At 71.6% G+C, this 57,108-nt stretch carries 47 protein-coding genes and 1 pseudogene (1 of these 48 only partly in view); 29 read left to right on the top strand and 19 right to left on the bottom strand.

Features of this window, described 5'->3' with window-relative positions:
- Positions 1-276 precede the first annotated feature (276 nt).
- Positions 277-1,917 carry a cellulase family glycosylhydrolase gene (locus ACFWVV_RS22945; protein WP_384348717.1) on the top strand — a complete coding sequence of 547 codons (1,641 nt, stop codon included), beginning with the start codon at positions 277-279 and terminating at the stop codon, positions 1,915-1,917.
- 98 nt (positions 1,918-2,015) lie between these two features.
- On the opposite strand, the gene ACFWVV_RS22950 is transcribed toward ACFWVV_RS22945, so the two are convergent.
- Together ACFWVV_RS22950 and ACFWVV_RS22955 are read right to left on the bottom strand one after the other, a co-directional pair.
- Positions 2,016-3,047, bottom strand: a complete 1,032-nt coding sequence (locus ACFWVV_RS22950) for a LacI family DNA-binding transcriptional regulator (RefSeq protein WP_384348715.1) — start codon at positions 3,045-3,047, stop codon at positions 2,016-2,018.
- Positions 3,044-5,536: a glycoside hydrolase family 2 protein gene (locus ACFWVV_RS22955; RefSeq protein ID WP_384348712.1), complete on the bottom strand. Its 2,493-nt coding sequence runs from the start codon at positions 5,534-5,536 to the stop codon at positions 3,044-3,046. Before ACFWVV_RS22955 ends, ACFWVV_RS22950 begins: the two co-directional genes overlap by 4 nt.
- A 280-nt stretch (positions 5,537-5,816) precedes the next feature.
- On the opposite strand from ACFWVV_RS22955, the gene ACFWVV_RS22960 reads away from it, so the two are divergent.
- The 3 genes from ACFWVV_RS22960 to ACFWVV_RS22970 all read left to right on the top strand — a co-directional run bounded on the left by ACFWVV_RS22960 (position 5,817) and on the right by ACFWVV_RS22970 (position 9,488).
- Positions 5,817-7,139, top strand: coding sequence for an ABC transporter substrate-binding protein (locus ACFWVV_RS22960; protein ID WP_384348709.1), 1,323 nt, complete (start codon positions 5,817-5,819; stop codon positions 7,137-7,139).
- Positions 7,140-7,569: 430 nt separating this feature from the next.
- A complete protein-coding gene (locus ACFWVV_RS22965) occupies positions 7,570-8,565 on the top strand; it encodes a carbohydrate ABC transporter permease (RefSeq protein WP_384348706.1) in 996 nt (331 codons plus the stop codon).
- The gene (locus tag ACFWVV_RS22970; protein WP_384348704.1) at positions 8,562-9,488 is read left to right on the top strand and encodes a carbohydrate ABC transporter permease; all 927 of its coding nucleotides are present in this window, start codon (positions 8,562-8,564) and stop codon (positions 9,486-9,488) included. Before ACFWVV_RS22965 ends, ACFWVV_RS22970 begins: the two co-directional genes overlap by 4 nt.
- An 81-nt stretch (positions 9,489-9,569) precedes the next feature.
- Here the strand turns inward: ACFWVV_RS22970 and ACFWVV_RS22975 are convergent, their stop codons facing one another.
- The 3 genes from ACFWVV_RS22975 to ACFWVV_RS22985 form a co-directional block, all read right to left on the bottom strand.
- Positions 9,570-10,577 (bottom strand): LacI family DNA-binding transcriptional regulator, encoded by a 1,008-nt coding sequence (locus tag ACFWVV_RS22975; protein ID WP_384348701.1) that lies wholly within the window; start codon positions 10,575-10,577, stop codon positions 9,570-9,572.
- Between the two features lie 115 nt (positions 10,578-10,692).
- Positions 10,693-13,029: an MMPL family transporter gene (locus ACFWVV_RS22980; RefSeq protein ID WP_384348698.1), complete on the bottom strand. Its 2,337-nt coding sequence runs from the start codon at positions 13,027-13,029 to the stop codon at positions 10,693-10,695.
- A gap of 294 nt (positions 13,030-13,323) precedes the next feature.
- A complete protein-coding gene (locus tag ACFWVV_RS22985) occupies positions 13,324-13,974 on the bottom strand; it encodes a class I SAM-dependent methyltransferase (RefSeq protein ID WP_384348695.1) in 651 nt (216 codons plus the stop codon).
- A gap of 164 nt (positions 13,975-14,138) precedes the next feature.
- Between ACFWVV_RS22985 and ACFWVV_RS22990 the strand changes: the two genes are divergently transcribed.
- Positions 14,139-14,906: an NPP1 family protein gene (locus ACFWVV_RS22990; protein WP_384348692.1), complete on the top strand. Its 768-nt coding sequence runs from the start codon at positions 14,139-14,141 to the stop codon at positions 14,904-14,906.
- A 76-nt stretch (positions 14,907-14,982) separates the two neighbouring features.
- Here the strand turns inward: ACFWVV_RS22990 and ACFWVV_RS22995 are convergent, their stop codons facing one another.
- A complete protein-coding gene (locus ACFWVV_RS22995; protein WP_384348690.1) occupies positions 14,983-15,684 on the bottom strand; it encodes a FadR/GntR family transcriptional regulator in 702 nt (233 codons plus the stop codon).
- Positions 15,685-15,828: 144 nt separating this feature from the next.
- Between ACFWVV_RS22995 and ACFWVV_RS23000 the strand changes: the two genes are divergently transcribed.
- The 14 genes from ACFWVV_RS23000 (at position 15,829) to ACFWVV_RS23065 (ending at position 33,930) form a co-directional block, all read left to right on the top strand.
- A complete protein-coding gene (locus ACFWVV_RS23000) occupies positions 15,829-16,365 on the top strand; it encodes a gluconokinase (protein WP_384348687.1) in 537 nt (178 codons plus the stop codon).
- Positions 16,366-16,593: 228 nt separating this feature from the next.
- Positions 16,594-17,949, top strand: a complete 1,356-nt coding sequence (locus ACFWVV_RS23005; RefSeq protein WP_384422776.1) for an SLC13 family permease — start codon at positions 16,594-16,596, stop codon at positions 17,947-17,949.
- Positions 17,950-18,169: 220 nt separating this feature from the next.
- Complete coding sequence (locus tag ACFWVV_RS23010; RefSeq protein WP_384348681.1) at positions 18,170-18,703, top strand: hypothetical protein; 534 nt, start codon at positions 18,170-18,172, stop codon at positions 18,701-18,703.
- Positions 18,704-18,748: 45 nt separating this feature from the next.
- Entirely contained in the window at positions 18,749-19,285 is a 537-nt protein-coding gene (locus ACFWVV_RS23015; protein WP_384348678.1) for an FxLYD domain-containing protein, read from the top strand.
- 226 nt (positions 19,286-19,511) lie between these two features.
- Positions 19,512-20,216, top strand: a complete 705-nt coding sequence (locus ACFWVV_RS23020) for a maleylpyruvate isomerase family mycothiol-dependent enzyme (RefSeq protein ID WP_384348675.1) — start codon at positions 19,512-19,514, stop codon at positions 20,214-20,216.
- A 441-nt stretch (positions 20,217-20,657) separates the two neighbouring features.
- Complete coding sequence (locus ACFWVV_RS23025; RefSeq protein ID WP_384348673.1) at positions 20,658-21,902, top strand: type III PLP-dependent enzyme; 1,245 nt, start codon at positions 20,658-20,660, stop codon at positions 21,900-21,902.
- Between the two features lie 107 nt (positions 21,903-22,009).
- Positions 22,010-23,452, top strand: coding sequence for a diaminobutyrate--2-oxoglutarate transaminase (locus tag ACFWVV_RS23030; RefSeq protein ID WP_384348670.1), 1,443 nt, complete (start codon positions 22,010-22,012; stop codon positions 23,450-23,452).
- Entirely contained in the window at positions 23,449-25,137 is a 1,689-nt protein-coding gene (locus tag ACFWVV_RS23035) for a pyridoxal phosphate-dependent decarboxylase family protein (RefSeq protein ID WP_384348667.1), read from the top strand. Before ACFWVV_RS23030 ends, ACFWVV_RS23035 begins: the two co-directional genes overlap by 4 nt.
- Positions 25,134-27,086, top strand: coding sequence for an IucA/IucC family protein (locus ACFWVV_RS23040; protein ID WP_384348664.1), 1,953 nt, complete (start codon positions 25,134-25,136; stop codon positions 27,084-27,086). The genes ACFWVV_RS23035 and ACFWVV_RS23040 overlap by 4 nt, the downstream gene beginning before the upstream one ends.
- On the top strand, positions 27,083-28,498 hold the full coding sequence (locus tag ACFWVV_RS23045; protein ID WP_384348661.1) for a lysine N(6)-hydroxylase/L-ornithine N(5)-oxygenase family protein: 1,416 nt from the start codon (positions 27,083-27,085) through the stop codon (positions 28,496-28,498). The genes ACFWVV_RS23040 and ACFWVV_RS23045 overlap by 4 nt, the downstream gene beginning before the upstream one ends.
- Positions 28,495-30,150: a hypothetical protein gene (locus tag ACFWVV_RS23050; protein ID WP_384348658.1), complete on the top strand. Its 1,656-nt coding sequence runs from the start codon at positions 28,495-28,497 to the stop codon at positions 30,148-30,150. The genes ACFWVV_RS23045 and ACFWVV_RS23050 overlap by 4 nt, the downstream gene beginning before the upstream one ends.
- Positions 30,147-31,988 (top strand): IucA/IucC family protein, encoded by a 1,842-nt coding sequence (locus tag ACFWVV_RS23055; protein ID WP_384348655.1) that lies wholly within the window; start codon positions 30,147-30,149, stop codon positions 31,986-31,988. Before ACFWVV_RS23050 ends, ACFWVV_RS23055 begins: the two co-directional genes overlap by 4 nt.
- Entirely contained in the window at positions 31,985-33,343 is a 1,359-nt protein-coding gene (locus ACFWVV_RS23060; RefSeq protein ID WP_384348652.1) for a glutamine synthetase family protein, read from the top strand. The genes ACFWVV_RS23055 and ACFWVV_RS23060 overlap by 4 nt, the downstream gene beginning before the upstream one ends.
- A gap of 203 nt (positions 33,344-33,546) precedes the next feature.
- Positions 33,547-33,930 carry a peptidase inhibitor family I36 protein gene (locus tag ACFWVV_RS23065; RefSeq protein ID WP_384348650.1) on the top strand — a complete coding sequence of 128 codons (384 nt, stop codon included), beginning with the start codon at positions 33,547-33,549 and terminating at the stop codon, positions 33,928-33,930.
- Between the two features lie 101 nt (positions 33,931-34,031).
- On the opposite strand, the gene ACFWVV_RS23070 is transcribed toward ACFWVV_RS23065, so the two are convergent.
- The 3 genes from ACFWVV_RS23070 to ACFWVV_RS23080 form a co-directional block, all read right to left on the bottom strand.
- On the bottom strand, positions 34,032-37,061 hold the full coding sequence (locus ACFWVV_RS23070) for a BTAD domain-containing putative transcriptional regulator (protein WP_384348647.1): 3,030 nt from the start codon (positions 37,059-37,061) through the stop codon (positions 34,032-34,034).
- A gap of 93 nt (positions 37,062-37,154) precedes the next feature.
- Entirely contained in the window at positions 37,155-37,427 is a 273-nt protein-coding gene (locus tag ACFWVV_RS23075) for a DUF3253 domain-containing protein (RefSeq protein WP_384348645.1), read from the bottom strand.
- Between the two features lie 62 nt (positions 37,428-37,489).
- On the bottom strand, positions 37,490-38,242 hold the full coding sequence (locus ACFWVV_RS23080) for a hypothetical protein (protein ID WP_384348642.1): 753 nt from the start codon (positions 38,240-38,242) through the stop codon (positions 37,490-37,492).
- Positions 38,243-38,394: 152 nt separating this feature from the next.
- On the opposite strand from ACFWVV_RS23080, the gene ACFWVV_RS23085 reads away from it, so the two are divergent.
- The 4 genes from ACFWVV_RS23085 to ACFWVV_RS23100 all read left to right on the top strand — a co-directional run bounded on the left by ACFWVV_RS23085 (position 38,395) and on the right by ACFWVV_RS23100 (position 43,578).
- Positions 38,395-39,219 (top strand): SAM-dependent methyltransferase, encoded by an 825-nt coding sequence (locus tag ACFWVV_RS23085; protein WP_384348640.1) that lies wholly within the window; start codon positions 38,395-38,397, stop codon positions 39,217-39,219.
- A gap of 640 nt (positions 39,220-39,859) precedes the next feature.
- Positions 39,860-40,297: an NfeD family protein gene (locus ACFWVV_RS23090; RefSeq protein ID WP_384348637.1), complete on the top strand. Its 438-nt coding sequence runs from the start codon at positions 39,860-39,862 to the stop codon at positions 40,295-40,297.
- A 29-nt stretch (positions 40,298-40,326) separates the two neighbouring features.
- Entirely contained in the window at positions 40,327-41,439 is a 1,113-nt protein-coding gene (locus tag ACFWVV_RS23095) for an SPFH domain-containing protein (protein ID WP_384348634.1), read from the top strand.
- 171 nt (positions 41,440-41,610) lie between these two features.
- Positions 41,611-43,578, top strand: a complete 1,968-nt coding sequence (locus ACFWVV_RS23100; RefSeq protein ID WP_384348632.1) for an NAD-binding protein — start codon at positions 41,611-41,613, stop codon at positions 43,576-43,578.
- Here ACFWVV_RS23100 and nhaA read toward each other — a convergent pair.
- Both nhaA and ACFWVV_RS23110 read right to left on the bottom strand, forming a co-directional pair.
- Positions 43,575-44,912 (bottom strand): Na+/H+ antiporter NhaA, encoded by a 1,338-nt coding sequence (gene nhaA / locus ACFWVV_RS23105; protein WP_384348629.1) that lies wholly within the window; start codon positions 44,910-44,912, stop codon positions 43,575-43,577. The genes ACFWVV_RS23100 and nhaA overlap by 4 nt on opposite strands.
- 274 nt (positions 44,913-45,186) lie before the next feature.
- Positions 45,187-46,743, bottom strand: a complete 1,557-nt coding sequence (locus ACFWVV_RS23110; protein ID WP_384348626.1) for an alanine/glycine:cation symporter family protein — start codon at positions 46,741-46,743, stop codon at positions 45,187-45,189.
- Positions 46,744-47,370: 627 nt separating this feature from the next.
- Here ACFWVV_RS23110 and ACFWVV_RS23115 point away from each other — a divergent pair.
- Positions 47,371-47,787, top strand: coding sequence for a hypothetical protein (locus tag ACFWVV_RS23115; RefSeq protein WP_384348623.1), 417 nt, complete (start codon positions 47,371-47,373; stop codon positions 47,785-47,787).
- Positions 47,788-47,926: 139 nt separating this feature from the next.
- Here the strand turns inward: ACFWVV_RS23115 and ACFWVV_RS23120 are convergent, their stop codons facing one another.
- The 4 genes and pseudogenes from ACFWVV_RS23120 to ACFWVV_RS23135 form a co-directional block, all read right to left on the bottom strand.
- Complete coding sequence (locus ACFWVV_RS23120) at positions 47,927-48,451, bottom strand: ATP-binding protein (protein WP_384348620.1); 525 nt, start codon at positions 48,449-48,451, stop codon at positions 47,927-47,929.
- 184 nt (positions 48,452-48,635) lie between these two features.
- Complete coding sequence (locus ACFWVV_RS23125; RefSeq protein ID WP_384348617.1) at positions 48,636-48,866, bottom strand: hypothetical protein; 231 nt, start codon at positions 48,864-48,866, stop codon at positions 48,636-48,638.
- 76 nt (positions 48,867-48,942) lie between these two features.
- Positions 48,943-49,725, bottom strand: a complete 783-nt coding sequence (locus ACFWVV_RS23130) for a phosphatidate cytidylyltransferase (protein ID WP_384348614.1) — start codon at positions 49,723-49,725, stop codon at positions 48,943-48,945.
- Positions 49,726-49,745: 20 nt separating this feature from the next.
- Positions 49,746-50,714: pseudogene (locus tag ACFWVV_RS23135) on the bottom strand (histidinol-phosphate aminotransferase family protein); the annotation flags it as partial.
- A gap of 431 nt (positions 50,715-51,145) precedes the next feature.
- Here ACFWVV_RS23135 and ACFWVV_RS23140 point away from each other — a divergent pair.
- On the top strand, positions 51,146-51,919 hold the full coding sequence (locus ACFWVV_RS23140; RefSeq protein ID WP_384348611.1) for a S1 family peptidase: 774 nt from the start codon (positions 51,146-51,148) through the stop codon (positions 51,917-51,919).
- Between the two features lie 142 nt (positions 51,920-52,061).
- The gene (locus ACFWVV_RS23145; RefSeq protein WP_384348609.1) at positions 52,062-52,460 is read left to right on the top strand and encodes a hypothetical protein; all 399 of its coding nucleotides are present in this window, start codon (positions 52,062-52,064) and stop codon (positions 52,458-52,460) included.
- Positions 52,461-52,515: 55 nt separating this feature from the next.
- On the opposite strand, the gene ACFWVV_RS23150 is transcribed toward ACFWVV_RS23145, so the two are convergent.
- Positions 52,516-53,235, bottom strand: coding sequence for a leucine-rich repeat domain-containing protein (locus ACFWVV_RS23150; protein ID WP_384348607.1), 720 nt, complete (start codon positions 53,233-53,235; stop codon positions 52,516-52,518).
- A 158-nt stretch (positions 53,236-53,393) separates the two neighbouring features.
- Positions 53,394-53,981, bottom strand: coding sequence for a hypothetical protein (locus ACFWVV_RS23155; protein WP_384348603.1), 588 nt, complete (start codon positions 53,979-53,981; stop codon positions 53,394-53,396).
- 195 nt (positions 53,982-54,176) lie between these two features.
- Here ACFWVV_RS23155 and ACFWVV_RS23160 point away from each other — a divergent pair, with 195 nt between their 5' ends.
- Positions 54,177-54,806 carry a class I SAM-dependent methyltransferase gene (locus ACFWVV_RS23160; RefSeq protein ID WP_187065105.1) on the top strand — a complete coding sequence of 210 codons (630 nt, stop codon included), beginning with the start codon at positions 54,177-54,179 and terminating at the stop codon, positions 54,804-54,806.
- Positions 54,807-54,864: 58 nt separating this feature from the next.
- On the opposite strand, the gene ACFWVV_RS23165 is transcribed toward ACFWVV_RS23160, so the two are convergent.
- Positions 54,865-55,122: a hypothetical protein gene (locus ACFWVV_RS23165; RefSeq protein WP_384348600.1), complete on the bottom strand. Its 258-nt coding sequence runs from the start codon at positions 55,120-55,122 to the stop codon at positions 54,865-54,867.
- On the opposite strand from ACFWVV_RS23165, the gene ACFWVV_RS23170 reads away from it, so the two are divergent.
- Complete coding sequence (locus ACFWVV_RS23170) at positions 55,121-55,456, top strand: hypothetical protein (protein WP_384348597.1); 336 nt, start codon at positions 55,121-55,123, stop codon at positions 55,454-55,456. The two genes, ACFWVV_RS23165 and ACFWVV_RS23170, sit on opposite strands and share 2 nt — an antisense overlap.
- A 685-nt stretch (positions 55,457-56,141) precedes the next feature.
- Here ACFWVV_RS23170 and ACFWVV_RS23175 read toward each other — a convergent pair.
- On the bottom strand, positions 56,142-56,624 hold the full coding sequence (locus tag ACFWVV_RS23175) for a VOC family protein (RefSeq protein ID WP_384348594.1): 483 nt from the start codon (positions 56,622-56,624) through the stop codon (positions 56,142-56,144).
- Between the two features lie 220 nt (positions 56,625-56,844).
- Here ACFWVV_RS23175 and ACFWVV_RS23180 point away from each other — a divergent pair, with 220 nt between their 5' ends.
- On the top strand, positions 56,845-57,108 hold the 5' portion of the coding sequence (locus ACFWVV_RS23180) for a hypothetical protein (RefSeq protein WP_384348591.1). 108 nt of this gene lie beyond the right edge of the window; 264 of the gene's 372 nt are visible here — the first part of the coding sequence; the start codon lies at positions 56,845-56,847; its stop codon lies off the right edge, out of view.

Consider the following 57,108-nt stretch of genomic DNA (forward strand, 5'->3'; position numbering starts at 1 on the left):
ACAGGGCCGAAGGTGGCGGTGGCGCAGGGTTTCTCCCTGGGGAGGGCGGGTGCGGGGGGGGCGCAGCGACGCCCCCCCGGCACCCGCCCGTCAACTAAACTTAACCGGTTATGTCAGAGGTGTTGTGGGCGCTGGACGCCGCCCCTAATCTCTCGATTCGTTCGCTCCGCGATCCCCGTGGAGCCGTACGGGCCCGCGCGTGGAACCGGTCGGCGAGCCTCTCCGCCGGCCCCGCCGCCCGGCACCCCCGCACCCCCTTCGAATCGGGAGCACCGCATGATCAGAAGACTTGCCACCGCGACGGGAGCCGCCCTGCTGGCTCTCGCCGCCTCTTCGTTGACCGCGCCCTCCACGGCCCTGGCCGCCCCGGCGGCCGACGACGCCGCGACCGGCTTCCACGTACGGGACGGCCGCCTGCTGGACGCCAACGGGAAGGACTTCGTCCTGCGCGGTGTGAACCACGCCCACACCTGGTATCCCGCCAGAACCCGCCAGTCCCTGACCGACATCAAGGCACTCGGCGCCAACTCCGTGCGCGTCGTGCTCTCCACCGGAGACCGGTGGACCAAGAACGGCACGGCGGACGTCGCCGACGTCGTCGCCCAGTGCAGGGCGAACAAGCTCGTGTGCGTCCTGGAGGCGCACGACACCACGGGATACGGCGAACAGAGCGGCGCCGTATCCCTCGCGAGGGCCGTCGACTACTGGACGGAAGTCCAGGACGCGGTCAAGGGCCAGGAGAAATACGTCGTCCTGAACATCGGCAACGAGCCGCACGGCAACACCGGACACACGGCCTGGGCGGCCGACACCAAGAACGCCGTCGTCCGGCTGCGCGCCGCCGGCTTCCGGCACAGCCTCATGGTGGACGCCCCCAACTGGGGACAGGACTGGTCCGCCACCATGCGCGCCGAGGCCCCCGCCGTCTTCGACGCGGACCCGCTGCGCAACACCGTCTTCTCCGTGCACATGTACGGCGTGTACGACACCGCTGCCGAGGTACGGGACTACCTCACCGGCTTCGTCACCCGCCGACTGCCCCTCGTCGTCGGGGAGTTCGGGAACGACCACTCGGACGGCAACCCCGACGAGGACGCCATCATGGCCGAGACCCGCAGGCTGGGCCTCGGCTACCTCGGCTGGTCCTGGAGCGGCAATGGCGGCGGCGTCGAATACCTCGACCTGGCCACCGACTTCGACGCGGGCCGCCTCACCCCGTGGGGGCAGCGGCTCTTCCACGGCGCCGACGGCATCGCGCGGACGGCCGTCGAAGCAAGCGTGTACGGCGGTGACCCCGGCCCCGACACGACCGCACCCACCGCGCCCGGAACGCCCACCGCGACGGACGTCACCTCCCACGGCGCACGGATCGTCTGGGCGCCCGCCACCGACGGCACCGGCGTCACCGCCTACGACGTCGTCCGCCTGACGGGAACGACCGAGACGCCCGTGACCAGCGTCGCGGGCACCGCGTTCACGCTGACCGGCCTCACCCCCGCCGCGGCCCACACCTACGCCGTCTACGCCCGTGACGCCGCGGGCAACCGCTCCCCGCGCTCGGCCCCCGTCACCTTCACCACCGACGCCGGCCCGGCCGCGGGCGGCTGCGCCGTCGACTACCGGCTGGAGGACTGGGGTACGGGCTTCAACGCCCAGGTGACCCTCCACAACACCGGGACCCGTGCGATCGAGGGCTGGCGACTCGACTTCGCCTTCCCCGGCGGGCAGACCGTGACCTCCGCCTGGAACGCCCGGGCCACCCAGCAGGGCCGTCAGGTGCAGGTCACGCACGAGCCGTGGACCCGCACGATCCCGGCGGGAGGCACCGTCGGCTTCGGCATCGCCGCGGATTCCACCGGCGGAAACGGCGTCCCGGCCGCCTTCACGCTCAACGGCCGCACTTGCACGACGAGGTGACGAGACGTCAGGTTTGTGCTCCCCGGACCTGGTCACCAGCCTGACCGGTGGCCCGGGCCGGGGAGAGCGGCAACTCCAGGGGGCCGTGCGCCCGGCTCTCACCGGCCGGGCGGTGGCCCCGTGGATCCCCGAGGGGTCAGCGACGGCGTCGGAACCTGCAAGGACCCCTGGTGGGTACCGCCGATCACCCCGAACAGCGTGCGCGCAACCTGCGCGCCGAAACGGTGCACGTCATGGCTGAGCGCGGACAGCGGCGGATGCGTGAGCCGGCACAGCTGCGAATCGTCCCAGGCCAGCAAGGAGACGTCGTGCGGCACGACGAGCCCCATCTCGGCGGCCACCGCAGCGCCCGCGACGGCCATGATGTCGTTGTCGTACACGATCGCCGTCGGCCGGTCCTGCGCCATGAGAAGCCCGCGCGTCGCCCGGGCACCCTCCTCGCCGGCGAACCCGGTCGACACCTGACGGCTTCCGTCCAGGCCGAGTTCGGCCATGGTGCGCTCGAACGCGACCGCCCGGATGCGGCTGTGTCCGAGCCCGGCGGGACCGCCGACCCGGGCGATCCGGCGGTGGCCGAGAGCGGCCAGATAGCGCACCGCGGAACCCGCGGCCGCCGCGTCGTCGGTCCACACCGAGGGGAAGCCCCCGGTCAACGAGGGATGCCCGACGGCCACCGCCGGCAGCCCGAGTGCGCGCAACGGGCCGATCCGCGGGTCCTCCTCGTGGAAGTCCACGAGGACGGCCCCGCCGATCGTCGAGCCCCGCCACCATTCCTGGTACAGCCCGATTTCCTCGTCGAGATCCCGCACGACCCGCAGCAGGAGAGAGCAGGAACGCTTCGTCAGCTCGCTCTCGATGCCCGAGACGAACTCCATGTAGAACGGTTCGAGACCCAGCAGCCGGGCGGGCCTGTTCACCGCGAGCCCGATGATGTCGACCCGCCGGCCGGCCAGGCTCCTGGCCGGCCGGTGCGGAGCCCAGCCCAGCTCCCGCGCCGCCTCGAAGATCCTCTCCCGGGTGGCGGGCGAAACGCCCGGCCGGTTGTTGACCGCCAGGGACACGGCACCCTTGGACACCCCGGCGCGCGCGGCGACGTCGTTGATGGTGATGCGCGGAGTCCTGGACGTCACACCGCGTCCACGCTGAACAGCGCGGCGCGCACCGCCGCGCTGTCGACGCCGGCTCCGCCGACGGCACCGGACGGCGTGCCAGTGACCGTGCCACGAGCGGCCCCGCCGTCCGTGCCGTCGTCCCCGGCCAGCCCGGTGACCCTGATGCGGGCCAGCTCGCCGGGCAGCAGAGTGAGCAGGCCCCGGTCCGCGCGGGCCGCCGGGCCGAGCCGGTCGGCCTGGAGCAGGAGGTCCCGTACCAACGTCCGCGCGGTCACCTCGACGTCGACCGCACCCGGCTGCCCCTCGACCGGCCGCACCTCGACGTCGTACCGGGCCTCGGGATACGCGAACTCCTTGTCGCGCACGCAGAAATGCACGTCCCGCAACCCGTCCGCGTCCGCCACCAGGAACTCCTTGGCCGAACCCGGCACCAGCTCCCGCGGGACCGTGGACCGGACGACCGACCTCGGCGGGGCCGCCACCTCGACCACCCCCCGTCGCACGGTCACCCCGTCGGCCGACACCAGCCGCAGGGTCACCGAGGTGCGCCACGGTGTGCCGGACTGGTTGTCGACGGCCAGCACCGGGCCTTCGCCGCCGCCCGCACCCGGCAGCAGGGTCAGCAGCCGGTCCGCGTACACCCGGCGCAGCTCGTGGTGGAGCGGCTTGAGCCGGCCGTCCCCGTCGATCGCCGCCCAGGAACTCACCGGCCAGCAGTCGTTGAGCTGCCACACCACCGAGCCGGCGCAGCGCGGCCAGCCCGCGCGCCAGTGCGCGATGCCCGCCGCCACGGCACGGGCCTGGACGACCTGGGCGAGATAGTGCCACCGGTCGAAGTCGCCCTCGGGGCAGGCGAAGTGATGCGCGATGCCCCGGTTCAGCTTGCCGTTGCCGTCCTCGGCCTTCTGGTGGTGGAGCATGCCGGGCGAGTCCGGGGCGAGTTCCTCACCGGGCAGGGCGCGCCGCAGGGTGGCCACGGCGGGTGGGGCCTGCCAGCCGAACTCCGCGACGAAGCGCGGAACGTCCGCCCGGTACTCGGCGTAGTCCTGCCGGTTCCACACCTCCCAGGAGTGGAAGGTGCCGTGCCGGGGGTCGTTGGGGTGATGCTCCCAGGAGCCGGACCACGGGCTGCCCGCCGTGTACGGGCGGGTGGGGTCGAGTTCGGCGACGATCCGCGGCAGCAGGCCCAGGTAGTAGCCCTCGCCCCAGGAGTTCCCGGCCAGCGGCTCCTCCCACTCCCAGTCGCGGAAGCCCCACAGGTTCTCGTTGTTGCCGTTCCAGAGCACCAGGCTCGGGTGCGGCATCAGGCGGACAACGTTGTCGCGGGCCTCCGCCTCCACCTCGCCGCGCAGCGGCTGCTCCTCGGGGTAGGCGGCGCAGGCGAAGAGGAAGTCCTGCCAGACCATGAGGCCCAGCTCGTCGCAGGCCGCGTAGAAGGCGTCGTCCTCGTAGATGCCGCCGCCCCAGACGCGCACCAGGTCGATGTTGGCCCCGGCGGCCTGGGTGAGCCGGGTGCGGTAGCGCTCGGGCGTCACACGGGACGGCAGGACGTCGTCGGGTATCCAGTTCACGCCCCTGGCGAAGATCCGCACCCCATTGACGACGAAGGTGAATCCGGTGCCGTGCGCGTCGGGACTCCGGTCGACCTCCACGGTGCGGAAGCCGATCCGCCGGTGCCAGGCGTCGAGCGGAACCTCCCCGGCGCTGAGCGTCAGGCCGAGCTCGTACAGGGGCTGTTCGCCGTACCCGCGCGGCCACCACAGGCGTACGTCGGGGACCTCCAGCCGCAGTACGGCCTCGTCGCCGTCGAAGGTGACCTCCGCGCCCGCTGCGACCCCGTCCCCGCGGACCACGGCACGGCAGGTCAGGGAAGTGCCGGCACCGCGCGCGGTGCGCTCGACCCGCAGCCGCACCTCCACCGCCCCGCTCGCCCCGTCCCGCACGGTGACGAGAGGCCGGACCTCCGCCAGCCGTGCCGTGGACCAGTGCTCCAGGCGCACCGGACGCCACATGCCGGCGGTGACGACGGTCGGCCCCCAGTCCCAGCCGAACGAACAAGCCATCTTGCGCAGGTACTGGAACGGTTCGGGATAGACGTTCGGCCGCTCCCCGGTCAGTGCGCGGACGCGGTCGGCCTCCTCGTAGGCGGAGCCGAAGCGGACCTCCAGCGGGCCGGTGCGTCCGGTGACGTCGAAGCGGTACCGGCGGTGCATGTTGCGCGTCGTGCCCAGGCTCTCGCCGCCGAGCAGTACGTCGGCGACGGTGTCCAGACCGTCGAAGACGAGATCGGTGCGTTCGTGCGCGGTGTCGTGGCCGAGCCGGGTCACGTACGTCCATTCCTGTCTGCCGACCCAGGCGATGTCGTTCTCGTTCCGGCCGATGTACGGGTCGGGGATCGCCCCGGCGTCGAGCAGATCGGCATGGACGCAGCCGGGGACGCGGGCGGGGAGCAGCGCGTCCTTGTGGCGCAGGCTCCAGCCCTCGGTCAGTTGCGTGATGTCCTTCATCGGGTGCGGTTCCTCTCGCCTGGGTGCGGGGCAGGTAGGTGTGGAGCGGCAGGCTAGCCGCTTGATCGTCGCCCTGTCCATGAACCGGTCAAGTAGATCGACGTGCACGTGGCGACCGGACTTTCTCCCCAATCGGCCTGTTGTGGCAGGAGATGTGAGGGGGGCTCGGTAACGATCGGGTATCGCGCGAGAAACGAGTACTTTACCGGTTCAGCTTTCGCTGCCATAGTGCCGACATCCCAACGGAAGACCTGAACCGCAACCCCGAAGGAGTCGGGCCATGGAGAAGAAGACGAGGGCGCTCGCGAGCGCCCTGGCGACGACCGGCCTGCTGTCGCTGGCAGCGTGCAGCGGGGGCGGGGGCGCCACCGGCGAAACCGCGGCCGCTCCCGCGGACCCGGGGGCGGTGACGGGTGAGATCAAGGTGCTCACCCCTCGCACCGACCTCGTGCAGAACGGTGGCATGAAGCGGTACGCCCAGGAGTTCAACAAGGCCTACCCCAAGGTGAAGGTGACGTTCGAGGGCCTCACCGACTACGAGGGGGAGGTGAAGATCCGGATGAACACCAAGGAGTACGGCGACGTCCTGATGATTCCGGCGATGGTCGCCAAGAGCGACTACCCCAAGTTCTTCGCACCCCTGGGCCCCACCGCCGAGCTGGCCGGGAAGTACCGCTTCAGTGACAAGACCGATGTCGCCGGCAAGGTCTACGGCATCGCGCAGTTCGGCACGGCCAACGGCTTCGTCTACAACAAGGCGGTGTGGAAGAAGGCGGGAGTCGCCGACTGGCCGAAGACGCCCCAGGACTTCCTGGCCGGCCTCCGGGCGGTCAAGGCCAGGACGGGCGCGACCCCGTACTACACGAACTTCAAGGACGGCTGGCCGTTGGTGCAGTGGACGTCCAACGTCGGCTCCGTGACCTGCGACGCGAAGGCCACCGACAAGCTCGCCGGGCCCGTCTCCCCGTGGAGGGCGGGCGGTGAACTGCACACCGTCGACACCCTGTTGTACGACGCCGTCAAGCAGGGCCTCACCGAGAAGGATCCGACCACCACCAACTGGGAGGCGTCCAAGTCCCGCCTCGCCAAGGGGGAGATCGCCACGATGATGCTCGGCTCCTGGGCCGTCAGCCAGATGCGGAACGCGGCAGAGGAAGCCGGCGCCTCCGCCGACGACATCGGCTTCATGCCCTTCCCGGTCCAGCGGAACGGCACCTTCTGCGCCACCGTCACCTCCGACTACCAGCAGGCCGTGAACACCCACTCCGGGAACAAGGCCGCCGCGCGCGCCTGGATCGACTGGTTCTCGGAGAAGTCCGGGTACTCGGAGAAGGAGGGCGCGGTGTCGGCGGTGAAGGCGGCGCCCATGCCCAGCACGCTCAAGGACTTCGTTGACAACGATGTCAGGTTCGTTGACCGCTCGGAGGCGGAGACGGCACGGACCAACGCCGTCGACAACGCCGCGGAAATCGGCCTGAACAAGCCGGACTACCGGCAGAAGCTGATCGACACCGCACGCGGAGCAGCGAAGGGGAGCCTCCAGGACTTCTTCGCCGACCTCGACAAGAGGTGGAACGAAGCGGCGAAGTCCGGGGGCTCCTGACCCTGCGGCGTGCGGCGTGCGGCGTGCGGCGTGCGGCGTTCGGCCTGCGGCCCGCGCCCGCGGGTCGGTTCCCGCTGCGGCTGCGGGAGCCCCGTGCCCTCCGCCCGTGGACCGGGGCGGCCGGGCGCGTACGGCACGACGGCGCTCGCACAACGCGTCGGGGCCGCCCGCACGGAACGGGCCGCGCAACACCAGTGCGGCGTACGCGCGGCAGACGCCCGTCCCGCGCGGGCCGCGCGCCGATGGTGCGGCGCCCCACCCGTACCGCCCACGCCACGCGCCATCCGCGCAGCGCACGTCCCGCGCCGCAGGCCGGGCGCCACGCTCACCTCACCTGTCCCGTCCCGTACCGCACGTCGCGGGCGCGGCACGCCTCGTACGGCACCGGCCGGGCCCGCCCCGCGGCCGCTGAGGACCACGAAAGGCCGACATGACCGAGACCACCCACACCGCCGCCGGGCGGCCCGGAGCCGACCGGCCGCACGACGCGGGCAGGACACCGCCGACCGGACCGCCCCCCGGCCGCCCTCCCGCTGCGGGTCCCGCCCGTTCATGGCGGCGTTCACCGCTGCGCCAACTCACGCCGTGGCTTTTCCTGGTGACCCCCCTGGCGCTGCTGATCACGTTCACCTACGTCCCCGTGGCGAGCATGATCTCGTACAGCTTCACGGACTGGGACGGCGTGAGTCCCACCAGCAACGCCACCGGTGTCGACAACTACGTCCAGATCTTCAGCCGCCCCGAACTCTTCCGGGTCTTCTTCGTCAGCGGCTACTACCTCGCCGCCTCGGCCCTCCAGATCACGGTCGCGCTCTACTTCGCCACCGTGCTCAGCTTCAATCTCCGCTTCAGGAACTTCTTCAAGGGGATCCTCTTCTTCCCCTACCTGATCAACGGTGTCGCCATCGGCTTCGTGTTCCTGTACTTCTTCCAGGACGGCGGCACCCTGGACTCCGTCCTGGCCCGGCTCGGCGTCGGAACCGACCACTCCTGGCTCGGTGATCCGACCTCCGCCAACATCTCCCTGGCGGGCGTGTCCATGTGGCGTTTCACCGGGCTGAACTTCGTGCTCTTCCTGGGGGCCATCCAGTCGGTGCCCGGCGAACTGTACGAAGCCGCGCAGCTCGACGGGGCGGGCAAGTGGCAGCAGTTCCGCCACATCATCGCCCCGAGCATCAAGCCGGTCATCGGCCTCAGCGTGATCCTGGCCGTCTCGGGCTCGCTGTCCGTCTTCGAGATCCCGTACATCATGACCGGCGGTGCGACCGGCACGTCGACCTTCGTGATCCAGACCGTCAAGCTCGCCTTCCAGTTCAACAAGACCGGCCTGGCCTCGGCCGCGGCCGTGGTGCTTCTGCTGATCATTCTGCTGATCACGTGGATACAGCGCCGGCTGCTGCCCGACGACAAGGTGGACCTCGCATGACCGCGCACCCGACCGCCACCGCCACCCCCACCACCACCGCGTCCGCGGAACCCGCCGCCTCCGCCGGGCCCGCCGCCTTCCGCCCGGTCCGGCGCCGTCGCCCTCCCTCAGCCGGCACCGTACTGACGTACCTCTCGCTGGTCTGCGCCACGGCGGTCGTCCTGATTCCGCTGGCCGTCGTGTTCCTCACGTCGCTCAAGACGTCGCAGGAGGTGAACGACGCGAGTGCGCTCTCGCTGCCCGGCGACTGGCTGAACTTCTCCAACTACGTCACGGCGTTCACCGAGGGCAACATGCTCGTCGCCTTCGCCAACACCGCGTTCATCCTCGTCTTCTCCATCGGCGGCACCGTGATCATCGGCTCGATGACCGCCTACGCCGTCGACCGCTTCGACTTCCGCGGCAAGAAGGCCGTGATGGGGCTCTTCCTCGTGGCGACGCTGGTGCCGGGCGTCACCACTCAGGTGGCGACCTTCCAGGTCATCAACAGCTTCGGCCTGGTGGACACGCGGTGGGCGCCGACGCTGCTCTACATGGGCACGGACATCGTCTCCGTGTACATCTTCCTGCAGTTCATCCGCTCCATCCCGACCTCCCTCGACGAGGCGGCGCGCCTCGACGGAGCCAACGCCTTCACGATCTACCGCAGGATCATCTTCCCGCTGCTGAAGCCCGCCATCGCCACCGTCGTGATCATCAAGGGCATCACCACCTACAACGACTTCTACATCCCCTTCCTCTATCTGCACTCCGAGGACCTGGGCACCATCTCCACCGCCCTGTTCCGTTTCAAGGGACCCTTCGGAGCGCACTGGGAGGCCATCTCGGCGGGTGCGATCCTCGTCATCGTCCCGACGCTGGTCGTCTTCCTGCTGCTCCAGCGCTGGATCTACAACGGATTCGCCCAGGGGGCGACCAAGTAACCGCTTCCCGGGAGGAGTTGCCCAGGGAGGAGTTGTGCAGGACGGAGTTGCGCAGGGCGGAGTTGCGCAGGGCGGAGAGGGTCAGGGCGAGTGCGGTGGCGGACACGTACTGGCCCGGGGCACGAAACTCGCGTACCCGTCCCTGACGTCCGTGACGTCCTCACCCGCGATCAGGGCGAGCAGCGCCCGTGCCGCCCGTGCGCCGTACGCCGGGATGTCCCGTGACACCGCCGACAGCATCGGGCGCACGACCCGGGTGAGCGGCGACTCGTCCCAGGCCACGATCGACAGATCGGCGGGCACCACCAGGCCCAGTTCCTGGGCGACGGACAGCGCTGCCACCGCCATGATGTCGTTGTCGAAGACGATCGCCGTCGGCCGATCGGCGGCGATCAGCAGCGAACGGGCGGCCCGGGCACCCTCGTCACCGGTGTAGTCCGTGTGGATGACGGTGGCGTCGGGGATCCCGGCCTCCGCGCAGGCTTCGCGCAGCGCGGCGTCCCGCACCGCGGTGTGGGCCAGCTCCGCGGCCCCGGCCACCCGGGCGATGCGGCGGTGGCCGAGTGCCGCGAGGTAGCGCACGATCTCGCGCACGCTCTGGCCGTCGTCCGACCAGATGGCCGGCAGGGACCCCGACACGTCGGGGGGACCGATGGCCACGGCGGGCAGTCCCAGCGCCTCGATCGCGGGCACCCGCAGGTCGTCGGTCCGAAGGTCGGTCAGGAGCACCCCGTCGACCCTGCGTTCGCCCCACCAGCGGCCGCACACCTCCAGCTCCGTCTCCTGGGAGTCGACCATCTGGAGCATCAACGCGTAGGACTGCGCGGAGAGCACGCTCTCCACGCCGCTGATGAACTCCATGAAGAACGGCTCCACCCCGAGGGTCTGCGCGGGGCGCAGCAGGGCCAGGCCGATCGTCTGCGCCCGGCCGCCGGTCAGTGCGCGGGCCGCACTGTTGGGGCGCCAACCGAGCTCGGCGGCAATGGCCTTGACCGCGGCGCGGGTGGCCGGTGAGACTCCCGGCTGGTCGTTCAGGGCGTACGACACCGCCACCTTGGAGACCCCGGCGCGGTGTGCGATGTCCGCCATGGTCGGCCGCCGCTTCACACGCCACCTCTGTTCTGTACCGGTCCCGTCCGCCGCCCCGACCTTACCGCCGCCGGACCCGGCCGGAAGCGGCCCGCCGTTCCGCCGTGGCCGTACGTCAGACGCGCGCCCTGTCGTCGTCCTGCGTCCCGGTGCGCGGTGTCCCGTCCTGACCGGCGGTGCGCGGTGCGGGCAGGGCGGCACCCACCGTGTCCAGGAGTTCCGGTGGCTCGATGCTGATCCTGGGCAGCAGCCGGTCGAGACGGGCGGGGAGCCACCAGTTCGCCCCGCCCAGCAGGTGCATCAGCGCCGGTACGAGCAGGGTGCGCAGCACAAAGGCGTCCAGGGCGACCGCAGCCGCGAGGGCGATGCCGAACATGGCGATCACCCGGTCGCCGCTCAGCACGAAGGCGAGGAAGACCGCGATCATGATGACGGCCGCCGAGTTGATCACCCGGCCGGTCTCCGCGAGTCCCACCCGCACCGCCCGGCGGTTGTCGCCGGTGGCCAGCCACTCCTCGTACATCCGGCTGACCAGGAAGACCTGGTAGTCCATGGAGAGGCCGAAGAGGACGGACACCATGATCACGGGCAGGAAGGGTTCGATCGGGCCCGCGCTGCCCAGGCCGAGCAGTTCGCTGCCCCAGCCCCACTGGAAGACCGCGACCACCACACCGAACGCGGCGGCCACCGCGGCCACGTTCATGACGGCCGCCTTCAGCGGGATGCCGACGGAACGGAAGGCCAGCAGCAGGAGCACGCTGCCCAGCGCCACGATCACACCGACGAACAGGGGCAGCTTTCCGACGATCACGTCGGCGAAGTCGTCGTAGCTCGCCGTGATGCCGCCCACCGACACGTCGAGACCGGTGTCCCGCTCCACGCCGGGGAGCACGTCCTCGCGCAGCCGGTCCACGAGTTCGCTGGTCTCGCGGGCCTGGGGGGCGGAGTCGGGGACCACCGTCAGCGCGGCCCTCTCCCCGTCGTGGCCGTACGCCGCGGGCCCGACCGAGGCCACCCCCTCGGTGGCGCGCAGCGTCGCCGCGAGGCCGTCCACGGCCTGCCGGCCCACACCGCTGCCGTCAGGTCCGGTGCCGTCCGCCCCGGGGCGTTCCGCGACGAGGGTCAGCGGGCCGTTGGCGCCGGGGCCGAAACCGTCGGCGAGCATCGTGTACGCCTGCCGGGTGGTGGACGACGCCGGGTTGTTGCCCTGGTCCGAGGTGCCGAGCCGGAGCGACAGCGTGGGGATCGCGAGGGTCAGCATGATCACGGCCGCGAGCAGGCCCAGCAGCTTCGGGCGGCGTTCCACGAACGCGGACCACCGGGCGGCGAGGCCGCCGGTCACCTCGGGGCGGGGGCCGTGCTCGGCCAGAGCGGCCCGTTCGCGGCGGCCGAGCGCCCGCATGCCGATGAACGACAGGAGCGCCGGCAGGAGCGTCACGGAGGCGAGGACGGTCAGGACGACCGTGAGGGACGCGGCGACGGCCACGCCGTTCAGGAAGCCGAGGCGCAGGATCAGCATGCCCAGCAGAGCGATGCAGACTGTGACGCCCGCGAACACGACGGCGCGCCCCGTCGTGGCGACGGCCTCGGTCGCCGCCCGCTCGACGGACAGACCGCGCCGCAGTCCCCGACGGTGCCGGGTCACGATGAAGAGGGCATAGTCGATCCCCACGCCGAGCCCGATGAGGGTGCCGAGCATGGGGGCGAAGTCGGCGACCGTCATGGCGTGGCCGAGCAGGGTGGTTCCGGCGTAGGCGGTGCCCACGCCGACCAGTGCGGTGGCGATCGGCAGGAGGCTCGCGGCGACGGAGCCGAACGCCACGAAGAGCACCACGGCGGCCACCACGACGCCCACGAGCTCGGCGAGGTGCGCGTCGGGAGCCTCGGTGAGTGCGACGGCCCCGCCGCCCAGGGCGACCCGCACCTCTTCGTCGGCCGCCGCCCGTGCCGTGTCGACGACGGCCTGCGCCTGTGCCACCGGGAGGTCGTCGGCCTGGGCGTCGAAGGTGACCGTGGCGTACGCGGTCAGCCCGTCCGCGCTGATCTGGCCGGGCCCGTACCGTACGGGGGTGCCGCCCGCAGCCTCCGTGCCGCCCGCCTCCGTACCGCCCCCGCCCTGGCCCCCGGCCGCGTACGGCCCGGTCACGGCGCTGACTCCGGGCAGTGCGGCGATGCGGTCGAGGACCTGTTCCATCCGGTCCGCCGCCGCACCGCCGGCCCGGCTGCCGCCGTCCGCGTGCCAGACGACGGTGGAGACGTCGCCGCCGCCGTCCGCGAAGTGCGCGTCGAGCAGGGCGCCCGCGTGTCCCGACTCGGTGCCGGGTACGTCGTAGTCGTTGGAGTAGGCGGAACCGGCGGAGACGGCCGCGGCGGACGTGGCCCCGAGAGCGAACAGCCAGAGGACGACGGTGGCGAGCCGGTGCCGGACGCACCAGCGGGCGAGGGCGGTCAACGAACGTGCTCCCTGGGTGGGTCATGTCGCGCGCCGACGGCAGGGCCGCGCCGGAAGGGCGACCGCTCCACGTGAACCGTGTGCCCTCGGTGACAGGCGTGCGGAGAACGGGGCCACTCTTCCACCTATTCGGTGCCTTTCACCCTCTTCGTGGCCTTACTCACAGTGATCATGAAAGGGGCGGAAGGCGTCGAGGGACAGCTCGCGGCGGCAGCGGGGGAGCGAGTCCTTGGGTCCGGCGGCGTCGCGGGGCTGTCGGGCGACCCGCCGGACGCGGGTGCGCGCGGTGCCAGGTCAGCCCGTGGGACGCAGATGCTCGCGCCGGCCGTGCAGGAAGAGGTGGGGCTCGGGGCCGGCGCCCGGAAGGGCGGGCGTGAAGACGAGGCTCTGCTCGTGGGCCACGGTCAGCCCCGCCTGCCGCACGGCGGCCGTGAAGTCCTCGGCGGCGAAGCTGGTCACCCGTACGTCCTGGCCCATGAAGACACCCGGGACGTTCTCGACGTCGAGGGGCACCGTGGCCACCGCGAAGTGCCCGCCGGGGCGCAGGGCGCGCGCGAGGCGGCCCAGGAGCGCCGTCTGTTCGGCGCGCGACATCTGGAGCAGCGAGAAGTAGACACAGACGGCATCGAAGGACGCGTCGGCGAGGGGCATGTCGCGGATGTCCGCGTGCCGGAACTCCGCCCGTGGCACCTGCCGCCGTGCGAGGCCGACCATGACGGGCGAGACGTCGACACCCAGTACGTCGTGGCCGGCCGTACTCAGGGCGGCCGCGGTGGGTCTCCCCGTACCGCTGCCCACGTCGAGCACCCGGCTGCCCGGAGCCAGGTCCCCCAACAGGCGCTGGAGGGAGGCGTGGTGGGCGGGGGACCCGCCGAAGGCGTGTTCGTAGTCCGCGCCCAGCGCGTCGAAGACGGCCGCCGCCCGGAGCGCGCGCTCGTCGTCCATGGCGTTGCGTCCCCTCTTCGTACTCCTGCGGCGTCCGCGCATCGTTCCACGGCCGTCGGCCCGCCACAACGCCGCCGGTGCGCACGGCACCACGAGGTTGACTCCGTCTGGGATGGGCATGTCAAGTCAGGACGTGCCGTAGCCGAGGGCGATCAGGGGACACAGTGAAGACGAACGCAAAGATCCGCAGGGCCTCGCTCGTACTGGGCAGCGCCCTCGCACTGGTCGTCACGACCGCGGGCGGCGCCCACGCGGAACCGCCGCGGGCACTGCCCGCGCACGCGGACGCAACTGAGCAGACGTACCAGCCGGCCTTCGACTACGACACGGACGGCTGCTATCCGACGCCCGCCATCGGTCCTGACGGGACGACGAACGGCGGCCTGAAGCCCTCCGGCGCCCTCAACGGTCAGTGCCGGGACGCCGGGGACCTCGACAACACCAACGGGTACGCGCGCCAGAAGTGCAACAACGGCTGGTGCGCCGTCATGTACGGCCTGTACTTCGAGAAGGACCAGGCCGTGGCGGGCAGCGGCCTCGGCGGGCACCGGCACGACTGGGAGCACGTCGTGGTGTGGGTGCAGAACAACGAGGCGCGCCACGTCGCCACCTCCGCGCACGGGAAGTTCGACATCCACTCCCGCGACCGCATCCGCTGGGAAGGGACCCACCCCAAGATCGTTTACCACAAGGACGGTGCGGGCACGCACTGCTTCCGTCCCGCGAACACGCAGGACGAGCCCCCGGAGAACCACAAGCGCAGCTGGCAGTACCCCGCGCTGGTGGGCTGGAACGGTTACCCCGCCGGTCTCCGCGACAAGCTCGGCCAGGCGGACTTCGGCAGCGCCGTGTTCGGCCTCAAGGACGGCAACTTCGCGGCGCACCTCGCGAAGGCGAAGCCCGCCGGGATCCCCTTCGACCCGTACGCGTAGGACCCCGTACGCGTAGGACACGTGGTGCGGGCCGTCCACGCCGGGCGCCGGCCGGGGGTGAGGGCGCGGGGCGGGGCTAGGGCGCCAGCACGTCCAGCTCCTCCAGGGCGCCGATGGTGATCTCGCGGGTCAGCCGCTCGGCGCGGGCGGCGTCCCGCTCGCGCACCGCTTCGGCGACCTTGACGTGCAGGGTCACCGCGGCCGGGTCGGGGTCCTCGAACATCACCTGGTGGTGCGTGCGGCCGGTGAGGACCTCCGCGACCACGTCGCCGAGGCGGGCGAACATCTCGTTGCCGGACGCCTTGAGGATCGTCCGGTGGAACTCGATGTCGTGCAGGAGGTAGCCCTCCAGGAGCTTTCCGCGCGAGTGGGCGACCATGCCGATGGCGCACTCGGTGAGGGCCGCGCACTGCTCGGCGGTGGCGTGGCGGGCGGCCAGGCCCGCGGCCGTGGGCTCGACGGCGGACCGCAGCACGGTCAGGGAGCGCAGCTGACGGGGCCGGTCGGCACCGGCCAGCCGCCAGCGGATGACCTGCGGGTCGTAGACGTTCCACTCAACGGTCGGCAGCACGGTCACGCCGACCCGGCGCCGTGACTCCACGAGGTGCATGGACTCCAGGACCCGGACCGCCTCGCGCATGACGGAACGGGACACCTCGTACTCCTGGGACAGCTCGTCCGTCCGCAGCACACTCCCCGGCGGGTACTCGCCGCCGGTGATGGCGGGCCCGAGGCTTTCCAGTACGCGGGCGTGCAGCCCCCGGGTCTGTGCGGTCATGGCGTAAGCCTACGAGGCGCCCCGGCGAGGATAAGTATGACTTTTAAGTCACAGGGTCTTGAATTCCTCCGACCTAATGGGTTTCAGTGGCGTGACGCACGACCGGCCGCCGTGCGAGATGTCGATGAAGACAGCGAGGCAGCAATGGACACCCCCCACGTCGTCGTAGTCATGGGTGTGGCAGGAACCGGCAAGACCACGATCGGCCCCCTGCTCGCAGCACAGCTAGGCGTTCCCTATGCCGAGGGCGACGACTTCCACCCCCCGGCGAACATCGCCAAGATGTCGGCGGGCACCCCGCTCACCGACGACGACCGGTGGCCGTGGCTCGACGCCATCGGCTCCTGGGCCCACGGCAGGGCCGGGCTCGGCGGAGTCGTCAGCAGCTCGGCGCTCAAGCGGAGCTACCGCGACCGGCTGCGCTCCGCAGCTCCGGGAGTCGTCTTCGTCCATCTGACCGGCTCGCGCGAGCTGATCGAGGACCGGATGTCGCAGCGTCAGGGGCACTTCATGCCGACCGCGCTGCTCGATTCGCAGTTCGCCACGCTCCAGCCGCTCGGCCAGGACGAGGCGGGCGTCGACGTCGACGTCGCGGGCAGTCCCGAGGAGATCACCGAGCGGGCCGTCGCGGCCCTGCGCACCCTCGGCCCGGCGGACGGCAGCGCCCTGCCCCCGCGGTGACACCCGCGCCGCCCGGCAGGCGGCGCACCCCCGACGCGTACGCGCACCCCCGCGCGGACGTGCCTCCCCCAACCCACCTCCTGCAAGGGAAACACCGTGACTAGTCTCAACGTCGAGACACTGGCAGCGGACGCCGTGGAGCCGATCACCTCGGCGGGCCACGCCCAGCTCGGCATCGCCGTCCTCGCGGGCATCGCCGTCATCGTGCTGCTCATCTCGAAGTTCAAGGTGCACGCGTTCCTGGCGCTGACCATCGGCTCGCTCGCACTCGGGGCCTTCGCCGGCGCCCCGCTCGACAAGGCCATCAGCAGCTTCACCGCCGGCCTCGGCTCGACGGTCACGGGCGTCGGTGTACTGATCGCACTCGGTGCGATCCTCGGCAAGCTCCTCGCCGACTCCGGGGGCGCCGACCAAATCGTCGACACCATCCTCGCCAGGGCGGGCGGCCGGTCGATGCCCTGGGCGATGGTGCTGATCGCCAGCGTGATCGGGCTGCCGCTGTTCTTCGAGGTCGGCATCGTGCTGCTGATCCCGGTCGTGCTGATGGTCGCCAAGCGCGGCAACTACTCGCTGATGCGCATCGGCATCCCCGCCCTCGCCGGGCTCTCCGTGATGCACGGCCTGATCCCGCCGCACCCGGGACCGCTCGTCGCCATCGACGCGGTCGGCGCCAACCTGGGCGTCACGCTCGCCCTCGGAGTGCTCGTCGCGATCCCGACCGTGATCATCGCCGGTCCGCTGTTCTCCAAGGTCGCGGCCCGCTGGGTGGACATCCCGGTGCCCGAGAAGATGATCCCGCGGCGCCCGTCGGAGGAACGGGACGAGGCCGCGGGCGGGCCGGCCGGCAGCGCCGGTGCGCAGGGCAAGGACGGCGGGGCGTCGGATGCCGGGGCGTCGGACGCGACGGCCGCCCCGCTGCCCAGTTTCGGCGCGACCATCGCCACCGTGCTGCTTCCCGTCGTCCTCATGCTGGCCAAGGCCCTCGTGGACATCGTCGTGGACAACCCCGAGCACACGGTGCAGCGCGTCTTCGACGTCATCGGCTCGCCGCTGATCGCCCTGCTCGCGGCCGTCGTCGTCGGCATGTTCACGCTGGGCCGAGCCGCCGGATTCTCCAAGGGCAGGCTCACCGCGACCGTCGAGAAGTCGCTCGCCCCGATCGCGGGCATCCTGCTGATCGTCGGTGCGGGCGGCGGCTTCAAGCAGACCCTCATCGACTCCGGTGTCGGCCGGATGGTCCTGCAGATCTCCGAGGACTGGGCGATCCCCGCCCTCCTGCTCGCCTGGCTGATCGCCGTCGTGATCCGCCTGGCCACCGGCTCGGCCACCGTCGCGACGGTCTCCGCCGCCGGACTGGTCGCGCCGCTCGCAGCCGACATGTCGACCGCCCACGCGGCCCTGCTCGTCCTCGCCATCGGCGCGGGCTCGCTCTTCTTCAGCCATGTCAACGACGCGGGCTTCTGGCTGGTCAAGGAGTACTTCGGCATGAACGTCGGCCAGACCATCAAGACCTGGTCGGTCATGGAGACCATCATCTCGGTGGTCGCCGGAGCACTCGTGCTGCTGCTGTCACTGGTGATCTAGGGACGCGCGGACCCGGGGCGCCTCGGTCCGAGGAGTACCGCGTCCTCAGGGAGCACCGCGTCCCGAGGGGGCGCCTCGTCCTGAGGGACACCTCGTCCTGAGGAAGGGGAGCGGCTCCGCCGGGCGGGGGAGCACGGGGCGGACTTCTCGTTCCGGTGGCCGCCCGGGTCCGCCGTTCAGGCTGATGGCACACGCAGTCGGCCGTTCAATGATGAAGCACATGAGCACTCACATCGTCATCGCCCCCGACTCCATAGCACCAGCGCCCCGTTGGGCGGTCCGGGCCGCGCATCTGACCGCGTTGGTGGTCCTGCCGAGCGGACTGTGGCGTCTCCTCTGGGTGTTCGGGATTCCGGCCGGCTACACGGAGGCGGGCTTCGTCCAGTTCGAGACGGCTTCCGCCAAGCTGTGGATGCTGACGCTCAGCGTGGTCTGCGAACTGGTCGCCCTCCTGACCATCGGCCTGGTCCGGCCGTGGGGAGACGTCGTACCACGCTGGATACCGCTGATCGGAGGGAGACGTATCCGGCCCCTGGCCGTCGTCGTCCCCGCCCTCGTCGGCGCGGCGGCCCTCACGATGATCTGGGGTGGCATGCCCTGGTGGTGGACGTACCCGCACGACGACATGACGCCCGTCGGAAGCACCGTCGTCGGCATCCTCTACCAGCCGTTGGTCCTGTGGGGCCCGCTCACCGCAGCCGTCGCCCTCTCGTACTACCGCCGCCACCGGGCCGCACGGCGTTCGGGGGCCTGAGCCCCTCGGGGTGCGTCGGGGTCACGCCCGGAGGATCCTGGATCCATGGCGAACAAGCAGCCGCCTCCCGGCTGGAGCCAGCCGCCGCCGGAAGGCTATCCGCAGCAAGGTGGACAGGGCTGGGTACCGCCGCCTCCCCCTCGGAAGAGCGGCACGGGGAAGATCATCGGGTTCTCCTGCCTGGGTGCGATCCTGCTGGTCGCGATTCTGGTGGCCGCGGTCATGGTGGTCGCCGTGGGCGGTGACGACGAGCCAGTACGCAAACCCTCGCCCACGGGACCGGCGGAGCGCCCGCAGGAGAACGGGCCACGGGGGGATGTGCGGATCACGTCATGCGAGGTGGACTCCAGTACCAGGTGGCCCCATGCCGACCTGGTGGTCACCAATCGGTCCAGCAAGGACAGCGACTACACCGTGCACGTCGAGTTCGTCGACGCGAGTGGCAAGCGGTTGAGTGAGACACACACCTCGACGAGCAGGGTTGCCCCCGGCCAGCAGTCGGAGGTCACCGCACAGTCCCTCGACCCGGTCAAAAGCAAGATCACGTGCCGGATCAAGGAAGTTACCCGGTTCGCCTCGTAGGAGGGCGAAGGCGAGCGGGCGGGAACCTTTCGCTCCCTGGTTGTCAACGCTGCTCGAGGCGTGCGGAGTTCCTGCCCGAACGCCCACCGCGCCCCCCGGGCAACGCACTTCTCACGGGCGATGACTTTGCCCCCCTGCAAGGGTCTTCTCCTTGAACGCCCAAGCCGGGCGCCATCGTTCCCGCCTGATGCACCGCAGGCATCCCCGTGACAGGAGACACCGCCACATGACCGAGCAGGAACCGACAGCCCACCCCAGCAGCACAGCCCACCCCAGCAGCACAGCCCGCCCCAGCAGGAAGGCCCGTGAGGTCTGGCCCCTCATTCATGCCGAGCGGGCGGCGCTGGTGGCCGATCTCGCGGACCTGACCGACGAGCAGTGGGCTACCCCGTCGCTGTGCAGCGGGTTGACGGTGCGCGAGGTGCTGGCCCATCTCACCGCTTCGGCCACACTCAACTCCGTGCGCTGGCTGGCGGGTGTGATCCGCTGTCGCTTCGATTTCGACAAGCAGGTGGCCGTACGGCTTGCCGAGCAGCTGGGCGGCACTCCGGCCGGGACGCTGGAGAGGTTCCGGCGCGTGGTCACGAGCACCACCAAGCCTCCCCTCCCCGCCCTGGCCCTGCTCGGCGAAACGCTCGTACACGGCGAGGACATCCGCCGCCCGCTGGGCATCCACCGCGCGTACCCGACCGGGACGGCGACCAGGGTGGCCGAGTACTACCGGGGAACGGACCTCGTGGTCCTGGCCAAGGGGCGTATCGGCGGCCTGCGACTCGTCGCGAACGACGGCCCCTTCGCCACCGGTTCCGGGCGGCTCGTCACCGGCTCCACGCCGGCCCTGGTGATGGCGATGACCGGGCGCGCGGCGTACTGCGACGATCTGCAGGGCGACGGCGTCGCACTCCTCCGGGGGCGCTGCGGAACGGAGTGACCGCGTGGGGCGGCCCTTTGTCCGGTCCCCGTACTCCTTTATGCAAAGGGCTGCCTCAGGAGACACAGAGGAATCAGCGGTCTCAGCGAACTCTCCGATGCCGAAGAAAGCGGAGGCTGCGGTCGGCGCCGCCCTTGGAAACTGGCGCAGGATTGTTTAGGTTAGGCTTGCCTAAGCAAATGCGGGAGGTGTCCCGGCGGTGCCAAATCTTGGGGGAGCGGTGTTTCGTCCGGACAGTATGCGGCTCAGTGGCTGCGATCGCCCGCGCGTTTCCGGCAGTTCGGAGCGTGAAGCCGCGCGGCGCAGGGCGGCTCTGCCGGTGACAGCGCGCGCTGGCTGTCGTACGTGAGCCCCGTACGTGAACCTCGTGCGTGAGCCTTTCCTCCCTTTCGCGCCTTTCCGCATCTGATTCCGTTGCCGTTCCCGATCTGAGGCAGAGCCGTGTCCGTTGAATTGCCGCCGTCCGCCGCCCCGCGATCCTCCTACCCGGTCGACGTACTTCCCCTCACGGTCCAGGGCCGTCTGCGGGAACTGACGCAGGCTCAAGTGCCGGTGTCCGCCTACCTTTACGACGGTGAGGTCGCCGCCGACCGGGCGCGGGAACTGCGCCGCGCGCTGCCGGAGTGGGCCGCCGTCTACTACGCCGTGAAGGCGAACTCATTCCCGGGCATCGTCCACGCCCTGGCCCCGCACGTGGACGGCTTCGAGGTCGCCTCCTGTACGGAGCTCGAACTCGCCGTGGCGGCAAAGCCGGTGGCCGACGGCGGTCCTGCCCCGGTGGTCGCCGCGGGCCCCGCGAAGTCCGTCCCCGTCCTCACCGCCCTGGTCCGGGCCGGCGTGGAGGCGATCAATGCCGAGAGCCTGCTCGAAATGCACCGGATCAGCCGGATAGCCGTCGCCGAAGGTGTCCGCGCCCGGGTGGCGCTCCGCGTCAATCCCGAGACCATTCCCGTCACCGGGTCGCTCCACATGGGAGGCGTTCCGTCCCAGTTCGGGGTGGCCGAACCCGATGTGCCCGGAGTGCTCCGCGATGCCCGGCGGCTGCCCGGCCTGGACCTGGTCGGCTTCCACATCCACGCCGCGTCCAACAACCTCGACGCCGAGGCCCATGCCGCGTACCTGCGCTGGTGCGTGGAGTGGAGCATCAGGACCGCCGTGGACACGGGGATCGACCTCCGCCACATCGACATCGGCGGCGGCATCGGCGTCGCCTTCGAGGGCGAGAAGCCCTTCGACATCGCCCGCTTCGGCGAACTGGCCGCTGCCATCGAGGTTCCCACGGGCGTGAAGGTCGTGCTGGAGCCGGGCCGCTTCCTGGTCGCCGACTGCGGCTGGTACGCCGCCGAGGTGACGGACGTGAAGGAGTCGTACGGCGAGGCGTTCGTGGTGCTGCGCGGCGGCATCAACCACTTCCAGCTGCCGACCTCCTGGGACATCGTCCACAACATGGCGGTGCTGCCCGTGGAGAACTGGCCCGAGGGCCTGCCCCGCCCCGCCGCGGAAGAGACCCGCGTGACGGTCGTCGGCGAGCTCTGCACCCCGGAGGACACCCTGCTGCGCGATGTCAGGGTGGACCGGGTGCGCGCCGGTGACCTGGTGGTCTTCCCGTACGCGGGTTCCTACGGCTGGGAGTTCGCCATGCACGGCTTCCTCGGCCACCCCGTCGCCGAGCGCCATCTGCTCTGAACCGCTCCGAGGTACGACGATCGCGCCCGGGGCCGCACACGGCCCGGGGACCGCAGTCGCGCCGCCTCCCGCTCGCCCTCTCCCCTCCCCACCCTGGAGCCGTACCCATGACCGTGCACCCCGCCGAACGCACCGACACCGGACCACTCGACGCCGGACGCACCGACGCCGGACGCATCGCTGAAGGGCGCACCGCGCACCGGGCCGACGCCATCCTGGAGCGCCAGCGCACCCGGGAGTCCTCGGCCCGCACGTACGCCAGGTCGTTCCCCATCGTTCCGGCCCGCGCCCAGGGCATGACCGTCGAAGGGGCCGACGGCCGCCGCTACCTCGACTGCCTCTCCGGCGCCGGCACTCTCGCGCTGGGCCACAACCACCCGGTCGTCACGGAAGCTCTGCAGCGCACCCTCAGCAGCGGAGCGCCCCTGCACGTCCTGGACCTGGCCACCCCGGAGAAGGACGAGTTCACCGACGCGCTGTTCGCCACGCTGCCCAGCGGCTTCGCGGACAAGGCCCGCATCCACTTCTGCGGGCCCGCCGGAACCGACGCGGTGGAAGCCGCGTTCAAGCTGATGCAGACCGCCACGGGGCGGCGCGGTCTGGTCGCCTTCACGGGTGCGTACCACGGGATGACCGCGGGGGCCCTGGCCGCTTCCGGTGGTGTCACCACCAAGCAGCCGGTGCCGGGGATCGCCGCGGACGTGACCCGGCTGCCCTACCCGTACTCCTACCGCTGCCCGTTCGGCGTCGGCGGTGAGCAGGGCGCCCAGCTGTCCTCCGTGTACACCGAGCGCCTGCTGGACGACCCGAACGGCGGCGTCGTGCCGCCCGCCGCGATGATCCTGGAAGCCGTGCAGGGCGAGGGCGGCGCCGTACCGGCCCCGGACGCCTGGTTGCGCGACATGCGCCGCATCACCGCGGAGCGCGACATTCCGCTGATCGTCGACGAGGTGCAGACCGGCGTCGGGCGCACGGGCGCCTTCTGGGCCGTCGAGCACAGCGGGATCGTGCCGGACGCGATGGTGATGTCCAAGGCGATCGGCGGCAGCCTGCCGCTGGCGGTCCTCGTCTACCACGAGGACTACGACGGCTGGCTGCCCGGCGCACACACCGGTACCTTCCGCGGCAACACCCTTGCCATGGCGTCCGGTACGGCGACCCTGCGCTACGTCGCCAAGGAGGGCCTTGCCGACCGGGCCGCCACGGTCGGCGCCCGGATGACGGAGCGGCTGAACGCTCTGCGCGCGGCGCTCCCCGCGATCGGCGACGTACGCGGCCGGGGCCTGATGATCGGTGTCGAGCTGGTCGACCCCGAGGCCGGGCCGGACTCCTGCGGTGCCCGCCCCGCCGCCCCGCAGGTGGCCGCCCAGGTGCGGGCCGCCTGCCTGGAGCGCGGTCTGATCGTGGAACTGGGCGGCCGCTACGACTCGACCGTCCGGCTGCTCCCGCCGCTGATCATCACCGACGAGGAGGCCGAAGCGGTACTGGACCGGCTGACCGACGCCATCGCCACGGTGACGGCTCCTGCGGGCCGGGGCGTGCGGGCATGACGGGGGAGAGGCACGGCCGGGCGACGGCCAACGGGGCACTCGGCGTGGCCCACAAGCCGCACGACGAGCAGGAGGGGTCCGGGCTGCTGGACCGCGAGCGGGAGCATCCGGGACAGCCGGACCTGGAGCGGACCGGCCGGGGGCAGCAAGGCGCGTCCATGCACCGCAACCCCACCTCGGGGACCCGGCCACAGGGCCACCACGACGACGCCCTGAACACCGCACTGTCCGGCGCCGCGGGAGGCCCCTCCGCCCTGGAGCCGCTGGTGCAGACCGTGCTGGAGGCCCTGGCCAAGGGCGCGGCACGGCGCGCCGGGCCGGTGCCCGCCGGCGCCCCCGAGGAACTGGCCGCGCAGTTCGCGCGGGAGTTCGCCGACGCGGAGGGCGACGACGCCCTGCGGCGGCTGACCGAACTCCTGGCGTACGGCAGCGCCGACCCCGCCGACCCCGCCTGCGCCGCGCATCTGCACTGCCCGCCGCTGGCCGTCGCCGTCGCCGCCGACCTCGCCGTCTCCGCGCTCAACCCCTCCCAGGACTCCTGGGACCAGGCGCCCGCCGCCACCGCCGTGGAGACCCTGCTGCTCCAGGAGCTGGCGCAACTCGTCGGGTACGAACCGGCGGAGGCCGCCGGAGTCCTCACCTCGGGCGGCACCGAGTCCAACCTGATGGGCCTGATGCTGGCCCGCGACCGGGTGCTGGGCCGCGCGGCCCAGCGGCAGATCGAGCTGAGCGGCGTACCCGGCACCGGGCCGCGCCCGCGGATCTTCGCCTCCGCCGCCGCCCACTTCTCCGTGCAGCGCTCGGCCGCGCTGCTGGGCCTCGGGGAGGACGCGGTCGTCTCCGTGCCCGTCGACCGCGAGCTGCGGATGAAGCCCGACGCGCTGGCGTCGGCGCTCCGCGACTGCGTCGCGCGCGGTGAGCTGCCGGTGGCCGTCGTCGCCACCGCGGGCACCACCGACACCGGGGCGATCGACCCGCTGCGCACCTGCGCGGCACTGGCCGCCGAGTTCGGTGCCTGGCTGCACGTGGACGCCGCGTACGGCGGCGGCGCACTGCTGTCCGACCGGCTGGCGCCGCTGGTCCGCGGCATCGCGCTGGCCGACTCCGTCTCCCTGGACTGGCACAAGCTCGGCTGGCAGCCCGTCGCCGCGGGCATCTTCCTCGTCCGGCGCGCGGAAACCTACGCCTCGCTCGCCCGCCGTGCCGTCTACCTCAACCCGCAGGACGACGAGGAGGCCGGCTACCCCAGCCTCCTCGGCCTCTCGCTGCGCACCACCCGCCGCGCCGACGCCTTCAAGATCGCCGTCACCCTGCGCACGCTGGGCCGCGAAGGCCTCGGCCGGCTCGTGGACGCCTGCCACGCGCTGGCACTCGGCGGCGCGGAGTGGGCAGGGGCCCACCCCCGGCTGGAGCTGCACTCCGCACCCGTACTGACCGCGTTCCTCTTCCGCTACGTACCCGAGGGTGCCGACCCCGCGCACACCGACCGGGTGAACGCGGCCCTGCGGCGCAGGCTGCTGCGGGAGGGCAGTGCGGTCGTCGGCCGCACCGAACTCCCCGGCGAGGGCCCCGGCCGCGTCCGGCTGAAGCTGACGCTGCTCAACCCGCACACCACCGCCGCCGAGGTCGAGCGCCTGCTGGACACGGTCGTCGCGGCCGGCCTGGCCGAGGAGGAGAACCGGTGAACCGGCCCGACGACGACCTCCGTACGATCACCCCGCCGGAAGTCACCCCGCCCGCGCACGGCCCGGTCGGCCCCGACCCGCTCGACGACCCCGACCCCCTGCGCGCCGGGGACGCCGCGGCGATGGAGACCCTCCTGCGTGCCTACGTTCGGGAGACCGGCACCGAGGTACCCGCCACCGGGCAGGCACTGCTGATCGGCCTGCCCGCCAGCCGCCTCACCCTGCGGGTGCCCGTGCGCTACCGGTCGGCCACCGGCTGGCACCGCTTCGGCGCGCCATCGGTGGTCGCCGGAACCGGCGACCGTGCGGAGCTGCCCCGCACCACGGGCGACGGCGACAGCGCGGAACTGCCCCTGCCCGCCGCAGGCACCGGCGACAGCGCGGAACTGCCGCCACCCGCCGCTTGCACCGGCGACGGCGACAGCGCGGAACTCCCCGCCGACGCCGCACTGGTCGCGGCGGCGCTGATCCGCCAGACCACACTGGGGCGCGGCGTGCTCCCGCACCACGGAGGCGACGCCGCCGCCCGGGTGCTGAACTCCGCCCGGCGCACCGCCACGCACCTCGCCCACCGGCGCGCCGACGCCGGACAGGGGCCGACGCCGTTCCTCGACAGCGAACAGGCACTGCTCCTCGGCCACCCCTTCCACCCCGCGCCCAAGAGCCGCGAGGAGGCCTCGGACGCCGAGCTGGAGGCGTACTCGCCGGAACTGCGGGGCTCCTTCCCCCTGCACTGGTTCGCCGCCCACCCGGACGTCGTCGTGGGCGGGAGCGCCGACGGCCGCACTCCCGCGGAACTGCTGCGTCCGCTCGCCGCCGGTCTCAAGGTGCCCGACGGCATGGTCGCCGTACCCGCGCACCCCTGGCAGGCCAGGGAGGTGCTGTCCCGGCCGGAGGTCGCCGCCCTCGTCGACGCCGGTCTGCTCCGTCCGCTCGGGGCGGCGGGCCCCGACTGGTACCCCACGTCCTCCGTGCGCACCGTGCACCGTCCTGACGCCGAGGTGATGCTGAAGCTGTCACTCGGCATGCGGATCACCAACTCCCGGCGCAACAACCTGCGCGGCGAGATGCGCCTGGGCGTGCGGGCCGCGCAACTGCTTGCCGCGGGCCCGGGGGAGTGGCTGCGGGCCGAGCACCCGGAGTTCGGCATCCTGCGCGAGTTCGCCTGGATCTCCGTCGGCACCGAAGGACCGGAGACGGGCCTGGAGACCGCGATCCGTGACAACCCCTTCCGGGGCGGCGGCGACGGCGCCCCCGAAGGGCTGTGCGTGGCGGGGCTGCTGGCCGAACGCACCGGCCCCGGCGACGGCACCCCGCCGCGCCACCGCGCCCTGCTGAGCGAGGCCGTCGGGCGCGCCGCCCGCGCCCTCGGCGTCCCCCTGCCCGAGGCGTCCGAGCGGTGGCTCACCCGCTACCTGGACGTCCTGGTCGTCCCCCTGATCCGTCTCCACGCGAAGTACGGCATTGCCCTGGAGCCGCACCACCAGAACACCCTGGTGGCCCTCGACGCCCACGGGCTGCCCCGCGCCGGCTGGTACCGCGACAGCCAGGGCTACTACCTGGCCGCCTCCCGCGCCGACGCCGTCGAACGGCTCCTGCCCGGCGCCACGGACGGCGTCGAGCTGGTCTTCGACGACGCCTTCGTCGACGAGCGGGTGGCCTACTACCTCGGCATCAACAACCTGCTCGGTCTCATCGGCGCGTTCGGCGCACTCGGCCTGGCCGACGAGCACCGCCTCCTCGGGACGGCGCGCACCGCCCTGGAGCGGCTGCGCGCCGCCGAGCCCGCCGCCAAGGGCCTGCTCGACCTGCTGCTCGACGCCCCCGTACTGCGCTGCAAGGGCAACTACCTGACCTGCGTGGACGGGCTCGACGAACTCGTCGGCGACGTCCACACCCAGTCCGTCTACATCGATCTCCCCAACCCCCTCACGGAGGCCCAGCGGTGACCGCTCCCTCGTCTTTTGACGACCAGAATCTCCCCTACGATCTGGTCGGCGTCGGCATCGGCCCGTTCAACCTGTCCCTGGCCGCACTGGCGGACGGGGTACCCGGCTTCCGGACCCTCTTCCTGGACGCCAAGCCCGCGTTCTCCTGGCACCCGGGCCTGCTGATGGAGGGCACGACGCTCCAGGTGCCGTTCCTCGCGGACCTGGTCACCATGGCCGACCCGACGAGCCCGTGGTCGTACCTGAACTACCTCCGCATCCACGAGCGGATGTTCAAGTTCTTCTTCTCCGAGCGCTTCCACATCCCGCGCCGCGAGTACGACCACTACTGCCGCTGGGTCGCCGAACGGCTGCCCTCCTGCCGCTTCGACGCCCAGGTCACCTCGCTGGAATGGGACGAGAACGCGGACGCGTTCGCCGTCGTGCACCGCTCCGCCGCCGGCGCCGAGACCCGTGTCCTGGCCCGCCAGGTCGTACTCGGCGTGGGCACCGACCCCGTCGTCCCCGAGCCGCTGCGCCCGCTGCTGACCGGTGACCACACCGGCCGGGTGCTGCACAGCGCCGACTACCGCACCCACCGCGCGCGCCTCGCCGCCGCCGCCGACGTCACGGTCATCGGCTCGGGCCAGTCCGGCGCCGAGGTCGCCCTCGACCTCCTCCGCCACCAGGACGGCGAAGGACAGGGCGGCCCGCACGTCCGCTGGTTCGCCCGCACCACCGCCTTCGCGCCGATGGAGTACTCCAAGATCGGCCTGGAGCACTTCACCCCCGACTACATCCGCTACTTCCGCGACCTCCCCGAAGTCACGCGCGAGCGGCTGGTGCGCGAACAGTGGCAGCTCTACAAGGGCGTCAGCGAGGAGACCCTGGGCGAGATATACGACGAGCTGTACGAGCGCACCATCGGCGGCGGCGAACCCCGCGCCACCCTCCAGCCCGGCGTGGAACTCGTCGCCGCGCGGGCCGACGGCGAGGGCTACCTGCTCACCTGCCGCACCCAGCAGCAGGACTCGCTCTTCGAGGTGCGGACCTCCGCCGTCGTCTCGGCCACCGGGTACACCGCGTCCCGCCCGGTGTTCCTGGAGTCGATGGGCGACCTCGTCGACTGGGACGACAGGGGCCGCTACCAGATCGACGGCGAGTACCGGGTCGCGCTCGACCCGCGCGTGCGCGGCACGCTCTACGTCCAGAACGCCGAGATGCACACGCACGGGGTCGGCGCCCCCGACCTCACCCTCGGCGCCTGGCGCGCCGCGACCATCCTCAACACCGCCACCGGACGCGACGTACTGCCCATCGCCCCCCGGCAGGCGTTCACCACCTTCGGCGCACCGCAGCCGCCCGCGCCCGCCGGACCCGCGGAGGTCCCGGACGGCGAGGCCGCCGCGACCCCGTCCGGCACACCGCGATGACGGTCGCCACGAAGTCCGCGCCGGCCCCGGGCGGCACGGCGCGCCACGCCAGGACGGTGCTCATATCCGTCATCGGCCTCCACCTCGTGGCCGAGACGGCGCTGACGCCCTTCCTGCCGCAGCTCTTCGCGCGGCTCTACGGCATCGAGGACCCGGGAGCGACCGGGCTGTACATCTGGATCTGCCGCATCGCGGGGCTCGCCGCGCTGCCGCTGTGGGGGCTGGCGGCCCGTCGCTGGCCGCTGCACCAACTGGTGCTGGCCGGGCTGTGCGGGACGGCCGTCCTCGACCTCCTCCTCGGCATGGCGCCCAGCTATGCCGCGTACACGACCCTGTCGACGCTCATCGTGATGACCAACAGCGCCCTGCTGCTGGCCTATCCGGCGTTCATCGCCGAGTACGGCGACGCGTCGGAGGGCGGCGAACGGGCCCGGCTCACCGGCGTCTGCACGCTGGTGGTCGTCTTCCACCTGTCCGTCGTGGTCTCGACGATGGTGGGCGCCGGAGTGCTCGCGCTGCCCGAACCCCGCATCGGCATCTCGGCGTTCGCCCTCCTGGACGCGCTGCTGGCCGTGTTCACGTACCGGATCCTCGGCAGGAGCCGCGACGGGAAATCCGCCGCACCGGACGGGTACCGTGACGCGTCCGGGGGCGGTCCCACGGCGACCGAAGCCCAGCTCACCGACGCCGCGCCGGCCGCCGCGCTGGCGGCTGCCGCCGGGCACGGGTCGCCCGTACCTGCGGGCGGCGGGTCGCCCCTACCTGCGGGGCACGGGTCCCCCGTACCCGCCGGTGGCGGGCTGTCCGCTCCTGCCGGTGGCGGGTCGCCCGAACCTGCCGCGCCCGACCCTGCCGCGCCCGCACCGGCCGCTCCGGCGACGGCCGGGACGCCCTCCGCTCCTGGCGGGCGCGGGCGGACGAGCCGCCTCACCTGGTTCACGATGCTCGCCTACGCGGCGCTGATCGGAGTCGCCTTCGACTTCTCCGTCAATGTCGCCCGGCCCTTCTTCACCGAGTTCTCCGAAGGTCTCGGCAGCGGTTCGGTGGGCTCCGCCGTGCTGTTCTTCCTGCCGAGCGTGTCCGCACTTGCCGTGCTGCCGCTGGTACGCCGCTGCCACGACCGGTTCGGTGACCGGCTCCTGCCGCTCGCACTGACGGTGGCCGCGGCCGGGATGGCCTGGTCGTGGCTGGCCGACTCCCTCCCGGAACTGGTCGGCGGCCGACTGCTGTTCGGCGTCGGCCTCGGCCTCGGCCAGGTCGCGGTCGAGCTGCGGATGTTCCGCGCGACCGGCACCGAGGGGCCGGCCTTCACCGCGGTGGAAACGGTCCGCTCCGCAGGACTGCTCGCCGCGCCGCTGGCCGCCACGGCCGCCGTCTCCTCCGACCTGGCACTGCCGCTCGCGGTGGCGGCGGCGGTGCAGCTGTGCGCCGCCGCCCTGTCGGTACGGCGCTTCAAGAACGCGGCCCCGGCCCCATCCGTCCGCGCCGTGCCCGCCGCCCCCGTGGCCGTGCACGGCGCAGATCCCCTGCCGCAGGCAGCCGGCCCCGAGGCGGCCTCCGCGTCCGTTTCCCCGCGGTCCGGCGCCGGGGACCGCACCCCCTCCCTCATGGCCCCGGCCTCACCCCCGTACTCCGAGGAGAACCACCGATGAACCGCACCACTCGCGACGCCTGGGCCCAGGCGGGCCGGCGGCTGCTCGTCAAGGCCGTGGAGGAGTTCGCCTACGAGGAGCTGCTCGTCCCGGCGGCCGACCCGGAGGCCGGCGCCCCGGACGCGTACCGGCTCGACCTCGCCGACGGCGTCCACTGGACGTTCCGGGCGACGCGCGGCACCTTCGGCACCTGGCGGCTGCTGCCCGACACCCTCCAGCGGCACCCCGCACCCGCCGACGGCCGTACGCCAGGACCCGAGCAGCTCCTGCTCGACGCCCGGCCGGTCCTCGGCTGGGACGGACCCACCACCGCCGAGGTGCTGCGCGAGCTCACCGCCACCCGGCGGGCCGAGACCGAGGTCCTCTCCCGCGCGCTGCCCGCCGCCGCGCTCGCCGATCTGGACCACCTCGATCTGGAGGCCCATCAGGACGGGCACCCGTGCATGCTGCTCAACAAGGGGCGCCTCGGCTTCTCCGCCTCGGACGCCGCCGCGTACGCCCCCGAGGCCGCCGGTTCCGTGCACCTGCTCTGGGCCGGTGTCCACCGCAGCCTCGCCTCCTACTCCGGGGTGCCCGGCCTCGACGAGGACACCCTGCTGGCCGAGGAGCTCGCCGAGGACACCCGCAAGCAGTTCGGGGCCGCGCTCCAGGAGACGTGCGCCGAAACGGGCCTGGACCCCGCCGGTTTCCGGTGGCTGCCGGTGCACCCGTTCCACTGGGACGAAGCCGTGGCGACCCTCTTCGCCCCGTATCTCGCCGACGGCCGGATCGTGTTGCTCGGCGAGGGCCCGGACCGCTACCGGCCGCTCCAGTCCATCCGCACCCTGGCGAACCTGGACCACCCGCACCGCCGCAACGTGAAGGTGCCGCTGCTCATCCGCAACACCCTCGTCTGGCGCGGCCTGTCGACGGAACCCACCGAAGCCGCCCCCGATGTGAGCGCCTGGCTGCACGCCGTCCGTGACGCCGACCCCTACCTCCGCGACGAGCTGCGCTTCCACCCGCTCGGCGAAGTGGCGGGCGTGGCCGTGCACCACCCGCTGTACGAGTCGGTGAAGGACGCCCCGTACCGCTACCACGAGCTCCTGGGCGCGGTCTGGCGCGAGCCGGTCGCGGCGCTGCTGGGCGAGGGCGAACAGGCCCGCACCATGGCCGCCCTGCTCAAGACCGGATCGGACGGCCGCGCCCTGGTGAGCGAACTCGTCGACAGGTCCGGGCTCTCCCCGCACGCCTGGCTGGAGCGCTTCTTCGGCGCCCTGCTGCCCGGCCTGCTGCACTACCTCTACCGGTACGGGGTGGCCTACTGCCCGCACGGCGAGAACACGGTCGTCCTCTACGACGCGTCCGACACCCCGATCGGCATCGCGGTCAAGGACTTCGCCGAGGACGTCAACCTGCTGCCCGGCAGCCACCCGGAGTACGCCGGACTCTCCGAGCGCGCCGACGCGCTGCTGCTGCGCTGGCCCGCGGGCGAACTGGCCCACTCGCTGCTCAGCGCCGTCTTCGCCGGTCACTTCCGGTTCTTCGCCCCCCTGGCAGCCGAGCACCTGGGCGTACCGGAGGACGAATTCTGGGCCATGGTCCGTGCCGAGATCGAGCGCTACCACGCCCGCTTCCCCGAACTGGCCGACCGGTACGACGACTTCGGCCTGCTGGCCGCGGAGTTCGACCGGGTGGCGCTCAACCGTGAACAGCTCCTCGGCGGCGGCTTCCACGACCGCGCCGAGAAGGACGAAGGCTTCGACCTGGTCCACGGCACCCTCCACAATCCCCTCGCCACCGCGACCGCCGGCTCCCACGAGCCGCAGGTCCCCCAGGAACACCAGGAGCAGATATGACCGACTGGCCGTACGAAGAACTGCGCGTCGCAGCGGACGAGGGCCGCATCGAGGAGGTCGTCGTCAGCGTCCCCGACCTCCAGGGCAGGCTCCAGGGCAGCAGGCTGTCCGTGCCGTACTTCCTGGAGGAGGCCGCCGAGCGGGGCTTCGGCGCCTGCGTGTACCTCCTCGCGTCCGACGTCGAGATGGGCACCGGATCCGGTTACGCGATCGACGCCTGGGAGAGCGGCTTCGGCGACTTCGTCCTGCGGCCCGACCCGGCGACGCTGCGCACCCTGCCCTGGGACCCGGGCACCGCGCTCGTCCTCGCCGACGCCGTCTGGCCGGGCGGCGAGCCGGTCGAGGTGGCCCCGCGCCAGATCCTGCGCACCCAGCTCGACCGGCTCGCCGAGCGCGGCCTGACCGCCTTCGCGGGCACCGAGCTGGAGTTCCTGATCTTCCACGAGACGTACCGGCAGGCCTGGGACCGCCGCTACCAGGGCCTGGAGACCGCCACCGCCTACAACGTCGACTACTCCCTCCAGGGCCTGGCCGAGATCGAACCCGTGGTCCGCCGCATCCGCCGGGAAATGGGGCGTGCCGGGCTCCGCATGGAGACCGCCAGGGGCGAGTGCCACGCCGGCCAGTACGAGATCGTCTTCCGCTACGACGAGGCGATGAAGACCTGCGACAACCACGTCGTCTTCAAGAACGGCGCGAAGCAGATCGCCGCCCAGGAGGGCGTCGCCCTCACCTTCATGCCCAAGTACGACGAGGGCGAGGGCAACTCCTGCCACATCCACCTCTCGCTGCGCGGCACCGACGGCTCCGCCGCCCTCGCCGACCCGGCGGCGCAGGACGGCATGTCCGAACTGATGCGGCACTTCGTCGCCGGCCAGCTCGCCTGCCTCGCCGACTTCACGCTGCTGATGGCGCCGAACATCAACTCCTACAAGCGCCTCCAGCCGGGCGCGTTCGCGCCCACCGGCATCACCTGGGGCCGGGACAACCGCACCTGCCCGGTCCGCGTCGTGGGCTCCGGCCACTCGCTGCGGATCGAGCACCGGGTGCCGGGCGGCGACGCCAACCCCTATCTCGCCGTCGCCGCCGCGGTGGCCGCAGGCCTGTACGGCATCGAGAACCGTCTCGAACTCCCGGCGCCGCACACCGCCAACGCACTGGCCGACCCGTCCGTGCAGAGGCTGCCCCGCACGCTCACCGAGGCGCTGCACCGGTGGGAGAACAGCGAGTTCGCCGCCAAGATCTTCGGCGAGGCCGTCGTCGGCCACTACGCACAGGCCGCCCGCACCGAACTGGCCGCCTTCGAGACGGCGGTCACCGACTGGGAGCGGGTGCGGGGCTTCGAACGCCTGTAACGGGCACCTGCGTCGGCGGGCGTGAACGCGACGGCCTTCGCAGGTGACCGCGGCGGCTGTCGCGTGTGACCGCGGTGGCCTTCGTCCGTGACCGGCGAGTGAGCGTGGCGAGAGCGGCGACTGGAAGCGTGAAGTCCGTCAAGCAAGACCGCTCCCGCGCCGGGTGGAAGACCGCCCGGCGCGAATCGAAACGGAGTTCCGCGATGCGCGCCAAGAAGACGAAGTTCGCCCAAGTGCTGGTCACCGCCCTGTTCGCCGCCGCGGGGCTCCTCGCGGCCACACCCGCCCCGGCTCAGGAAGTGCCGGCGGACTGGCACTGCGAGAGGTGGGGATTCTGCATCTACACGGGCGACCACGGTGACGGCCGGGTGATCACGATGAGGAGCGGGGTGTTCGACCTGGCGGGTGTGGCCGGCGGTGTTCTCGACAACAACGTCCGTTCCGTCAAGAACATCTCGGGCAAGACCTGGTGCCTGTACGACCGGGCAGGCTACGGCGGGGAACTGACGCGGATCCTCGACGGATACACCGGTCCGATCCAGTTCCACGGCATCGGCGACAGGGTGTCCTCCGTCCGCGCCTGCTGACAGCCGAGGGCAGCCGGCCGGAGGGATCCTGTCCCCCCGGCCGGCAACTCCGGCCAGGCCCCCCCGCATCCCACAGGGCCCGACGGCGCGGTCCCGCCGCCTCAGGCCGGGGGCCGGCCGGGCCCGGCGTACGACAGCATCTCGTCGATGAGAGTGAGGACGAGGGCGATACCGTCGGCAGCGGCCGCGCCCCGGCCCCACTCCTGCGCGTACACCTCCGGCCCCAGACCTTCCCGGGCCAGACCTTCCGTACGTGTGTGCACCGTGTGGAACGGCTGGAGGCCGGTCAGCGCGACACCGGTGATGCGGCGCAACCGGTCGGCGGCGCCGAGGATCCGGGCCGCGCGCCGGGGGTGCCCCAGCGCACCGGCCGCCCAGGCGATCGTCTCCACCCCCCAGACGGGACCCCAGCTGTCGGCGATGGCGCGCTGGCGCACGAGTGCGTCGCGCAGGAGACCGAGGGCGCGGCGCGGTTCGCCGTGCAGCAGTTCGGTGAGGCCCGTGCACCACAGGGCCCACGAGCGGGCCCACTCGGCTCCGCTCTCCTCGGCTTCCCTCACGTACGTACGACAGGCGCGCCGGGCGTCCTCCCGGGGACCGAGGAACGCGGCGGCCATGGCCCACATCATGGTCGACATGTGTGCGTCGCCGGTGTGCCCGGCGGCGCGGAAGGCGTCCCGGGCGCGGGCGAGCAGGGCGACGCAGCCGGGACTGCCGTGGACCAGGAAGTCGTAGGCGCCCTCGATGTACAGGGCCGGTGGCGTCGCAGGGTGCTGCCCGGCCGTCCGGCAGGCGTCGGTGAACTCCCGCGCCGCTGGCCTGTCGCCCTGGCAGAGCGCGATCCACGCCTTCATGGCGGTGGCCAGGTCGTTCACCTCGTCGGGCAGTTCGCTCTTGGGGCCGGTGAGGGTCTCCAGCCAGTGGCGTCCCTCGGCCGGGGTGCCGCCGAAGAACCAGAACCGGGTACGGGTGAGGTTGACGGCGATCTCCACCCCGACGGCCGCCCGGCCGGGGCGGGCACGGCAGGACTCCAGGGCGACCCTGATGTTGGGCACCTCCGCGCGGAGCCGCAGCAGCCACGCGACCTCTTCGGGCCCGCACCACTCGGCGGCGGCGCGGACCGTCATGCGGTGGTAGTGGGCGCAGTGCCGCAGGCGCAACTCCGTTGCCGAGCCCGCCTGTTCCTCCAGCCGGGCCGCGCCGTACTGCCGGATGGTCTCCAGCAGCCGGTAGCGGGCGGCTCCGCCCGTCTCCTCGACGACCACGACGGACTTGTGGACCAGCGCGGTCAGGAGGTCCAGCACCTCGTGGGCGGCGATGCCGTCACCCGCGCACACGGATTCCGCCGCCTCCAGGTCGCAGCCGCCCGCGAAGACCGAGAGCCGGTTCCACAGCAGCCGTTCGCCGGGGGAGCACAGCGAATGGCTCCAGTCGATGACGCCGCGCAGGGTCTGCTGGTACCGGTGCGGCGAGCCGGTGCGCGGCGCTGCCAGCAGCCGGAAGCGGTCCTCCAGACGTGCCAGAACCTGCTCGACGCTCAGGGAGGAGAGGCGGACGGCGGCCAGTTCGATGGCCAGGGGGATGCCGTCGAGCCGTCGGCAGAGTTCGGCGGCAGGCGCACTGTCGGCGTAGCAACGGGCCGATGCCGGGGCGCAGCCGGCGGCGCGCTCGGTGAGCAGTAGCAGCGCCTCGGAGGGGGTGGCGCCGTGCGGATCGGGGAGGGTGAGTCCGGGAACGACCAGGACGTGTTCGGCCGGTACGCCGAAGCGCTCGCGGCTCGTGGCCAGGACGCGCAGCCCGGGAGCGGCCCGCAGCAGCCCGAGTGCGAGCGCGGCCACCGCGTCGACCAGATGCTCGCAGTTGTCCAGGACGAGCAGGAGGCTGCGGCCCCGGAGGTGATCGGCCACCGCGTCGGCGGCGGGGCGGGCCGACTGGTCCCGTACACCGAGGGCGTCGGCGACCGCCAGGCCCAGGAGCGCGGGTTCGGAGAGGGCGGCGAGATCGGCGAGCCACACCCCGTCGGCGAAGTCGGCAGCCGCGTGCCGGGCGGCGCGCAGCGCGAGCCGCGTCTTGCCCACGCCGCCCACACCGGTGAGGGTGACCAGCCGGGAGTGCTGCAGCAGGCCCCGGACGTCGGCGAGTTGGCTTTCCCGCCCGACGAAGGTGGTCGTCTCCGCGGGCAGATTCCCCTGGGGCCCGGGGCCGGTGGCGGACCCGGTGGCGGAGCCGGCCCCGGAGATGAGGCCCGGCCCGGAGCCGACGCCGGGCCCCGAGGTCACGGCGACCCCTCTGGTTGCCGGTTGCGCTGCGGCTGCCGGACGCGGACCGGCTGCCGGCTGAGGACCGATCGTCTTTCGTGGAGCGGCAGTTGGCTCCGGGACGGCCGTCAATTCCGGGTCGGCTGTCAGAATGCGCTGGTGCATCACCCGCAGGCCGTCCCCCGGGTCCGCCCCCAACTCCTCTGCCAGCAGGGTGCCCACCTTGCGGTAACAGGCCAGTGCCTCGCCCTGACGGCCGCACCGGTAGAGCGCCAGCATCCGCTGGGCCCAGAACCGTTCGCGCAGGGGGTGCCGCTCGGTGAGCGCACACAGTTCGGGCAGGACGTCCGCAGGGCGCCCCCGGGCAAGGTCCGCGTCGATGCACAGTTCCTGTGCGTGCAAGCGCTGTTCGACCAGGCCGGGGACGACGTCAGGGAACAGTTCGCCCGGCAGGTCCGACAGCGGCTCGCCGCGCCACAGCGCCAGCCCCTCGCGCAGCAGTTCCGCGGCGCCCGCGGGGTCGCCCGCCTCCAGCGCCGCCGCCCCCTGCCGTACGAGTGCGGCGAAGCGGTACGTGTCCAGGGCCGCCGGATCGACGTCGATCGCGTAACCGCGGCCATGGGTGCGGACGAGCTCGGGCCCAAGGGCCCGCCGCAACCGCAGTACGTAGTTCTGCAGGGTGTTGCGGGCCCCTCGCGGGGGATCGCCGCCCCACACCCGGTCCACGAGCGTGTCGACGGGGACGGCCCCGCCGGCGTCGTGGAGCAGGGCGGCGAGCAGCACCCGCAGCCGGGTGGCACCGAGCCCCACGGGCAGCCCGTCCCGCAGGATTTCCAGTGGTCCCAGGAGCCTGAACTCGTACTGTGCGCCCATTCGCATGAGCGTAGGACCTCGCGTCACCACTCCGCTACTTTGCGTGAGTGCGGTCCGGGCTGGTAGGCGGCCGGGCGGCCCAGGGCTGCGAGGTCAGCGGGTGCGGCGGATGCGGATCGGGCCGCGTGCCTGCGCCGGGTCGACGGGGCGGCCTGCCTGGGTGAGCTCCACCTCGCCCGCCTCGACCAGCCGGCGGGCCGCGCGACGGGTCGGTTCCATCAGCGCGCGCCAGCCCTCGTCCTCCCCCTCGTACGCGGCCCGTGCGGCGTCGGAGGGGCAGATGGTCGTGTCCGGGCCGCGCTGGTCGAGCAGCTTCAGGATGGTCCGCTCCAGCCGCCGTTCCGTCTGTCGTTCGCTCTCGGTCATCCGTCAGTATCGCCACGGCCGGCGCCCGACGGCCCGTCGGCGCCGTCTCGTGGCCCCCTGAGTCAGAGGGGCGCGACGCAGGTGCCGGTCCGTCCAGGAGCGCCGCTCAGGTACTCGGCGTGCATCAGATAGTCCGTGGGGCCGCACGACGCCGCGTCCTTCACCCGGTACTCCGCGGAGGAGGACCCGCAGTCCACCTTCGTCAGCCGCTGTTCGGGCCACTCGTCCTCGTTGCGTACGCAGTCACCCACCGACAGCGCCACCGGGGCGTCGTCCCCCGCGAGCAGTCCCACGGCCAGCAGCACCGGAACCGCCACCGCCACCAACGCGAAGGGGGCGAGGATCAGCATGGCGGGGGCCCGGCGCAGAACCCGGCGGCCCGGGTCCAGTGGCGGCCGTACGGCACCGTACGGCTCGGACAGCCGCCGCAGCGCGGCCCGCGCGCCCAGGACGTTGCCCAGGACCACGAACGGCGTGACGAACAGCGAGAAGAAGCCCCACCAGCCGGTCACCAGGGTGCTGGAGGTCAGCTGCCGGTAGACGGCGAGCCCGCACGTGCGGCAGTAGACCGCGCGCCGCGTGACCGTGCGCATGATCACGACCATGCCCTGATGGGAGCGGACGGTCACCCCGGCCGCGGGCCGCGCCCCGCAGACCTCGCATCCCGGCTGCGGTTCCGGCGGCCCCGAAGGTACGTCGTGGCCGGGATACCCGTACAGCTGCGGCGAGTTGGGTAGGGCGTACGGCTGCGGCTGCCCCGGCGGCGGGCCGAAGGAGCCCGGCTGGTGGCGCGCGTCCGGATACGGGTAACTCATGGCGTGGCCCTTTGCGTCGACGAAACCAGCACCCTAACCGGAGCCGTACCGCGCATCAGTTCGGCGAACACATTGGCCAATGAACAGCTGATCCCGGGAAAACGGCTTAAGTTGGGGGCTGATCATCCACGACGTGCCGCAGGAGGCGCCCCGTGTCCGACCGTAACCCCCCTGTTGTCTCGGCCGCCGAACTGAACAAGCGGATCGATACGGCCACCCCGCACTCCGCACGCTTCTGGAACTACTTCGTGGGCGGCAAGGACAACTACGAAGTGGACCGCGAGCTCGGCGACCACATCAGGGAGATATTCCCCGGCCTGGCCGACGTGGCGCGCACGAGCCGCCAGTTCCTGGGCCGTACGGTCCGCCACCTCGCCCAGGAGGAGGGCGTCCGGCAGTTCCTGGACATCGGCACCGGTCTGCCGACCGCCGACAACACCCACCAGGTCGCCCAGCGGACCGCCCCGGACTCGAAGATCGTGTACGTCGACAACGACCCCCTGGTGCTCGCCCACGCGCGCGCCCTGCTCACGAGCACGCCGGAGGGGGAGACCGCCTACATCGACGCCAACCTCTACGAACCCGAGGCCATCCTGAAGGCGGCCGCCGAGACGCTGGACCTCTCCAGGCCGGTCGCCCTCGTCATCCTCAACACCCTCGGCCACGTCGCCGATCACGAGCAGGCACGCACGCTGGTGTCCCGGCTGATGGCTGGTCTGCCGTCGGGCAGCCACCTGGTGATCAGCGACAGCACCTCGACCAGCCCGGGCATGATCGCGGCGTCGGAGGCGTACAACAAGAGCGGCGCGGTGCCCTACTACGTGCGCAGCGTCGAGGAGATCACGGGCTTCTTCGACGGCCTCGACCTGCTGGAGCCGGGCATCGTCGAGGTCACGCGGTGGCGGCCGGAATCCGCGGACGCGTCCGGCACCTCGGTGACCGTCGACGCCTACGGCGGGGTGGGCCGGAAGCCGTAACCGCGCGTCGGCGGAGCGGTTACCTCTCCCCGCCGCCCCGCCGCCCCGCCGCCCCGCCGGCCGCCGGTCCGCGGGGCGGTTCCCCCTCCCCGCCCACCGCCCCGCCTCCTGCGCCATCGGCCAACGGCCGGAATGCCCGCTCCCAGGACGGCCGACGGCAGCACGAAGCCGATCTCGGCACCGCCTGTGCGGCGACCTGCATGGCACGGGACAGGTTCGCGGCGGCGCGAGGCCTGCGTCCCTCGGAACTGGAGCCGCGATCCGGACCCGGCGCAGCGAGCACCGGCTGATCGAACCGGCCCCCGCCGACGAGGAGTTCGTCGACCTGCTGGGCTGGGCGGACACCGCGCCCCGGCGGGCGGGCGCACCCTGCTGGAGCTCGCCCCGCACGAAACGGTCAGCGGGTGGCTCTACCTCGGCACCCCCGCCCCGGGCCGCCGCACCGCCCCCCGTTCCCCGGCACCCGTCGGCGGCCTGGTCTCCCGCTTCTCACCGCCTCCCCGGCGGGGCCCGGCCCCGCCCGGGCCGCCCGCCGAGGCGGTCCTGCCCCATGGCCTGGGAGGTACCCGGCCGGACAATCTGTTCCCCTGACGCCGACGGGCGTAGATTGGAGACAGGTCCTCCGAGGGGAGGCGAGTCCATGCCGTGGTTCGTCTGGCTCATCGCCGCCGGGGTGCTCGGTGCCGCGGAATTCTTCACCTTGACGCTGGTCTTCGGGCTGCTGGCGGGTGCCGCACTGGTCGCCGCCGTGGTGGCCGGGGTGGGCGTCGGGGTACTGGGCCAGTTCGTGGCCCTCGGAGTGGCGACGGCGGCGGGCCTGCTCCTCGTGCGTCCCGTCGCCCTGCGGCACATGGCGCAGGGACCCCTCACCCGCGAGGGCAGTGACGCGCTGATCGGCAGGCGGGCCGAGGTGGTGCGGGAAGTCACCGCGACCCACGGCCTCATCAGAATCGTCGGCGAGGAGTGGTCCGCCCGCGCTCTGGACGAGAGCCATGTGCTCCCCGTGGGAACCCTGGTGGACGTCATGGAGATCCAAGGTGCCACGGCCGTGGTCTACCCCCGCGAACTCCTTCCGTGAACGGCTGAGCGCATCCCGACGGAGGAACCATGGATCCGGTTGTCATCCCGATTCTCATAGCGGCGATCGTCGTGGTCTTCCTCGTCGCCTCCACGGTGCGGATCGTTCCGCAGGCACGCCGCTACAACATCGAGCGGTTCGGCAGATTCCACCGCACGCTGCAGCCGGGACTGAACTTCGTCCTCCCCGTGGCGGACCGCGTCAACACCAAGCTCGATGTGCGCGAGCAGGTGTACTCCTCCGACCCCAAGCCGGTGATCACCGAGGACAACCTCGTGGTGAACATCGACACCGTGCTCTACTACCAGATCACCGACCCGCGCTCCGCTGCCTACGAGGTCGCCGACTACCTCCAGGCGATCGACCAGCTCACCGTGACCACGCTGCGCAACGTCATCGGCAGCATGGACCTGGAGGGGACACTCACCTCCCGCGAGGAGATCAACGCCCGGCTGCGCACCGTCCTGGACGACGCCACCGGCAAGTGGGGCATCCGCGTCAACCGCGTCGAGATCAAGGCCATCGACCCGCCGAACACCATCAAGGAGGCGATGGAGAAGCAGATGCGGGCCGAGCGCGACAAGCGCGCGGCCATCCTGCACGCCGAGGGCGAACGGCAGGCCAAGATCCTCACCGCGGAGGGTACGAAGCAGAAGGACATCCTGGAGGCCCAGGGCACGCAACAAGCCATGATCCTTCGGGCGGACGGCGAGGCGAAGGCGGTGGAACGCGTCTTCCAGGCCGTCCACCGCAACAACGCGGACCCCAAGATCCTGGCCTACAAGTATCTGGAGACGCTCCCGCACCTGGCGCAGAGCGACAACAACACCTTCTGGGTGATCCCGGGGGAACTGACGGAAGCGGTCCGCGCCGTCACCAGCGCGTTCGGCGACCGCTCGGCGATGGGACTGCCCGCCGGCACACCGCCACCCGAAGGGGCCGGCGGTGAAGCGGACGGGGCGGCCGGGGAAGCCGGACCCGCGGAGCTCCGGTCCGGATCGGCGACGCTGTCTCTCGACGCCGCCACCGCTGCCGCCGAGGTCGCGAAACAGGCCGCCGCCGTGGTGGACGACGCGAAGGCCGAGGCGGAAGCGGCCAGAGTGCCGCAGGTGCCGGGACGGGGACAGACTTCCGGCGGCTGAGCACCGCGAGCGACGGCTGAGTACCCGAGCTGGGCGGCCCCGGCACCCCCAGCTGTTCCCCAGGTTTCTGTTCCCCAGGTTTCCCGGCACCCGACGCCGTGGCGGGCGATCATGGGCGAGTGAGGTCTTGAGTACAAGGCCCATGCCGACCGGGGGAGTTGTCGAAGCCGTATGTCCGTACCCAACCAACAGCCCGGAGCGTCGGCCGCCGGGCGGGGCACCTCGATGGTCGTCTGCGGGGACGACGCGCTGGGCTACCGGCTCGCCACCGAGCTGCACAGGATCTACGCGGAGCGGGTGACCCTCGTGGTCCCGCCGGGGCCACGAGGTGCGGAAGCGGACCGGGACGACCCGAGACGGGTCCCCGCGTTCGTCGGCCGGGTGACCGCCGCGTTCGGCCGCGGAAGCCTCGCCACGCAGGCCGCCGAAGGGGTGCGCGTCGTACGGGCCGCGCCACTGGACGAGGAGTCGCTGCGGGCCGCGGGGGCGACGGAGGCGGACGCACTGGCGCTCGTCCATGACGACGACGAGACCAACATCCGCGCCGCACTGACCGCCCGGCGCCTCAACCCACGGCTGCGGCTGGTGATCCGGCTGTACAACCGCAAGCTCGGCCAGCACCTGGAGGAGCTGCTCGACCAGGCGGCCGCCGTCGCCGCACCCGACCTGGACCCGGCGGCACTCGACGCCTCGACCACCGTGCTGTCCGACGCCGACACCGCCGCCCCCGCGCTGGCGGCGACCGCCGTGGCGGGCACCAGCAAGATCGTGCACGCGGGCGGACTGCTGCTGCGCGCCGTGGAACGCACCCCGCCGCGCCGCGGCGAGGTCGCCGATCCGGGGCTGTGCACCCTGGCTCTGCTCTCCTCCACCACACACGACCCGGCAGGCGCGGAAGGCTCGGACAGCAGCGGCGGCGACGCCCCCCAACTCCTGCCCGACGCACGGTCGGTGACCGCGGCGGCAGGCCGCGGGACCATAGTGCTGGAGGCCATCACCCACACCGGCCCCGCCCGCTCCACCCGCCGGGCCACCAGCAGGGGCATGCCCCTGGGTGAACTGTTCTCCCGCCGGTTCCGGTGGTCGCTCGCCGGCGCCCTCGCCGCCGTCCTCGCCCTGACCCTGGCCTCCTGGCAGATCACCGCAGACCACCCGCTGCACGCCGCCTACCTGACGCTCCTCGACATCTTCGCCATCAACGAGCCCGCGGTCGACGAATCCGCGGGCCGTCAGCTCCTGCAGATCCTCTCCGGCTTCGTCGGCCTGCTCCTGCTGCCCCTCCTGGTGGCCGGGGTCCTGGAAGCCCTCGGCACCTTCCGCAACAGCTCCCTGCTCCGCCGGCCGCCGCGCGGGCTGTCCGGGCACGTCGTCCTGCTGGGCCTGGGCAAGATCGGCACCCGGGTGCTCGTACGGCTGCGGGACGTCGGCATCCCGGTCGTGTGCGTCGAATCCGACCCGCAGGCCCGCGGCATCGCACTGGCCCGCCGCCTGCGGGTGCCCGTCGTCCTCGGAGACGTCACCGAGGAAGGCGTACTCGAAGCAGCCAAAACCCACCGCGCGCACGCCCTGCTCGCCCTGACCAGCTCCGACACCACGAACCTCGAAGCCGTGCTGTACGCCCGTACCGTCAAGCCCGACCTGCGGGCGGCCCTGCGGCTGTACGACGACGACTTCGCCACCGCCGTCTACCGCACCCTGCGCACCGCCCACCCCAGGGCGCTCACCCGCAGCCGCAGCGTGTCCACCCTGGCGGCCCCTTCTTTCGCCGGGGCGATGATGGGCCGCCACGTACTGGGTGCCATCTCCGTCGAACGGCGCGTGCTGCTGTTCGCCGCACTCGAAGTCGCCGGGCTCCCTCAGCTCGAGGGCCGTACCGTGGCCGAGGCGTTCCGCGCGGGAGCCTGGCGCGTCCTGGCGCTCGACCCCAGCGACGCCTCCCGCCGTGTCCCCGACCTCGCCTCCCCGAACGGCGCGGAGGACTCCGAGGGCGTTCCGGAACTGGTCTGGAACCTGCACCCCGGCTACGTGCTGCGCCGCGAGGACCGGGTGGTTCTGGCCGCGACCCGCAGCGGTCTCGCCCAGCTCCTGGGCCGTCCGGCCCCTACCGCACGCCGGGACGACGTGCGGGACGCCACCTAGGACCCGGCACGGCGCGGTGTCGCCGCCCCCTCCGGGTCACTGCCCGCGGGCCCCGTCCGCTGGTAGATGTCGGGGATGCCGTCGTGGTCGTCGTCACGGTTCTCCTCCTCGTACAGACGGCGGTAGATCCCGTTGCGGCGCCTGAGGAGGAGTGCGGCCATGGCCACGGCGATCAGGGAGCCGACCAGGACCGCTGTCTTGATGTGCTCGGCGGCGGTGGGGTCGGGGAAGGCGAGTTCGCCGATCAGCAGGGCGACCGTGAAGCCGATTCCGGCGAGTACGGCCAGCGCGAAGACATCGGCCCACGCCAGGTCGGGGTTGAGCCGGGCCCGGGTGAAGCGGGCGGCGAGGTAGGTGCCGACGAAGATCCCCAGGGTCTTGCCGAGCACCAGCCCCAGCACCACGCCCAGCGGCTCCGGCCGGGTGAACACCTCGCCCAGCGAAGCGGCCGAGACGCCCACCCCGGCGGCGAACAGGGCGAACAACGGCACCGCGACGCCCGCCGAGACGGGGTGGAGCAGGTGGGAGGTGCGCTCCGCGGGGGAGGCCCGCTCGCCCTTGTCGCGCGTGGTGCGCAGGATCAGCCCGATGGCGACTCCGGCGACGGTGGCGTGGACGCCCCCGTTGTACATCAGCGCCCAGATGGCGACGCCGAGCGGGAGGTACCACCACCAGCCGCGCACGCGGAAACGCTGCAGCAGGTAGAGGACGAACAGTCCCGCGAACGCCCCGCCGAGCGCCACGAGGTTCAGGTCGTCGGTGAAGAAGACCGCGATGATGAGGATCGCACCCAGGTCGTCGACGACGGCCAGCGTGAGCAGGAACGCGCGCAGTGCGGCCGGCAGATGGGTGCTGAGGACCGCCAGCACGGCGAGCGCGAAGGCGATGTCGGTGGCCATCGGCACGGCCCAGCCCGCCGGGCTTCCACCGCCGGCCGACGCCGTGAGGACGTACAGCGCGGCGGGTACCGCCATTCCGCAGACCGCGGCGATCACCGGCAGGGCCGCCGTGGCGGGAGTGCGCAGCTCGCCGACGACGAGTTCGCGCTTCAGCTCCGTGCCCGCGACGAGGAAAAAGAGGGTGAGCAGGCCGTCGGAGGCCCAGTGGCCCACGGTGAGGTCGAGGCCGAGCGCCGGTATCCCGAAGGAGAATTCGCGTATCGCCTCGTAGGCGCCGCTCCAGGGCGTGTTGGCCCAGACCAGTGCGACGACGGCGGCCGAGAGCAGCACCAGCCCGCCCGTTGTCTCCGTCCGCAGGGCCCGGGCCACCGCGGTGCGCTCCGGCAGGGGCAGCAGGCCGAGGAAGGGCGGACGTTCGCGGGGTGAGTCAGCCATGAGGGAGGTCCTCCGGTTCGCCGGCTTCAGGGCATACGTACCCTCGGACGCCGACCGGGTTTCCCGGCACACCGCGCGTCGGTGGGGCCGCCGGGGGGCGGTCCCTTGACGCGTTCTTTACACCGTATGTGCCGGGCGGTCGGGTTGCCAGGTGGGGTTCCACCTGCTGGAACGTGGCCGGGGGCAGGGCAGAGGGTCCGTGGGCGGCGGCGGTGCGAGGTGCCCACGGACCCTGGGGGTGGGACGGCCGTATCAGGCGGTCAGCGGCCCTGCTTCACCGCTTGTCCAGGACCACGTGCTCGTCCGCGACCGCGGCCGCGGCCTCGGTCTCGTCCTCGGTGAGCTCCCCCGCCTTGCGGGCGCGGACGAACTCCAGGAAGGAGTTCAGCTCGCGCTTGACGACCGGGGCCAGCAGGTACAGGCCCACGATGTTGATGACGGCGAGCATGAAGAGCACGGCGTCGGCCATGTCGATGAGCGTCTGCAGGGTGAGCAACGACCCCGCGATGGCGAACAGGGTGTAGACGACCTTGTAGGTCAGCTCGCTGGCCCTGCTCCGTCCGAAGAGGTACGTCCACGCCTTGAGCCCGTAGTAGCCCCACGTCAGCACGGTCGAGATGGCGAACAGCATGACCGCGACGGTGAGGATGTACGGGAACCAGGGCAGCACCGTGGCGAAGGCGTCGGACGTGATGGTGACGCCGCCGACCGACTGGTCCTTGCGTGCCTCGCCCCAGCTGGCGGGGTTGGCGATGACGATGGTCAGCGCGGTCATCGTGCAGATGACGACGGTGTCGATGAACGGCTCCAGCAGGGAGACGAGGCCCTCGCTGGCGGGGTGCTTGGTCTTGACCGCGGAGTGCGCGATCGGCGCGGAGCCGAGACCGGCCTCGTTGGAGAACGCGGCCCGCTTGAAACCGATGATCAGCGCGCCGAGTACACCGCCCGCCACTCCCTGGGGGTTGAAGGCTCCCTCGATGATGGAGCCGATGGCGGCAGGGACAGCGGTGACGTGGACCAGGATGACGGTCAGGCAGGCGACGATGTAGATGCCGGCCATGGCCGGCACGAGCTTGCTGGTGACGTTGGCGATGGAGCGGATGCCGCCCAGCAGCACGATGCCGACGAGTGCGGCCACCACGATGCCGAAGAACAGGGCGCCGGCGGAGGAGCCCATCAGGCCGTCCTCACCGCCGGTGACGGAGACCAGCTGCGCGTAGGACTGGTTGACCTGGAAGAGGTTGCCGCCGAAGAGACCGAAGAACAGGATCATGACGGACGCGAGGACCGCCAGGACCTTGCCGAGCGTCTTGCCCTTCTTGCCGAAGCGTTCGGCCAGGCCCTTGGGCAGGTAGTGCATCGGGCCGCCGGAGACGGTGCCGTCCGCGTGCACCTCGCGGTACTTCACGCCGAGGGTGACCTCGACGAACTTGGTGGCCATGCCCAGCAGGCCGCACAGGATCATCCAGAAGGTGGCGCCGGGACCACCGATGGAGACGGCGACGGCCACGCCCGCGATGTTGCCGAGGCCCACCGTGCCGGAGACCGCGGCGGTCATCGCCTGGAAGTGGCTGACCTCTCCGGCAGCCCCCTTCTCGTCGTACTTGCCCCGCACGACATCGACGGCGAGGCGGAACTTGCGGATCTGGACGAACCCGAACCACCCGGTGAACACCAGGCCGGCGAGGACGAGCCAGGCGACGATGAGCGGGAGCTCCGCGCCCCCGACGGGGACGGCATAGAAGACGACGTTCCCGAGCCATTCGGCTATGGGCTCGAAGAATCCGCTGACTGCTGCGTCAACGGAATCGGTGATGGAGTCGAGTGACACTGTGGCTCCCTCGCGTGGCGCGATTCCGACGCACGGGGGATGCGTCGGGAGAGAAGGGGGAATGAGCGAACGCCGTTGTCCGATCGGCGACCGGGACCGCTCCGTGGACTCGGAACGTCACTCCCGGTCATGAAGTCGGCTTTTGGGGACCGACCCACCATGGGTGGCGAGCGGGCGCCACCTGCGGAGTTGCGTAGTTTTACCACGCGCTTTACCTGATCTTTAGTGATGCACCTCACATACTCGCCGGGAACTTCCGAAAACGGAGTGAGCGGTACCTGACTGTTATGCGAACAGTCCGGTTCGGTTATCGGACATCAACGCGGAGCGACGGAATGGCCCCAGGGCCGGAAACGGAGTGGCCCCAAGGCCGGAAATAGATGCTCGCGCCCCAGCAGCAGCCTCCCCCTCCGGCGGGGACGGCCGATACGTCGAAATCCAAGCCCCCGCGGGACGAGCCCGGCCCGGCCGAGGGGCGGGGACCTCGATTACCTGAGGGGTAATCGACCCCTGCCGCGCCGCCCGGCAAAGTTGCGGTACCGGGGCCCGCCACCGCACCGCGGCCAGGACCCGGGCCACGATCAGCGCACTCAGCGCGCACCGCCACACGCCGGAGGACGAACAGCCATGTCCGCGACTTTCCTCACCGCCCTCGGCCGCAGCAGCGAGCCCGTCACCCTGCTGCGCCGCTTCCTCGCCCTCGACGCCGTCACCACCACCGCCAACGGCTTGGCCTACGTCGCCGCCTCCGGCCCCCTCGGGCGGCTGCTCGGGGTGGACTCCGGCCTCCTGCTCGGGCTCGGGGCATTCCTGGTGCTGTTCGGCGCCGGGGTCGGCTCCCTGGCTGCCCGGAGACGGCCGCCGGTTCTTGCCGTCAAGGTGGTGATCGAGTCCAACCTCGCCTGGTCGGTGGCGAGCCTCGTCGCCCTGTTCGCCTGGTTCGACGCCACCCCCGCCGGGACCGTGTGGATCCCGGCACAGGCCCTCACCATCGTCACCTTCGCCGCGCTCCAGCACCTGGCACTGCGCGCCACCGAGGACTGACGGCCACACCGGCGGGGGCGGCGTGTGCGCAGAGGTTCAACGCGCCGCCCCGGACGACGTCGGACCACCTGCCTGGAGGCCGCCGGACCACCTGCCTGGAGGCCGCCGGACCCCCTGTTACGGCACGGCCCGACGGGTATCAACTCGTGACGGCCCCAGCGATCTGCCGGGCCGCCTGGGCAGGCGTGAGGTGTGTGGTGTCGACGACCTCGGCCTCGCCGTGCAGCCAGGTACGGGCCGCCTCGGCGTAGGGCTCCAGGTGGCTGAGCCGGAAGGGGGAGTTCGGGCCGAGGACCGTGTCCCCCGCGATGCGTCCCCGGAGCGTCTCCTGATCGGCATGGAGAACGAAGTGCCAAACCGGAATGGCATGTTGTGCAAGGCCCGCACTGATCTCGCGCCAGTACTGCTCGACCAGCACGGTCATGGGCATCACCAGGGTGCCGCCGGTGTACTCGAGTACGCGGCGGGCGGTCTCGACCACGAGCGGCCGCCACGGCGGCCAGTGCTGGAAGTTGTCCGTCCCGGGCAGCCCGGGCGTGATGTCCATGAGTGTCTCGCCGACCTTCTCGGCGTCGAACACCCGCGAATCCGGGATCAGTTGCTGCACGAGTGCAGCGGTCGTCGTCTTGCCCGCCCCATGGGTGCCGTTGAGCCACACGATCATGGGCCCCGATGCTACTGGCTGGGATCCGAGGCCCGTTGCGGCCGCGTACGCGCGAAGGACCTGGGGGGGCACCGTGCCGAGCTGCGTCGCCGGTGACCCGCGCCGTGCCGTACCCCGGGGGCCCAGCATCCGCCGGCCTCCGCACTCCGGCACCGGCGGATGCTTCCGGTCGAACCTCCGCCCCTTACTGCGTCGGGAAGTCCGGGGCGGGAGCGGACACCTCGGGCGGGAGGCGGTCGGCGAGCAGGCCGGCGAACCAGGCCGCCTCCTCGGCGAGTTCGTCACCTTCGGCAGCGACCATCTGGAGCAGCCGCAGGAGGTCGTGGGCCTCGTCCGGACTGAGCAGGGCGGCGGGAACGGCCGTGGAGTCGGAGGTGCGGGCAGGGGAAACGTCAGGGGCTTCGGGAAGTGTCATGGTCCTTCTAACGGCCCTCTGGCCGTGTGGGTACGCGGGGCTCCCGAACGATCACCCGATCGCCCGAACCTCTGCGTCAGCGCAGGAGGAGAAGGACGGCCAGGGCGAGGAGGAGAGAGTCGATGCGGTCGAGCAGGCCCCCGGAACCCGCCAGCCAGTGAGCGGAGTCCTTCGCCTGTGCTCCCCGTTTGACCATGGATTCGAGGAGGTCCCCCGCCGGGGCGCCGACCGCCACCGCGACCGCCGTCGGCAGGCTCAGCGCGGACAGCGCGGCGAGCACACCGAGGGCGGCAGCGGCGCCGCAGAGGGTTCCGCTCCACCGCTTGGCCGGAGACAGCGGTGACAACCGCGGCCCGCCCAGCCGTGGACCGGCCACGTACGCGACGACGTCGCCCACCGAGACAGCGACGAACAGGGCGAGCGCGGTCGCGCCGAGCGGTGCCAGCGCGGCGAGCACGCTCAGCCAGACCAGCCCGAGCAGGCCCGCCCCGAGCCGGCGCAGCCCGTGGGCGGAGTCACCGCCCAGCAACGGGACCGCGGCGACGGCCAGCGCGCCGACCGCCACCGCCCGCACCTCCTGCCCGGGCGCCAGCCAGGAGGTCAGCACCACGCCGGAGACGCCGGCGGACAGTACCGCTCTGTCCGGCAGGGACAGGCCCATCAGCCCGCCGAACTCCATCGCCGCGACCACGCCGACCACGAGTGCCAGGGCCGTCACCCCCGGGGCGCCCCACCAGAACGCCCCGACGACCAGGGGCACCGCGACCGCCCAGCAGCACCAGCGGACCAGCAGTTCGCGGCGCCCGGAGATGGCCGCGGCGATCCCGCCGAGTGCCAGGGCCCCGGCCAGGAAGGGCACGTAGGAGGCGACGCCGATCCGCGCTCGGTGACATGGGCGTACTCGCCGTACCCCGGGTCCAGCAGCAGCACCCTGCTCTCCGGGGTCAGCCACCGGCCGAACGCCCTGAAGATCAGGTCCGACGAGCCGGCCCCTGCCACGAGCGTCTCCACCGGCAGCGCCCGCGACTGCGCGATCTCCGCCAGCAGGCCCTCGGCGCCGGTGGGAGGCGAGGTCCTGGCGGACCAGGCCGGGTCTTCCGCGAGCGCCGCACTCGCACCGGGAGCGGGCGGGAACCAGGCGTCCAGCACGTCGGCGGCGACGACCTCGTGGCGCCGGTGCAGGGTGCGGAAGTCCGTACCGACAGCGGTGAAGGAGGCGCCGCCGTGTTCACAGCCGTCCGGCCCCGGCGTCCCCTCCATGTCCAACTGCCAGTCGACGACGGAGCCGAACCGCTCCACAACGGTACGGAACCGGGTGGCTGCCACCTGGGTCAGCGCGGCGACCTCGCCCGTGAGCACCTCGAATGCCACCGCCCAGCAACTGCGGACGGTGCGCCCGACGGGCCGCAGACCGGCCGCCAGGTACATGCCGAGCAGTTCGCTGCGTCCCATCGCCACGACCGTGCGTCCTCCCCGGGAGGAGATCCAGCGCAGGGCCGCGTACATCAGGAGAGGCGCCACGGCGGTGCTCCGCCAGCGGGGCTCCACGGTGAGGATGCGTACCTCGAAGGCGCCCCCCTCGGAAAGCAGCGGCAGTTCGTCGCGCGTCAGGTACTTGTCCAGGCCGTACCGTCCCAGCCACGGCGGGGTCAGGCTGACGAAGCCGATGCGGACCGGTCCGCGGGCCGCGACGAGGTAGACGTTCTCGCCGTCCAGCGCGTCGTACAACCGCCGGTCCGCTCGCGCGGCGTGCTGACCGATCTCCTCGGCGTACACGCGATGCCTCAACTCGTGGATCCAGCCGAGGTCCTCGGGCGTGGCAGCTCGTATGCGCAGGTCGCGACTCATGCATGTCTCTTTCGGGCGGAAGGAGGAGGAGCGGCGGACGGGACGCCGACCGGATGCCGGGCCCGCCACGCGGGGGGCAGCGGAAGCCCGGAACCCACCGTGCCGGAAAAGGGCATTCGCCGATGTCCCACCCGAGTTCCGCGCCACGAAGACACCTTGCCGGTGCCGTGGGACCCGTACATGAGCACAGGTATCTGAGTACGTGCCCACCGGCAACGCCGCGTGCTCCCGGCGGGGTTGCCGCGAGTGACCGCACTTTCCCTCGGCCCGCGCTGGGTCCGCACCGCATCTGATTGATCATTTGTGGTGCTCCCGCGGAACCGAGCCCCTCCGTCACCCGTCATGACAGGTGCACCGCCGCACAGCCAGCACCACGTGCGGCCCCACGCATCACGCACCCCACGCGCATTACCTCGGGAGTCCTCGTGTTCATGCTCAGCAAGCGTTCCACCGCCGGCGTCTGCACCGCCGGGCTCCTCGCCGTACTGGGGACGGTCGCCGGTGTCACACCGGCGGCCGCCATCCACGGCGGGAAAGGCACGACCGTCGTGGACCACCCGTACATGATGTCCCTCCAGACCCCGGAGGGGGAGCACTTCTGCGGCGGCACCCTCATCGCCCCGACCAAGGTGCTCACCGCCGGCCACTGCGTCGACGAGGGACTGAAGCCCGGTGCGCTGCGGATCGTCGGTGGGCGGACCGATCTGCGGACCGGCAAGGGCACGGTCGTGAAGGCCGCGTCGATCAAGTTGCACCCGAAGTACGACGTGGGCACCCTCAACCACGACGCCGCCGTGGTGACCCTCGCGAAGCCGATGCCGTACAGGGCCCTGCCGGTGGCCGGTCCGAAGGACCAGGCGCTGTTCAAGTCCGGTACGCCCGTGACCACGGCGGGCTGGGGCCGCACCGCGACCAACACCCCCGGTGTGCGGCTGAAGTCGGCCGCACTGGTACTCAAGCCGCTCGCGGACTGTGCTCCGCTCACCGAGCCGTGGGAGACCGCCGAGAACAAGCTCTGCGGGACGCCCACCGCCGGCACCAAGGACAGCATCTGTGCGGGTGACTCCGGCGGTCCGCTGATCGCGGGCGGCAAGCTGATCGGCATCACCTCCTCCGGCAACCACTACTGCGAGGACACCTACCCCTTCAGCATCTTCACCCGCGCCTCCGCCATTACGGCAGGACTGGGCGTGCCCACGAACTGAGGGCGCGTCAAGGGATGGTTCGGCGCCTGGCCGGGAGACCCCGCCGGAGAGGAGTCGGTGCGCTCGTCACCGCCTAGTCCCCCTAGATGTTTCTATCCAGAGGGGCTAGCCTTCCTTTCTCGCTCAGAGGAGGGTGTGGACAATGGATTTGCCCAGGATCGTGGCTCACCGGACCGAGGACGGGTGGATGCTCGAAATGGACGGCCTCCCGCCGGCCTACGTGCGCCGCCTGAGTGAGGCGGCCGAGTGCGGGCGTGTACTCATGAAAGCCGCGGGCGTATCCGGGGCGGAGCACGGTGTCCAAGTCAGCTTCGATCTTGGCCCCGAGCTCAACCGGCGCGTCAAGGCGGCGACTCAGGCAACCGTGGACGCCCACAGGGCCCAACTCCAGGCCGCGGCGGAACTCCGACGAACCGCATCGGCACTCAAGGATCAGGGCATGACCGGCCGGGACATCGCCCGCGTCCTCCACGTCTCGCCCCAACGGGTCTCCCAACTGCTCGCCCATCCAGCGACGGGCGGTGACAGCGCCGCGAGTTGAGCTTCTGGCGGGTCTCCGGGAGAGCGGGCGGCCCGGCCGGGCAGCGCCCTGACGGTCACGACCACACCACGCAGCCCCGTCGCTCCAGTTCCTCCAGCAGCGGCAGCGACGGATCGATGTCGTTCCACCGCAGATCCAGTTTCTCCAGCGAGGGCATCAGGCGGAGCCAGTCCGGAAGTTGGCGGAGGCGGTTGCCGCGCAGATCGAGGTGGCGCAGTCGCGGGAGGCCGGCCAGGCACGCCGGGACCTCGGCCACCGAGTTGTCCCGCAGGTCCAGGTGGCGGAGTTCGTGCAGAGCGGCGGTCGACGCAGGCAAGTGCGCGATCGCGTTTCCCCGCAACCAGAGTTCGCGCAGCCGAGGAAGCCGGCCCAGAGAGTCGGGCAGCTCCGTCAGCCGGTTGTGTTCGGCCCTGAGTTCGACGAGGCTCCGCATCTCTCCGAGGGACTCGGGGAGAGCAGTGAGTACGTTCTCGCCGACGTTGAGGTATCGCAACCGGGTCAACTTGCCCAATGTTTGCGGGAGATGGGCCAGCTGATTGTCATGGAGGTAGAGGCATCCACTGAGGTCCAGCAGGTTTCCCAGCTCCTCAGGAACCGCCGTGAGCGCGTTGTGACCGAGGTCCATGGTCCTCAGGCGCTGGAGACGCCCGATCCCCGGCGGCAGCGTGGTGAGTCCCGTATCGGCGAGGATCAGCACGCGGAGGTCCGACTGTCGCCAGACCTCTTCGGGCACCTCCCCGAGTTCCTGACGCCACAGGTTCAGTGTGTGCTGCACGACTCTCCCGCCTTTGTCCCGCGGTCCGAAGCCTCCCTTCTCGCCGCAGCCCTCACGAGTGGGTGGCGACGTTGGTGAGAGGCCAGGCGCGACCGGTTGCCGCACCCCGGTTCGGCATACCCCGCCCCCGGCCCCCCCGCTCCGTGCGTCTCCGGCTCTCAGCCGAAGATGTCCAGGGCATCCAGCCACGAGCCCTCGCTGTCCGCGGGGCGGGGCCGCACCGGGTGCGGTTCCGGGTAGGTCTCCCTCGCGGCCCTCGCCCGGACGATGTCGGGCCCCCCGCACGCCTCCACCGCGAAGGCTCCGAAGACCTTGGCGAACGCGGCCGGGTCGCGGAATTCCACGCCGAACGCCCGGCCGTCCCGCAGCGGCACCCACACCACGCGGTCGTACCGCGGCCACTCCTGCACCGGCTGCCCGTCCGCGGTCGAGTGCCCCTCCAGCCAGAGCCGCGCCACGTGCAACAGGTTCACCTTCTCCATCGGCAACCTCTTGCGCCGTACCCGCAGCTCACTCGACGTCAGCTCGACCCGCTGGTCCTTCTTCGGGTACCAGACGACGCCGATCCCGAACGGCACCCACAGCAGGATCCCGATCATCGGCAGGACCAGGGCGTCGCCCCACGTCCGGAGCAGCCCGCCGTCCAGCAGGTACAGCACCCCGAAGACCAGTACCCACTTCGCCGTCATCCGCCAGAATCCGGTGCCCTGCCGGTACAGGATCCGCCGCTTCCCCGTCATCGCCATACCCGCACGCTATCCGCCGCCGCGCAGGTCACCGCAGGCACCCCGAGGCACCCCCGGGCAGGGCAGACGCCTGGACGACGTCGAATTCTTCTCTGGACTACCGAGGGTGTCCCGTGACCAGGTGAGGGGACGATCAGTCCTGAGGGGAAGGGCCGGAGAACGGCTGCGACCGGCGAAGGTGTTAGTTTCTTTCCCGTGTTAAGCCACCAGGACGAGACTAGGGCGGCCTATGACGGGGTCGTCGACCTTTACGCGTCGATGTTCGCTAATCGGCTGGAGACGCAGCCGTTCGCGCGGAACATGATCGGTACCTTCGCCGAGCTCGTGCGTGCCACGGGGAACCTGCGGGCAGCCGACGTCGGGTGCGGGCCCGGTCATCTGACGGCCATGCTGCACGACTTGGGGCTGGACGCCTTCGGGCTCGACCTCTCCCCGGCCATGGTCGACCACGCTCGGCGGGCCCATCCGGCGCTGCGGTTCGACGAAGCGCGAATGGAGGCCCTGCCGGTCGAGGACGGCGCGCTCGGCGGAGTGCTGGCCCACTACTCGATGATCCATACTCCACCTGAGGAATTGCCCGTGCTGCTCGCCGAGCAGGTGCGTGTCCTGGCACCAGGGGGCCTGCTCCTGGTGTCCTTCTTCGGGACCGAGGGACCGAAGCCGGTCCGCTTCGACCACAAGGTGGCGCCCGCCTATAGCTGGCCGGCGGAGCAGTTTGCCGCGATGCTGACCGGGGCCGGACTCGTCACAGTTGCTCGGTTGCTCCATGACCCAGCGTCCGAGCGTGGTTTCCTCGACACTCACTTGCTGGCCCGCCGCCCGTAGAGCGTGGCCCGTGGCCTGGGTCAGGGTGGTGTAGATCATCCGCGTGGATGAAGCTCGTCTAACTTGAAGGTCCTCTTGCCGTACTGATTCGTGTCGCGATCTGGCTGAAACTGGGCATGCCGAGATTGATCACTTGGCGTTGACGGACTTGCTCTGTATCGAGCTGGATGAGCTTCTCCTCTGCGCTGGCGAGGCTGACTTGGAGTCCTTCGATCTCACCGAGCCATCCCTCCTGTTCTGCTTCGGTGATTCGGGCGATCAGGTTGTCGCGGATCTCGACGAGGCGGTGTCTCTGATCCGGGTCCGGTCGGAGCATGGAGAAATCGAATACACGCGTGTTCGTGGATGCAGGGCGTTCCGAATGCGCGAGCGCAGATTCCGATGGACAGTTTGCGTCGCTCGAAGTGCCCGAGGAAGGCATCCCATTCTTCGTTGGTGGGGGTTCGGTACTCCTCGCTGGGCCGGAGCGTTCGGCGCCGGGCGATGAATGCGCGATGGGCTTCGATGGCCTCGCCGGGGTAGATGGCGTTGTATCCCATGGTCGTGTTGATGCTGGTGTGCCCGGCGATGACCTGCGCGATGTGCGGGGGAAGGCCGCTGCGGATGGCGTCGATCACGGTCGTGCTTCAGCGCGGCGAAGAGCGCGTTGAACATCGCGTCGGGGATCCGCCGAGGCGCTCGCTTGGGGATGGCCGGCCGGTAGCGGCCCTGCCGTTCGTGGCGAAACCGCTCGTCAGGGTTGTGGTGAGCGTGTGCCCTGCCATGGCGCCGGGAGCGATCCAGTGGAAACGGGTTCAGGATCGGGCCGGTTCCCTCGGAGAGGTGGAAGTCGTAGAAGACCCGCAGGACGGTCTCGCAGTGCGCTCGCGTTGTCGGCGCGTATCTCGGCCCTGGTGACGTCTTTCCCGTGATCGGATTTGGGGCTCCGGGCGGCAGCTTCTCTGGTACTGGCTTTGGTGCTGTCTCCGTCTGGATGTCTCGTCGGTGGCGCCAGTGCAGCGGTGCGGGCTTGTTCGCGATCTGCATCCAGCGTGAGAAGTCCCGAGCGTCCGACCGGACTGCACGATCCCAGGCGATTCCGCAGCCCCACAGGGAGCGCCACCAACGCAGCAGATCCATTCCGTACGACCGGATCGTGGCTGCTGACTTGTCACAAGCCAGCAGCTCCGCGAAGAAGGCGGCCACGGGTTCGATCTCGACCCCGTCCGCGTCCAGCAGGACAAACGGCCTCCATCGATCTCCCGTCTCCGCCAGTTGTCCGGCCTCGGGCAGCACGAAGCTTGCTAACTCCCTCTCGGGATCACGTCCAAGCATCCACGGAAGCTAGCAGAAAGGCTATCTGACCTGCGAAAATACTGGATCTAGTTCAGTCAACGGATCGTTGCCCTCCGGGTCCTGGAGCTGGGCGGCGAAATGCCCCATGTCCGGCTCGTCCGTGATCCGGAGCACGACGGCGCCCGCCTCGACCAGTCGCTGCACCGTGGTGGTGACCCGCTGCGTGCGCACCGCCAAGGGGACGTCGCGCCCACCACCTGCCTTCAGGTCGAGGTGTATGCGGTTCTTGGTGGCCTTGGGCTCCGGAACCTGCTGGAACCACACCCGTGGCCCCCGTCCTGCGGGGTCGACGATCGACTCCGCGATGTCGCCCGCACCCGTCGGCAACTCCTTCTCGGGCACCCCCATGGCCACCCAGTACTCCCGCCATGTGGCATGGCCGACCGGCGCGGGTTCGGGTACGTATCCCAGAGCCTCGCTCCAGAACGCCACCATCCTCCGCGGGTCGGCACAGTCGATCGTCAGTTGCAGCGTCATCTCCATGAGCAGAGCCTGGCACCCGGGTCTGACATTCCCGGGGGGACCAACTGTCCTTTGAGTGAGGACGACCGCCCGCCCGGCCGTGGGCCCGGCGGCGCGCCCCCACCGGACCTGGTCTCCGTACGGCCGAGTGGACGAATCGTTTCCCCGCCTCCATCGGCGGGATGAGGGGCACGTGCCGTACAGCCCGCATCCCCTCCGCTTCAGAGACGTTGAGCCTGGCATGACGCACGATGAGGATGAAGCACTGCAGGACGCCGTCGCCCGCTGTCAGGCGGTCGAGCGGGTACTCGATGACGCGCAGAGGTGCTACCGGCAGGCCCAGGAAGCAACCGCGCTGGCCGAGGCCGAGCGGGTACGGGCCGACAGAGCCGCGGTCCGGGCGGAATCCACCCTCCTGGCCCTGCTCGTGCAGCAGGAGGCGACCATCGCCGCACTCACGGCGGTTCTGGAGCGGCAGGCACCCCGGATGCATCTCGGCACGCAG

This window comes from Streptomyces sp. NPDC058663 (assembly GCF_042716745.1).
Lineage (GTDB): Bacteria > Actinomycetota > Actinomycetes > Streptomycetales > Streptomycetaceae > Streptomyces.

Excerpts from the sequence above, each read along its gene's own strand:
- ACFWVV_RS23020 (WP_384348675.1), top strand. The coding sequence starts at position 19,512 with ATGACCGAGCAGGAACCGACAGCCCACCCCAGCAGCACAGCCCACCCC.
- ACFWVV_RS23075 (WP_384348645.1), bottom strand. The coding sequence starts at position 37,427 with ATGACCGAGAGCGAACGACAGACGGAACGGCGGCTGGAGCGGACCATC.
- ACFWVV_RS23145 (WP_384348609.1), top strand. The coding sequence starts at position 52,062 with ATGGATTTGCCCAGGATCGTGGCTCACCGGACCGAGGACGGGTGGATG.
- ACFWVV_RS22945 (WP_384348717.1), top strand. The coding sequence starts at position 277 with ATGATCAGAAGACTTGCCACCGCGACGGGAGCCGCCCTGCTGGCTCTC.
- ACFWVV_RS22985 (WP_384348695.1), bottom strand. The coding sequence starts at position 13,974 with ATGGACGACGAGCGCGCGCTCCGGGCGGCGGCCGTCTTCGACGCGCTG.
- ACFWVV_RS23060 (WP_384348652.1), top strand. The coding sequence starts at position 31,985 with ATGACCGACTGGCCGTACGAAGAACTGCGCGTCGCAGCGGACGAGGGC.
- ACFWVV_RS23175 (WP_384348594.1), bottom strand. The coding sequence starts at position 56,624 with ATGGAGATGACGCTGCAACTGACGATCGACTGTGCCGACCCGCGGAGG.
- ACFWVV_RS23010 (WP_384348681.1), top strand. The coding sequence starts at position 18,170 with ATGAGCACTCACATCGTCATCGCCCCCGACTCCATAGCACCAGCGCCC.
- ACFWVV_RS23065 (WP_384348650.1), top strand. The coding sequence starts at position 33,547 with ATGCGCGCCAAGAAGACGAAGTTCGCCCAAGTGCTGGTCACCGCCCTG.
- ACFWVV_RS23080 (WP_384348642.1), bottom strand. The coding sequence starts at position 38,242 with ATGAGTTACCCGTATCCGGACGCGCGCCACCAGCCGGGCTCCTTCGGC.
- ACFWVV_RS23050 (WP_384348658.1), top strand. The coding sequence starts at position 28,495 with ATGACGGTCGCCACGAAGTCCGCGCCGGCCCCGGGCGGCACGGCGCGC.
- ACFWVV_RS22965 (WP_384348706.1), top strand. The coding sequence starts at position 7,570 with ATGACCGAGACCACCCACACCGCCGCCGGGCGGCCCGGAGCCGACCGG.
- nhaA (WP_384348629.1), bottom strand. The coding sequence starts at position 44,912 with ATGGCTGACTCACCCCGCGAACGTCCGCCCTTCCTCGGCCTGCTGCCC.
- ACFWVV_RS23030 (WP_384348670.1), top strand. The coding sequence starts at position 22,010 with ATGACCGTGCACCCCGCCGAACGCACCGACACCGGACCACTCGACGCC.
- ACFWVV_RS23125 (WP_384348617.1), bottom strand. The coding sequence starts at position 48,866 with ATGACACTTCCCGAAGCCCCTGACGTTTCCCCTGCCCGCACCTCCGAC.
- ACFWVV_RS23015 (WP_384348678.1), top strand. The coding sequence starts at position 18,749 with ATGGCGAACAAGCAGCCGCCTCCCGGCTGGAGCCAGCCGCCGCCGGAA.
- ACFWVV_RS23055 (WP_384348655.1), top strand. The coding sequence starts at position 30,147 with ATGAACCGCACCACTCGCGACGCCTGGGCCCAGGCGGGCCGGCGGCTG.
- ACFWVV_RS22955 (WP_384348712.1), bottom strand. The coding sequence starts at position 5,536 with ATGAAGGACATCACGCAACTGACCGAGGGCTGGAGCCTGCGCCACAAG.
- ACFWVV_RS23070 (WP_384348647.1), bottom strand. The coding sequence starts at position 37,061 with ATGGGCGCACAGTACGAGTTCAGGCTCCTGGGACCACTGGAAATCCTG.
- ACFWVV_RS23095 (WP_384348634.1), top strand. The coding sequence starts at position 40,327 with ATGGATCCGGTTGTCATCCCGATTCTCATAGCGGCGATCGTCGTGGTC.
- ACFWVV_RS23100 (WP_384348632.1), top strand. The coding sequence starts at position 41,611 with ATGTCCGTACCCAACCAACAGCCCGGAGCGTCGGCCGCCGGGCGGGGC.
- ACFWVV_RS23170 (WP_384348597.1), top strand. The coding sequence starts at position 55,121 with ATGGAGAAATCGAATACACGCGTGTTCGTGGATGCAGGGCGTTCCGAA.
- ACFWVV_RS23115 (WP_384348623.1), top strand. The coding sequence starts at position 47,371 with ATGTCCGCGACTTTCCTCACCGCCCTCGGCCGCAGCAGCGAGCCCGTC.
- ACFWVV_RS23000 (WP_384348687.1), top strand. The coding sequence starts at position 15,829 with ATGGACACCCCCCACGTCGTCGTAGTCATGGGTGTGGCAGGAACCGGC.
- ACFWVV_RS23090 (WP_384348637.1), top strand. The coding sequence starts at position 39,860 with ATGCCGTGGTTCGTCTGGCTCATCGCCGCCGGGGTGCTCGGTGCCGCG.
- ACFWVV_RS23165 (WP_384348600.1), bottom strand. The coding sequence starts at position 55,122 with ATGCTCCGACCGGACCCGGATCAGAGACACCGCCTCGTCGAGATCCGC.
- ACFWVV_RS22970 (WP_384348704.1), top strand. The coding sequence starts at position 8,562 with ATGACCGCGCACCCGACCGCCACCGCCACCCCCACCACCACCGCGTCC.
- ACFWVV_RS23140 (WP_384348611.1), top strand. The coding sequence starts at position 51,146 with ATGCTCAGCAAGCGTTCCACCGCCGGCGTCTGCACCGCCGGGCTCCTC.
- ACFWVV_RS23155 (WP_384348603.1), bottom strand. The coding sequence starts at position 53,981 with ATGGCGATGACGGGGAAGCGGCGGATCCTGTACCGGCAGGGCACCGGA.
- ACFWVV_RS23035 (WP_384348667.1), top strand. The coding sequence starts at position 23,449 with ATGACGGGGGAGAGGCACGGCCGGGCGACGGCCAACGGGGCACTCGGC.
- ACFWVV_RS22975 (WP_384348701.1), bottom strand. The coding sequence starts at position 10,577 with ATGGCGGACATCGCACACCGCGCCGGGGTCTCCAAGGTGGCGGTGTCG.
- ACFWVV_RS22995 (WP_384348690.1), bottom strand. The coding sequence starts at position 15,684 with ATGACCGCACAGACCCGGGGGCTGCACGCCCGCGTACTGGAAAGCCTC.
- ACFWVV_RS22960 (WP_384348709.1), top strand. The coding sequence starts at position 5,817 with ATGGAGAAGAAGACGAGGGCGCTCGCGAGCGCCCTGGCGACGACCGGC.
- ACFWVV_RS23120 (WP_384348620.1), bottom strand. The coding sequence starts at position 48,451 with ATGATCGTGTGGCTCAACGGCACCCATGGGGCGGGCAAGACGACGACC.